At 59.1% G+C, this 46,684-nt stretch carries 52 protein-coding genes (1 of these 52 running past the window's edge); 33 read left to right on the top strand and 19 right to left on the bottom strand.

Translation table 11 applies throughout. The features are described from left to right. The 4 genes from Q7V03_RS17835 to Q7V03_RS17820 all read right to left on the bottom strand — a co-directional run. A partial coding sequence (locus tag Q7V03_RS17835; protein WP_304926938.1) for a transposase occupies positions 1-232 on the bottom strand: 232 nt, incomplete at its 3' end. Positions 233-859: 627 nt separating this feature from the next. Next, a complete protein-coding gene (locus Q7V03_RS17830; RefSeq protein WP_304926937.1) occupies positions 860-1,612 on the bottom strand; it encodes a ParA family protein in 753 nt (250 codons plus the stop codon). Further along, positions 1,609-3,051 carry a CHAD domain-containing protein gene (locus tag Q7V03_RS17825; RefSeq protein WP_304926936.1) on the bottom strand — a complete coding sequence of 481 codons (1,443 nt, stop codon included), beginning with the start codon at positions 3,049-3,051 and terminating at the stop codon, positions 1,609-1,611. Before Q7V03_RS17825 ends, Q7V03_RS17830 begins: the two co-directional genes overlap by 4 nt. Before the next feature lie 372 nt (positions 3,052-3,423). Further along, positions 3,424-3,762 (bottom strand): hypothetical protein, encoded by a 339-nt coding sequence (locus Q7V03_RS17820; protein WP_304926935.1) that lies wholly within the window; start codon positions 3,760-3,762, stop codon positions 3,424-3,426. A gap of 436 nt (positions 3,763-4,198) precedes the next feature. Between Q7V03_RS17820 and Q7V03_RS17815 the strand changes: the two genes are divergently transcribed. Continuing rightward, positions 4,199-4,468, top strand: a complete 270-nt coding sequence (locus Q7V03_RS17815; RefSeq protein ID WP_304926934.1) for a hypothetical protein — start codon at positions 4,199-4,201, stop codon at positions 4,466-4,468. Positions 4,469-4,625: 157 nt separating this feature from the next. Here Q7V03_RS17815 and Q7V03_RS17810 read toward each other — a convergent pair whose 3' ends face one another. From Q7V03_RS17810 to Q7V03_RS17785, 6 genes are all read right to left on the bottom strand, one after another. Next, the gene (locus Q7V03_RS17810; RefSeq protein ID WP_304926933.1) at positions 4,626-5,285 is read right to left on the bottom strand and encodes a ThuA domain-containing protein; all 660 of its coding nucleotides are present in this window, start codon (positions 5,283-5,285) and stop codon (positions 4,626-4,628) included. Between the two features lie 112 nt (positions 5,286-5,397). After that, a complete protein-coding gene (locus Q7V03_RS17805; protein ID WP_304926932.1) occupies positions 5,398-6,387 on the bottom strand; it encodes an aldo/keto reductase in 990 nt (329 codons plus the stop codon). A 77-nt stretch (positions 6,388-6,464) separates the two neighbouring features. Next, complete coding sequence (gene proS, locus Q7V03_RS17800; protein ID WP_304926931.1) at positions 6,465-7,802, bottom strand: proline--tRNA ligase; 1,338 nt, start codon at positions 7,800-7,802, stop codon at positions 6,465-6,467. 229 nt (positions 7,803-8,031) lie between these two features. Continuing rightward, on the bottom strand, positions 8,032-8,556 hold the full coding sequence (locus Q7V03_RS17795) for a LuxR C-terminal-related transcriptional regulator (protein ID WP_304926930.1): 525 nt from the start codon (positions 8,554-8,556) through the stop codon (positions 8,032-8,034). Positions 8,557-8,563: 7 nt separating this feature from the next. Further along, positions 8,564-9,220, bottom strand: a complete 657-nt coding sequence (locus Q7V03_RS17790) for a cytochrome b/b6 domain-containing protein (protein WP_304926929.1) — start codon at positions 9,218-9,220, stop codon at positions 8,564-8,566. Further along, positions 9,220-9,486: a PepSY domain-containing protein gene (locus Q7V03_RS17785; protein ID WP_304926928.1), complete on the bottom strand. Its 267-nt coding sequence runs from the start codon at positions 9,484-9,486 to the stop codon at positions 9,220-9,222. Before Q7V03_RS17785 ends, Q7V03_RS17790 begins: the two co-directional genes overlap by 1 nt. A 302-nt stretch (positions 9,487-9,788) precedes the next feature. Between Q7V03_RS17785 and Q7V03_RS17780 the strand changes: the two genes are divergently transcribed. The 12 genes from Q7V03_RS17780 (at position 9,789) to Q7V03_RS17725 (ending at position 21,149) form a co-directional block, all read left to right on the top strand. Beyond that, positions 9,789-10,886 (top strand): AI-2E family transporter, encoded by a 1,098-nt coding sequence (locus Q7V03_RS17780; RefSeq protein WP_304926927.1) that lies wholly within the window; start codon positions 9,789-9,791, stop codon positions 10,884-10,886. Next, on the top strand, positions 10,883-11,554 hold the full coding sequence (locus Q7V03_RS17775; RefSeq protein WP_304926926.1) for a chromosomal replication initiator DnaA: 672 nt from the start codon (positions 10,883-10,885) through the stop codon (positions 11,552-11,554). Before Q7V03_RS17780 ends, Q7V03_RS17775 begins: the two co-directional genes overlap by 4 nt. Before the next feature lie 44 nt (positions 11,555-11,598). After that, complete coding sequence (locus Q7V03_RS17770; protein ID WP_304926925.1) at positions 11,599-13,761, top strand: RNA degradosome polyphosphate kinase; 2,163 nt, start codon at positions 11,599-11,601, stop codon at positions 13,759-13,761. A gap of 51 nt (positions 13,762-13,812) precedes the next feature. Further along, positions 13,813-15,348: a Ppx/GppA family phosphatase gene (locus Q7V03_RS17765; RefSeq protein ID WP_304926924.1), complete on the top strand. Its 1,536-nt coding sequence runs from the start codon at positions 13,813-13,815 to the stop codon at positions 15,346-15,348. After that, entirely contained in the window at positions 15,345-15,962 is a 618-nt protein-coding gene (locus Q7V03_RS17760; RefSeq protein ID WP_370651161.1) for a VOC family protein, read from the top strand. Before Q7V03_RS17765 ends, Q7V03_RS17760 begins: the two co-directional genes overlap by 4 nt. Beyond that, entirely contained in the window at positions 15,959-16,432 is a 474-nt protein-coding gene (locus tag Q7V03_RS17755) for a GNAT family N-acetyltransferase (protein WP_304926923.1), read from the top strand. Before Q7V03_RS17760 ends, Q7V03_RS17755 begins: the two co-directional genes overlap by 4 nt. Positions 16,433-16,463: 31 nt before the next feature. Then, on the top strand, positions 16,464-17,177 hold the full coding sequence (locus Q7V03_RS17750) for a TerB family tellurite resistance protein (RefSeq protein ID WP_304926922.1): 714 nt from the start codon (positions 16,464-16,466) through the stop codon (positions 17,175-17,177). After that, positions 17,174-18,256, top strand: coding sequence for an endonuclease/exonuclease/phosphatase family protein (locus tag Q7V03_RS17745; RefSeq protein ID WP_304926921.1), 1,083 nt, complete (start codon positions 17,174-17,176; stop codon positions 18,254-18,256). The genes Q7V03_RS17750 and Q7V03_RS17745 overlap by 4 nt, the downstream gene beginning before the upstream one ends. Positions 18,257-18,291: 35 nt before the next feature. Then, entirely contained in the window at positions 18,292-18,627 is a 336-nt protein-coding gene (locus Q7V03_RS17740; protein ID WP_304926920.1) for an AAA+ family ATPase, read from the top strand. Positions 18,628-18,722: 95 nt separating this feature from the next. After that, entirely contained in the window at positions 18,723-20,009 is a 1,287-nt protein-coding gene (locus Q7V03_RS17735; protein WP_370651163.1) for a lipoprotein-releasing ABC transporter permease subunit, read from the top strand. Next, positions 20,002-20,685 (top strand): ABC transporter ATP-binding protein, encoded by a 684-nt coding sequence (locus Q7V03_RS17730; RefSeq protein ID WP_304926919.1) that lies wholly within the window; start codon positions 20,002-20,004, stop codon positions 20,683-20,685. Before Q7V03_RS17735 ends, Q7V03_RS17730 begins: the two co-directional genes overlap by 8 nt. A gap of 62 nt (positions 20,686-20,747) precedes the next feature. Beyond that, on the top strand, positions 20,748-21,149 hold the full coding sequence (locus Q7V03_RS17725; protein ID WP_304926918.1) for a c-type cytochrome: 402 nt from the start codon (positions 20,748-20,750) through the stop codon (positions 21,147-21,149). A gap of 120 nt (positions 21,150-21,269) precedes the next feature. On the opposite strand, the gene Q7V03_RS17720 is transcribed toward Q7V03_RS17725, so the two are convergent. Further along, complete coding sequence (locus Q7V03_RS17720) at positions 21,270-22,514, bottom strand: aminopeptidase (protein ID WP_370651160.1); 1,245 nt, start codon at positions 22,512-22,514, stop codon at positions 21,270-21,272. Between the two features lie 350 nt (positions 22,515-22,864). Between Q7V03_RS17720 and Q7V03_RS17715 the strand changes: the two genes are divergently transcribed. From Q7V03_RS17715 to Q7V03_RS17675, 9 genes are all read left to right on the top strand, one after another. Further along, on the top strand, positions 22,865-23,827 hold the full coding sequence (locus Q7V03_RS17715) for an ABC transporter substrate-binding protein (protein WP_304926916.1): 963 nt from the start codon (positions 22,865-22,867) through the stop codon (positions 23,825-23,827). Between the two features lie 24 nt (positions 23,828-23,851). Continuing rightward, positions 23,852-24,094 (top strand): hypothetical protein, encoded by a 243-nt coding sequence (locus Q7V03_RS17710; protein WP_304926915.1) that lies wholly within the window; start codon positions 23,852-23,854, stop codon positions 24,092-24,094. Positions 24,095-24,119: 25 nt separating this feature from the next. Continuing rightward, positions 24,120-24,245: a hypothetical protein gene (locus Q7V03_RS17705; protein ID WP_304926914.1), complete on the top strand. Its 126-nt coding sequence runs from the start codon at positions 24,120-24,122 to the stop codon at positions 24,243-24,245. 159 nt (positions 24,246-24,404) lie between these two features. Beyond that, positions 24,405-25,016 carry an ATP-binding cassette domain-containing protein gene (locus Q7V03_RS17700; protein ID WP_304926943.1) on the top strand — a complete coding sequence of 204 codons (612 nt, stop codon included), beginning with the start codon at positions 24,405-24,407 and terminating at the stop codon, positions 25,014-25,016. After that, positions 25,013-25,279, top strand: a complete 267-nt coding sequence (locus Q7V03_RS17695; protein WP_304926913.1) for a hypothetical protein — start codon at positions 25,013-25,015, stop codon at positions 25,277-25,279. Before Q7V03_RS17700 ends, Q7V03_RS17695 begins: the two co-directional genes overlap by 4 nt. Continuing rightward, positions 25,257-25,877, top strand: a complete 621-nt coding sequence (locus Q7V03_RS17690) for an ABC transporter permease (RefSeq protein ID WP_370651162.1) — start codon at positions 25,257-25,259, stop codon at positions 25,875-25,877. Before Q7V03_RS17695 ends, Q7V03_RS17690 begins: the two co-directional genes overlap by 23 nt. 1 nt (position 25,878) lies before the next feature. After that, positions 25,879-26,436 (top strand): aminotransferase class V-fold PLP-dependent enzyme, encoded by a 558-nt coding sequence (locus tag Q7V03_RS17685; RefSeq protein ID WP_304926912.1) that lies wholly within the window; start codon positions 25,879-25,881, stop codon positions 26,434-26,436. Beyond that, positions 26,433-27,068, top strand: coding sequence for an aminotransferase class V-fold PLP-dependent enzyme (locus Q7V03_RS17680; protein ID WP_304926911.1), 636 nt, complete (start codon positions 26,433-26,435; stop codon positions 27,066-27,068). The genes Q7V03_RS17685 and Q7V03_RS17680 overlap by 4 nt, the downstream gene beginning before the upstream one ends. A gap of 29 nt (positions 27,069-27,097) precedes the next feature. Further along, positions 27,098-27,823 carry a FadR/GntR family transcriptional regulator gene (locus tag Q7V03_RS17675; protein WP_304926910.1) on the top strand — a complete coding sequence of 242 codons (726 nt, stop codon included), beginning with the start codon at positions 27,098-27,100 and terminating at the stop codon, positions 27,821-27,823. A gap of 78 nt (positions 27,824-27,901) precedes the next feature. Here Q7V03_RS17675 and Q7V03_RS17670 read toward each other — a convergent pair whose 3' ends face one another. After that, a complete protein-coding gene (locus Q7V03_RS17670) occupies positions 27,902-29,197 on the bottom strand; it encodes a D-amino acid dehydrogenase (protein WP_304926941.1) in 1,296 nt (431 codons plus the stop codon). Positions 29,198-29,622: 425 nt separating this feature from the next. On the opposite strand from Q7V03_RS17670, the gene Q7V03_RS17665 reads away from it, so the two are divergent. From Q7V03_RS17665 to Q7V03_RS17650, 4 genes are all read left to right on the top strand, one after another. Next, positions 29,623-30,747, top strand: a complete 1,125-nt coding sequence (locus tag Q7V03_RS17665) for an extracellular solute-binding protein (RefSeq protein ID WP_304926909.1) — start codon at positions 29,623-29,625, stop codon at positions 30,745-30,747. Between the two features lie 114 nt (positions 30,748-30,861). After that, positions 30,862-31,944, top strand: a complete 1,083-nt coding sequence (locus Q7V03_RS17660) for an ABC transporter ATP-binding protein (RefSeq protein ID WP_304926908.1) — start codon at positions 30,862-30,864, stop codon at positions 31,942-31,944. Then, on the top strand, positions 31,945-32,868 hold the full coding sequence (locus Q7V03_RS17655; protein WP_304926907.1) for an ABC transporter permease: 924 nt from the start codon (positions 31,945-31,947) through the stop codon (positions 32,866-32,868). It begins immediately after the preceding gene. A gap of 13 nt (positions 32,869-32,881) precedes the next feature. Beyond that, positions 32,882-33,757: an ABC transporter permease gene (locus Q7V03_RS17650; protein ID WP_304926906.1), complete on the top strand. Its 876-nt coding sequence runs from the start codon at positions 32,882-32,884 to the stop codon at positions 33,755-33,757. Between the two features lie 78 nt (positions 33,758-33,835). Here Q7V03_RS17650 and Q7V03_RS17645 read toward each other — a convergent pair whose 3' ends face one another. Beyond that, positions 33,836-35,056, bottom strand: a complete 1,221-nt coding sequence (locus tag Q7V03_RS17645; RefSeq protein ID WP_304926905.1) for an acyl-CoA dehydrogenase — start codon at positions 35,054-35,056, stop codon at positions 33,836-33,838. Positions 35,057-35,147: 91 nt separating this feature from the next. On the opposite strand from Q7V03_RS17645, the gene Q7V03_RS17640 reads away from it, so the two are divergent. Further along, positions 35,148-36,032, top strand: coding sequence for a LysR substrate-binding domain-containing protein (locus Q7V03_RS17640; protein ID WP_304926904.1), 885 nt, complete (start codon positions 35,148-35,150; stop codon positions 36,030-36,032). A gap of 132 nt (positions 36,033-36,164) precedes the next feature. Next, on the top strand, positions 36,165-37,550 hold the full coding sequence (locus Q7V03_RS17635) for an FAD-binding oxidoreductase (RefSeq protein ID WP_304926903.1): 1,386 nt from the start codon (positions 36,165-36,167) through the stop codon (positions 37,548-37,550). Positions 37,551-37,570: 20 nt separating this feature from the next. On the opposite strand, the gene yghX is transcribed toward Q7V03_RS17635, so the two are convergent. Continuing rightward, the gene (yghX, locus tag Q7V03_RS17630) at positions 37,571-38,458 is read right to left on the bottom strand and encodes a YghX family hydrolase (protein ID WP_304926902.1); all 888 of its coding nucleotides are present in this window, start codon (positions 38,456-38,458) and stop codon (positions 37,571-37,573) included. Positions 38,459-38,752: 294 nt separating this feature from the next. Between yghX and Q7V03_RS17625 the strand changes: the two genes are divergently transcribed. The 3 genes from Q7V03_RS17625 to ribD all read left to right on the top strand — a co-directional run bounded on the left by Q7V03_RS17625 (position 38,753) and on the right by ribD (position 40,827). Next, entirely contained in the window at positions 38,753-39,130 is a 378-nt protein-coding gene (locus Q7V03_RS17625) for a thiol-disulfide oxidoreductase DCC family protein (RefSeq protein WP_304926901.1), read from the top strand. 147 nt (positions 39,131-39,277) lie between these two features. Continuing rightward, on the top strand, positions 39,278-39,745 hold the full coding sequence (nrdR, locus tag Q7V03_RS17620) for a transcriptional regulator NrdR (RefSeq protein ID WP_054008026.1): 468 nt from the start codon (positions 39,278-39,280) through the stop codon (positions 39,743-39,745). A gap of 14 nt (positions 39,746-39,759) precedes the next feature. Beyond that, positions 39,760-40,827 (top strand): bifunctional diaminohydroxyphosphoribosylaminopyrimidine deaminase/5-amino-6-(5-phosphoribosylamino)uracil reductase RibD, encoded by a 1,068-nt coding sequence (gene ribD, locus Q7V03_RS17615; protein WP_304926940.1) that lies wholly within the window; start codon positions 39,760-39,762, stop codon positions 40,825-40,827. 84 nt (positions 40,828-40,911) lie between these two features. On the opposite strand, the gene Q7V03_RS17610 is transcribed toward ribD, so the two are convergent. From Q7V03_RS17610 to Q7V03_RS17600, 3 genes are read right to left on the bottom strand one after another with little or no spacing between them, the layout of a single operon-like run. Continuing rightward, positions 40,912-41,340 carry a VOC family protein gene (locus tag Q7V03_RS17610; RefSeq protein WP_304926900.1) on the bottom strand — a complete coding sequence of 143 codons (429 nt, stop codon included), beginning with the start codon at positions 41,338-41,340 and terminating at the stop codon, positions 40,912-40,914. Between the two features lie 55 nt (positions 41,341-41,395). Next, on the bottom strand, positions 41,396-42,763 hold the full coding sequence (locus tag Q7V03_RS17605) for a hypothetical protein (RefSeq protein ID WP_304926899.1): 1,368 nt from the start codon (positions 42,761-42,763) through the stop codon (positions 41,396-41,398). Positions 42,764-42,768: 5 nt separating this feature from the next. Beyond that, positions 42,769-43,773 (bottom strand): hypothetical protein, encoded by a 1,005-nt coding sequence (locus Q7V03_RS17600; protein WP_304926898.1) that lies wholly within the window; start codon positions 43,771-43,773, stop codon positions 42,769-42,771. Between the two features lie 248 nt (positions 43,774-44,021). Here Q7V03_RS17600 and Q7V03_RS17595 point away from each other — a divergent pair, with 248 nt between their 5' ends. Continuing rightward, complete coding sequence (locus tag Q7V03_RS17595; RefSeq protein ID WP_304926897.1) at positions 44,022-44,855, top strand: thymidylate synthase; 834 nt, start codon at positions 44,022-44,024, stop codon at positions 44,853-44,855. Continuing rightward, positions 44,855-45,331, top strand: coding sequence for a dihydrofolate reductase (locus Q7V03_RS17590; RefSeq protein WP_304926896.1), 477 nt, complete (start codon positions 44,855-44,857; stop codon positions 45,329-45,331). The genes Q7V03_RS17595 and Q7V03_RS17590 overlap by 1 nt, the downstream gene beginning before the upstream one ends. Positions 45,332-45,468: 137 nt before the next feature. On the opposite strand, the gene Q7V03_RS17585 is transcribed toward Q7V03_RS17590, so the two are convergent. Further along, entirely contained in the window at positions 45,469-46,098 is a 630-nt protein-coding gene (locus Q7V03_RS17585) for an ATP-binding cassette domain-containing protein (protein ID WP_304926895.1), read from the bottom strand. Next, positions 46,095-46,684 carry the final stretch of an ABC transporter permease gene (locus Q7V03_RS17580; protein WP_304926894.1) on the bottom strand. The gene runs 1,072 nt beyond the window's last position, so only the last 590 of its 1,662 coding nucleotides appear in the window; its start codon lies off the right edge, out of view; the stop codon is at positions 46,095-46,097. Before Q7V03_RS17580 ends, Q7V03_RS17585 begins: the two co-directional genes overlap by 4 nt.

The following is a 46,684-nucleotide window of genomic DNA, read 5'->3' as shown; positions in this document are numbered from 1 at the left end:
CCCGCTCCTCCGTGACCCGCGCCAAATCGCGCTTGAGGCGGCGGATCTCGTCAGCCTGAGCATCGACCTCCTGGATCACCTTCGCAGGTCGCGAAAACTGCTTCTGCCACGTATAGATCGACTTGGTGCTGACCCCAAGCCTCTCGGCCACCTCGCGCACCGGATAGCCCCGATCCTCGACTTGGGCCACTGCATCGCGCTTGAACTCGTCTGTGAATTTGTTTGCGGACATCTCGTCCTCCTTGCTTCCAAAATTACCAAGCAAGGCGTCTACAAATCTAGGGGCTATTCAAGGCGCGGACGCAGCAGGTCGTCTTGTTGCTCGGGGGGTGGGCGGTGCTTCATGACCAGAACCGAAATTGCAGGGTTTCAACCGAAATCCTACTAAACCTTGCACCTCAACACGAGAAAAAACGCCACTTCCTATAGCAAAATCAATGCGATGAACATTAATCAGGGCGAGCTCAGTAAAGTCAATCGCAGCTTTGACGGCAGAGAATTCGACTTCCACCAGTATCAAAGGAGGCAACCTCCCCAAAAATATGTCTAATTCAAAGGCCCGCTCATGACCTAAACTGCCTTGGTAGCGGGTCTTTTCGAGGCGCCGACGCTGCGTTGCGGGCCACAAGCGCATTGAACTGCGACTGGTGTGATCGGAACCTCATATTCTGATCGCACCAACCCCGCGCCTGATTTCAGTGCTATGAAACAAGCTTCGCCCATTTGACGCAGACGGACTTCAACCGAGTCATCGGCTGATGTGAGAAAGCCTTGACGCACCTGAACCGGCGTCAGGTCCTGTAGGTTGGGTAGGGCTAGTACCAAAACTTGCGCTCGATCTCGACTGGGACATTCTCATTCATACACCTGCCACCCGCTTTATGACTTCTTGGTAAAGCGCCTGATACGCCTTGCTCGCCAAGCTGTTTGGCGCAGAGGCCATGACGGGAGCACGGTGCAGACCCATGCGTTCGATATCTGACGCAAACGGGATCTGCGCCGTCATAAACCATTTTTGATAGACATGGTTCATCGCGTCGATGGTCTCACTATGCAGGGACTTGACACCCTGCACCATGCAATAGAACCCGTGCAGCTTCTTTAGCGGAAGGTCGTTCTCCTTGAAAAAGTCCACAAGCTGCTCGAAGGTTCTATGGGAAAGCGTCGTTGGGATCACGGGAACAAGAATGGCATCTGCAGCGCGAAACACGTTTTCTGACAGGGCAGAGATATTGGGCGGACAATCCAGCAGGATAACATCATAATCGCCTTTGACGGCGGCCAGCGCCTTTTTCAGGCGCGAACGGCTGTCTCGCATGCGTGACAGGAATACGTCGAAATCCCGAAAACCCATATTCGCGGGCAGGACATCAAGATTGTCGTAGTCGCTGCCTCTGATCGCTTTAGTAAACTTTTCAACATCCTCGAAGAAGCTTGCCTCGGTCAGTTTTTTTGAGGGCTTCACGCGGAAGTAGAAACTTGAAGCGCCTTGGGGATCCAGGTCGCACAACAATATGCGTTTTCCCGCTGCGGCGAAGGCATAGGCTAAATTGACCGAGGTTGCGGTTTTGCCCACGCCGCCCTTGTTTGAATAACAGGCGATGATTTTCATGACTTGGGCCTTCCGTCGTGAAACAGCTCACGGAATGTCGATTGGGTTTGCAGGCTGTTGAACAGCGCGAAGCTGTCGACAATCTTCGCTCGTTCCTCGATCTGCCGAAGATGTAGCACGGCCGTCAGTGCGCCGACGCTTTGAGCGACATGCAGTTTGGTGTCATTGGCCCAGTCATTTGCTTGCCGAAGAAAGTCTTGCAGGCTAATCTGTTGAATCGAGTAGTCATTGAACAGCCCAAGATTGTCCTGCAAATGCTTTAGCGGTCTGAGCAGGTCTTTGAACTCTGGCTTCGCAAAAAGCGGGCTGAAAAATTCCATCAGGTAGCGCAGTTTCTTGCAATGAATACGCAGCGCGTGCACCTCGACATCGGGCATTTCAGGCGCGATAGCACCACCAATTTTGCAGATTTTTCGGTAGCGTTTCCAGATCAGGTTGCAGGCATAGCCATCCACCTTGAGCGCCGCTGTCGGTCCAGATCTCAGCTTTTTGCGTTTTGCAAACAGTTTCGCAAGACTTGATATCTCGTCCGCATATTTGATGCTGTGCAAGTGATCTGTCAGTTTGGTTTTCTCGCGGTTTCTCTCTTCGCTGAACATCCCGAACATCGTGTCCAGGCCGCTGTACAGGGTTTGCGGCAAAAGGTCATAAAACCGCTGCTTCTCCTGTAAATAGACATCCAGATCGCGAAGCCGCCCTGTCGGGGCCATCAGATCAACAAATCTAGCCTTAAGGTCAATGGTCTGATCTTGCTCATAAACCCCTTTAAAAAGGCTCAGAACCGAGCGGATTTTGCGCATCGCGATGCGATAGTCGTGCAGAAATTCGGAGTCGCAGTCTGCACGAATGCCGCCCTCGTTGGCGCGCGCTACTGACAGATAGGTTGAGATGATATCGCTGGCGGCTTGGTATGTGGTCGCATCAGACTCGATGATAACCTTTGGTTTTGCATTATATGCGACATGCTTGGGAAATAGGTTTGCATATAGTCCACCACTGCTCAATGCGGTGCCGTCGCAATCGCGGATCTGCGCGCGCAGCGCGGCAAGTGATTTGTCATAGCCACGTAGACCGTGTAAAGTAATTAGAATTACGCCCGCTCCGCCCGTGTCGGACAGCATGTACAGATTCGCGCGACAATGGGTCTTTTGGTCATCATCCAGCAGAGCAAGTGTTCCCTTGCGCAAGTTGCCAGACCCTATCGGCAACAAACTGCGCAGGGGTGATAAATCCGCGAGGGCGTGTTTGACCTGTCCCTCTTGCAGATCAGCAACGAACTGCCCGCTACGTTTGGCCGCTTGGGAAAGCACGTGACCATCGGCCATCAGCAGCTCAAGTATAGGGCCGGTCTCCAGAAGTAACCGGCCAGCGCGGCGCAAAGACTCGTCGAAGTAATCGAGCACGGTAAATTGGGTCGCACCTTCTGTCAAAGTCAGCATGGGGGTCAGCCTTCCGAAGGCTCCTCCGGCTAAGGTGTCAATTGCGCGTGCTGGCAAATAGTAACAATCGCTCTCGGATTGCATGATGCATGGGTCTTTCTGGTATGTTCAGACGGTCGACGCCACTTTCAAGACAGAATGGTTCGATCCAGTTTCAGCTGCCTTGAGACCTTCGTCCTGCGGCGCTGACGCAAATTGTTGCGGGCACCTGTTGCCGGAATCCGCTCTGCTGATGATCACAATTAGAAACCACAAGGCCGGTTACGCAGGATAGTAGTAACAGAATATCTTTATGTGCGGGCACGCAAAAACAGGTGGATCACCTGACTTCGGGCGGCTTAGCTGGCGGCGCGAAAGCGCCGAGCAAGCCTCTTATTGCTGCACGCGCTTCGGCTTCTTCTTGGGTCTATCTGTTTCGTCTACGGCAACTTCGACTGGCGATTCGGGTTCAGGCGCTGCCATTGCGTCAAGGACCGGCGCGTCGTCGGGCGCTTGCGGAACCACAGCGGTTTCCAATTCTACGCCAGCACCAAGTTCACTGACCGAGTTTGCGCTGACAAACTCGCGCATGAACCGACGTATTTCGCGGGCGGCACTGGTATGCATCCGCTCACAGAGCTTCACGAAGACATCCCGCTCGGTCTTGTCCAGCCGAATGACAAGTTGGCTGCTCTTCTTCTTGTCTTTGCCGTCTGCTTTTTGTTTGCTCATATTTTCGCTCCATTTGTATATACTTTGTATATGCGTTATGGGAAAATGCAATAGAAAATGCGTCTGGCAATTGATATCTGAACTTACTTAGCAAATCCTGCGCCTTGGACCTGTCGCGGTTTTGCTCTGGTTTTTTTGAGAGCAATATTTGCCAGCAAGGAGACCGAATGACAGTTGCCGTCCTACGAGCGTTGCAAAGCCGGTGGTAGCGGTCGCTTTAATGGGCCGCCCGCAAGCGGGCTGTCAGCCACGGGCTTCACCGCAAAAAATAGGCAAAAAGGCGCAAGGAGAGGTTTTTCTTTGCTTCGAGCGAGTAGCGGCCCGAACGACGGATGCTCCGGCGGAGCGGTCCATCATCGATCTGTCAGTCGATCCGATCATCAAATCCGATCGTAATAAAGAGTTAGCGGGGTGCGCCGAATGTCGTTGCAACAAAGTGCCGCTTGACCGTGTGCCTTCTCTGGCGAAGGCGCTGGAGGTTTATTCGGCTTACCTGATGCGCTCGCCCTCGATCAGGCTGTGGGTGCGGCGGGTAAAGCGCTTCAACGGTCAGTTCGAAGTGATGCTGCAAAGCCACCACATCCGTTCGGGCGAGGGACTGGAAGCCACGCTGCACCGCTATGTGTTGCACTACAACCAACTGCTGCCGCAGTCAGCCTTGGGCAGCAAGACGCCCTTGCAGGCGGTGAAGGCTGGTACAAGCTGAAGCCAGAGTGGTTTCAGAAACAGCCATATCACCTTCCGGTATGTGACAGGTAGTCTGTCTTGCCCTTCAACAACGCGAAAATCGACATGGCTTGGCCGTGGCCCATACCGTCAGCGGTTGCAAAGCCTTTCGCCCGCGCCAAGTCTTGCAACGCCCTTCACCCATTTAGTTTGGCAGCCCACATAAGACCGCGCCGCATGAGCACGCGCGCCGGGCCGTGGTTGATGACATCAGCCTGATGGCCCAAAGCGTTGTAATAGACCCGGCCTTGGCCCCAGAGTTTTGAGAACACCACTGGCATCGCCACGGGGCCGTTCGGCGCATGGGGCCCGTCGGCCACGGGGAAATCACAGACGGCATGGATGCGGACAGCGGGGTCGATGTGAAGGTAGTATTGCTCGGTCGCCACATCAAAGTCAGCGATCCCGGCCACCAGCGGATCGTCCGAGACCATCCGCACCCGGTAGTTCACCCCGTCATTTCCGGGATGCGCCACCCATTGCGCCCCGGTCATGAACTGCCACAGCACATCGTCACGAAAGGCGTCGCACATACCGCCATGACAGCCTGCCAGACCCACGCCCGCTGCGACGGCAGCGACGACGTTTTCGGATCGGTGTGGCTCGATACTGCTCATGGTCCAGACCGGGACGATCAAGCTGAGGTCGGCCAAACGGTCTGCGTCGTCAAAACAGCCAAGGCTATCCGTCACCTCTACCTGCATGCCCGCCGCGCGGAGTTCCTCGGCGAAGAAAGCCGCAACCTTATCCGGCTGATGGCCGTCCCAGCCGCCCCATGTGATCAGCGCTTTGGTCATGGTGATCCTCTGTGCTCAAGTATCGTCGGGGGCGATTTGCCTGCAAATCCGCGGGGGGCGCGCAGCCCCCCGGCTTCGTCGCAGAGTTCCCGCTGTTGGCAGGATCGTCAACCTAGAACCGTTGCGCTGCCGCTGGTTTATTGGCCATGATCGTCTCGATCTCGGCCATCACCTCGGGTGTTAGCTTGGCTTTATGCTGTAAAGCCGAGAGGTTATCGGTCAACTGACTGGCGCGCGAGGCACCAAGGATCACGGTTGAGACGCGCGGATTGGCCAAGCACCACAGCAGCGCCAGATGTGCGAGCGGCAGGCCCGCTTTATCGGCCAAATCCCCCAGCGCGCGGGTTTTTGCCAGTTTGGCCTGCCCCGCATCCGAGGCCAGCATATCGCGCAGCCATTCATAGCCGGGTAGGGTCATCCGGCTGTCGTTCGGGATCGCGGCGTTATATTTGCCGGTGAGGATGCCCGAGGCGAGCGGCGACCAGATCGTGGTGCCAAGGCCGTAGGTGTCGTAGATCGGCGCATAATCGGCCTCGACCTTCTGGCGTTCGAACAGGTTGTATTGCGGCTGCTCCATCGTAGGCGGCGTCAGACCTGCTGCGCGGGCCACCGCATGCGCTTCGGTGATCTGCTGGGCGGACCATTCCGAGGTGCCCCAGTACAACACCTTGCCTTGGGCAATCAGGTTGTGCATCGCCCGCACGGTTTCCTCTATGGGCGTGTCAATGTCGGGGCGGTGGCAGAAATACAGGTCAAGGTAATCGACTTGCAGGCGGCGCAGGGCGGCGTGGCAGGCTTCATTCACATGCTTGGCGGAAAGCCCGCGCTGGGTGGGTTTCTCGCCGCCCCAAAACACTTTCGACGAGACGATATAGCTGTCTCGGGTCCAGCCAAGGCTGTTCAGCGCCTGCCCCATCACCAACTCAGAGTTGCCAGCCTCATAGCCCTCTGCGTTGTCAAAAAAATTGATGCCTGCGTCATAGGCGATGGTCATCAGAGATTTGGCATCATTGCCATCGACCTGTTTGCCAAAAGTGACCCAAGAACCAAAAGAAAACTCGGAAACCTTCAGGCCGGATTTGCCCAAGCGACGATAGTCCATGCGGATGCTCCAAATAAAAAAAGCCCTGTGCAGGCGGTCTGCACAGGACATAAGATATTTTCGATGGATTGTTAGGCTTAGACGCCTGCGTAAATCTCAGCAATCCGCGTCACGGCGGCTTCTGGCGTCAGTTCCTCCGAAACTCCGGTGCGGCGCGAGGTCAACTCGACCACGCCATTCGCCAGACCGCGCGGGCCGACGGTGATGCGCCACGGCAAGCCGATCAGATCCATCGTGGCGAATTTTGCGCCGGCGCGTTCTTCGCGGTCATCATAAAGCGCTTCCAGACCCTTGGCGGCGAGGGCTTTGTAAAGGCCCTCACAAGCCGCATCGGCAGCGGCGTCGCCTTGCTTTAGGTTAACAATGCCAACCGGGAAGGGGGTCACGCCCTCGGGCCAGATGATGCCTTTGTCGTCATGGCTGGCCTCGATGATCGCGCCGAGCAGGCGGGACACGCCGATGCCGTGGCTGCCCATCTCGACCGGAACTTTCGATCCATCAGCGGTGACGACGGTGGCGCCCATCGCTTCGGAGTATTTGGTGCCGAAGTAAAAGATCTGGCCAACCTCGATGCCACGGGCAACCTTGCGGCGGTCTTCCGGGATGGCGTCGAACAGGGCTGGGTCGTGGGTCTCGTCGGTGCGGGCGTAAAGCGTGGTGAATTCTTTGCAGACCGCAGCGACTTCCTCGCGGTTGTCGTAATCGACCTCACGCGTGCCAAGCCGCAGCTCGGTGACGGCGCTATCAAAAAACACTTCGGACTCACCCGTCGCGGCCAGCACGAGGAATTCGTGGGTATCTTCGCCGCCGATCGGGCCGGAATCGGCGCGCATCGGAATGGCGGTCAGGCCCATGCGTTCATAGGTGCGCAGGTAGCTGACCATGTGGCGGTTGTAGGCGTGCAGGGCCGCAGGCTTATCGACGTCAAAGTTATAGCCGTCTTTCATCAGGAACTCGCGGCCGCGCATCACGCCGAAACGGGGGCGCATCTCGTCGCGGAATTTCCACTGGATGTGATACAGGGTCAGCGGCAGGTCTTTGTAGCTGTTGACATGGGCGCGGAAGATATCGGTGATCATCTCCTCATTCGTCGGACCATAGAGCATCTCGCGGTCCTGACGATCCTTGATGCGCAGCATTTCCTGGCCGTAATCGTCGTAGCGACCGGATTCGCGCCACAGGTCGGCGGGTTGCAAGGTGGGCATCAACAGCGGGATATGGCCCGCGCGTTCCTGTTCCTCGTTCACGATCTGCTGGATGCGGTTCAGCACCCGCAGGCCCAAGGGCAGCCATGAATAGATCCCGGCAGCTTGCTGTTTGATCATCCCCGCCCGCAGCATGTAGCGGTGCGAGACGATCTGCGCCTCGGCGGGGTTTTCCTTCAGGACGGGCATAAAGTAACGGGAAACGCGCATGCGCAGGCCTCATGAGATAGGGTTTGGGCTTTCCTAACGGGTTGAGGGGGGGCAGGCAAGCGGCGGGTTTGCTTGGGGATCGGCGGGAAAAATGGGTGGTCCCGAGTTGGGACCTTTTTGAATGTTCTTAATATCAATAGGTTGCGGCGAGAGTTTAAGGGTTTGGTAAGGATTGCGCGGGCCGCCAGCCTACGGCGTGAAAGCAGTGGCTGGTGCGCGTAAGGCCCAATCAGACGGGGGGAGGATCGCCGGGCAAACCTTCGGCGAGCAAATCCTCGACGAAATGCGCTGCGAATTGGGCGCGGCCACTGATGCCCGCTTTGCCGTAAATCGCGGACAGTTGCGCGCGCACGGTGCCGGGGGCGGCGCGGCGGGCAGCGGCGATCTCAGCCACATCAAGGCCTTTCAGTGCAAGGTAGGCCACGTCGCGCTCGGCGCGGCTGAGTTGCCATGTGTCGAACTGGCGCTGCACCACCTGATGCATTTCGCCACTGGCCTTGGCGATGGTGGCGTCTTGGTCCTGTTGATGGCTGAGGGTGCGGCGCAATTCAGAAGCGCCCAAGGCCACCCCCAAGATCAGCGCCAAAGTCACCAAAGCCTGCATCCAGAGTTGCGGGCCTAAGCCGTCTTCCCCCCATTCCGCCAAAGCATTGGCGACGAAAAACACCGCAGCCGAGGTTTGCAACAATACCACCAGCGCAAGCACGGCGGGGCGGCCGCCCTTGCTGTCTTTCAATCCGCTGAGAAAGGTCATCGCCAGCTTACTTCCCGGATTTATCCTTGCGGCGTCCCACCAGCATTGCTGGAACCAGATTATGTCGCACCATCACGCTTTCCACGATCACGCCGCCAATATGCAGCGCCACCAAGAGCAGGATCAGATTGGCTGTGATTTCGTGCACGTCTTTCACCCAAGCTGAGGCTTCTTCCGCGCCACCCTCGCCTGCATCGGCGGTTTTCACAAGCTGTGACCAATCCCCACTGTCGATAGTGGCTTGGCGTTCGGCCACCGCGAAGGGATCGGGGCCGGACATGGTCAGACCCGTCGCCACCATGACCGCGATGCAGGCCCACAAAGCATAGGCCATCATCGCCGCCGCAGGGTTGTGCGAGGCATAGCTGCGCGGTTTGCCCGCGAAAAGCTGTTTGATGTGGGCGAGGGCGGCTAAGGGATTGGGTGGAAACGCAGAAAACCGGGCTTCCGGGTTGCCGATCACGCCCCAAGCCATGCGCAGCACCAGCAAGGCCAAGCCGCCCCAGCCGAACCAGACATGCACGGGACTGCCGCCCTTGGTGAAGATCTCATTGGCCAGAATGACGATGACGATGCCCCAATGGCTGATGCGCACGATGCGATCCCATAAGATCGGTGGGCGTGGGGCCGGGGGGCGGATGCCCCCCAATGCTGCTTGTGCCATCAATCGTTGCTGTCTTTGATGGTCAAAATAGCGCCGTTGGCCGGGTCGATTGTGACATCCATTTTCTTCGCGGTGGTGGCATCGGTGCAGATGGCTTCGATCTTGCCATCTTCGGATTCAAAGGCGTTGACCGGGCAACCGGCTTTTTCCAGCGCGGCCTTGGCAGCCTCGGCATTGGTGCCGACAATATCGCCTACGGCGGGCATCGCAGAGGCTGCGAACGGGGTGGCAAGCAAAGCAAGGGTCAGAAGCAAAATGCGGGTCATCGGATCGTCCTTTGAGGGGCTCTGGTTTGAGCCTTTGTTGCCGGGGATCGGCTAACCCTGTGTCGCGGTGTTGCGGCTGGGGCATGAGCTTGAGATGTCAGGCAATGGCGCAGCATTCTATTGGCCAGAGGCTTAGTTTCTCGGTCATAAGCGCGTGCTTATGGGGAATTTTGCTGGGTTTTGTCGGGCAGGTGGGTTTTACTGTGGCAAAGTTCAGGTCTGCGCCCCACCGTTGCCCTGCCTCCCCTTGCAACGCGGGCCCCCAAAGGCGATATGTCTGGCGAGCAAAAAGGGGCGATGACATGGCACTTCCGGTGCGCGAGCAGGTGAAATACTGGTGCATCGCCTTGCTGGTGCTGTTTACGCTGCTGCTATTGCTGGGCTCGGTGATGCTGCCGTTTTTGGTGGGGGGCGCTATGGCCTATTTCCTTGATCCGGTGGCGGATCGATTGCAGCGCTTGGGGCTTTCCCGCGTGGCGGCGACCACGGTGATCACTTTGGTGGGCTTGCTGCTGATGGTGCTGCTGGTGTTGTCGGTGATCCCGACGCTGATCCAGCAAACCTCGGCTTTGATCAATGCGGCCCCGGAAATCGCCCGGCGTTTGCAAGGCTTTATGATCGAGAAATTCCCGGAATTGACCGATAGCACCTCGACCATCCGCACCACTTTGGCGGAAATCGGTGCGGCGATTCAGGCCGAAGGGGCGGCTTTGGCGCAGGGGGTTTTGACCTCGGCGCTGAGCCTGCTGTCGGCGGTGGTGTTCATTGTCGTGGTGCCGGTGGTGACGTTTTACATGCTGCTCGACTGGGATCACATGGTGGCGCGGATTGATGCGATGCTGCCGCGCGATCATGCCCCGGTGGTGCGGCGTCTGGGCGGAGAGATCAATGATGCACTGTCGGCGTTTGTGCGCGGGCAGTTGACGGTCTGTCTTGCATTGGGGACGTTTTACGCCACGTCTCTGATGCTGGTGGGCTTGCAGTTTGGCCTGGTGGTGGGGGCGATTGCCGGGGCGATCACGTTCATTCCCTATGTCGGGGCGCTGGTTGGCGGGGTTTTGGCGATTGGTCTGGCGCTGTTCCAATTCTGGGGCGATTGGGTCTCGATCGGGCTGGTGGCGGGGATTTTTGCCATCGGTCAGTTCCTTGAGGGCAATGTGCTGACGCCGAAACTGGTGGGCAAATCGGTGGGGCTGCATCCGGTCTGGCTGATGTTTGCGCTGTCAGTGTTCGGATCACTGTTCGGCTTTGTCGGCATGCTGGTGGCGGTGCCGGTGGCGGCGGCGATGGGTGTGCTGATCCGGTTTGCAATCTCGCAGTATCACGTGAGCCCTTTGTATCAAGGGGTCACCGGTCAAGATGCTATGGGTTTGCCGCTGGACGAGGACAACGACGCGTGACCTTGCAGCTGGCCTTTGATCTGCCCAGCGGTGAAGCGTTCAGGCGGGCGGATTTCTTTGTCTCGGATGCCAATGCGCAGGCTTTGGCGGCGGTAGAGGCGTGGCGCGGCTGGCCGGGCGGCAAGCTGGTGCTGGTGGGGCCGGAAGGCGCGGGCAAGACGCATCTTGCACACGTCTGGGCCGAGATGGCGGGGGCCGAGGTGATTTCGGCTGCCAAGCTGCCGGAGGTCGATCTGCATCATCTGGCGCAGCACCCGGTGGCGGTGGAGAATGCTGATCGCATCGCGGGCGACACGCAGGCCGAGGTGGCGCTGTTTCATCTGCACAATCTGCTGGCAGGGCGGGGTTTGTTGGTGACAGCGACCAGCCCGCCGCGGGATTGGGGCTTGGACCTGCCGGATCTGCTGAGCCGGATGCAGGCAGCGGGTGTGGCACAACTGGACCCGCCAGATGATATGCTGCTGTCGGCGGTGCTGATCAAACTGTTCGCGGATCGCCAGATTGTGGTTGCGCCGAACCTGATCTCGTATCTGGTGTCGCGGATGGACCGATCCTTCGCTGCCGCGCGCGAATGGGTGAAGTTTCTCGACGCCCGCGCGTTGGCGCATGGCCGCCCGGTGACGCGGGCTTTGGCCGCTGAGGTGCTGGACTTGACCGTTGTGGGGTGAGACTATGCCACCCTGCCGTTACCTTTGATCAGTATGAAGGCCCGATGACCCAATCCGATTTTCTGAAGCACGACTTCCCCGCCGCTGTTGAGGTGCCCGAGGCCGAAATCACCGGCCCGCGACGGTTTTTCAACCGAGAGCTCAGTTGGTTGGCGTTCAACTGGCGGGTGCTGGATGAGGCGTCAAACCCCGCTGTGCCGCTGTTGGAGCGGCTGCGGTTTTTGTCGATCTCGGCGACGAACCTAGATGAGTTTTACACCGTCCGGGTGGCGGGTCTGCGCGCCAAGGTGCGGGCGCGGAATCTCACGCCTTCCGAGGATGGCCGCTCGGCTGCCGAACAGCTGACGCTGATCCATGCCAACGCCCGGCGCTTGATGCACACCCAGCAGGCGGTGTTCAACAAGCTGAAAAAGCTGATGGATGTGCAGGGGATCACCCTGCTGACGCGCTCCAAGCTGACGGGGCGCGATCTGAAATTTCTGGAAGATCACTTTCTGAACAAGGTGTTCCCGGTTTTGTCGCCCCTCGCGATTGACCCGGCGCATCCCTTTCCATTCATTCCCAACACCGGATTTTCGCTGGCCTTGCAGCTGGAGCGCGAGACTGATCATCGCAGCCTGCAAGCGCTTTTGCCGATTCCGCAGCAGATTGCGCGGTTTGTGCGGTTGCCCGACAAAGACGGCGAATATCGGTTTTTGCCGCTGGAAGAACTGCTGCTGATCCATCTGGATATGTTGTTTCCGGGCTACAAAGATCGCGGGCATTGCCTGTTCCGGGTGCTGCGCGACAGTGATCTTGAGGTCGAGGATGAGGCCGAAGATCTGGTGCGCGAGTTTGAAACCGCACTTAAGCGGCGGCGGCGCGGCGAAGTCATTCGCCTAAAGCTGTCGTCGGGTGCGCCGCCCGAATTGCGCGCGCTGATCATGGAAGAACTGAGTGTGACGCCCGATGAAATGGTCGAGGTGCGCGGGCTTTTGGGCGTGGCTGATCTGAGGGAACTGGTGTTGTCGTCTCGGCCTGATCTGCTCTGGCCACGCTTCACCCCACGGGTGCCGGAACGGGTGCAGGACCATGGCGGCGATCTGTTTGCGGCGATCAAGCAGAAGGATATTCTGCTGCATCACCCCTATGAAACCTTTGATTTGGTGATCAATTATCTGGAACAGGCGGCCCGTGATCCGAATGTGCTGGCGATCAAACAGACGCTCTATCGCACCTCTTGGGACAGCCCGATCGTTGCCGCTTTGTGCGAAGCGGCGGAGGCGGGCAAGTCGGTGACGGCGCTGGTCGAGTTGAAAGCCCGGTTTGATGAGGCGGCCAACATCCGGCAATCGCGGCGGTTGGAGCGCGCCGGAGCGCATGTGGTTTATGGCTTTATGAACTACAAAACCCACGCCAAAATCAGTACGGTGGTGCGGCGTGAGGGTGAAAATCTGGTCACCTACACCCATTACGGCACTGGAAATTACCACCCGATCACCGCGAAGGTCTACACAGACCTTAGTTTCTTCACCTGTGATGCCGCTTTGGGGCGCGATGCGACGCGGGTGTTTAACTATCTGTCGGGCTACGTTGAGCCGCAAGGTCTTGAAAATCTTGCAATTTCTCCGTTCACCCTGAAATCGCGGCTGCTGGAGATGATTGCCACCGAGGCGGATCATGCTCGCGCCGGACGGCCTGCGGAAATTTGGGGCAAGGTCAATTCGCTGATCGACCCGGATGTGATCGACGCGTTCTATGCGGCCTCGAAAGCCGGGGTGAAGGTCAGCCTTGTGGTGCGCGGAATTTGCGGGGTTCGCCCCGGAATCAAGGGCTTGTCCGAGAATATTCGGGTGAAATCCATCGTCGGGCGCTTCCTAGAGCACAGCCGGATCATCTGTTTTGGCAATGGTCACGGGCTGCCGTCAAAGCAGGCGCGGGTGTTTATTTCCTCGGCGGATTGGATGGGGCGCAATCTGACGCGGCGGGTGGAGACTTTGGTGGAAATCCACAATCCAACCGTGCAGGCGCAGATTGTCGGGCAGATTATGGCCGCCAATCTTGCCGATGAGACACAATCCTGGGTGTTGCAACCCGGTGGTGCCTACAAGCGGGAGCAGGTGCCTGTGGACGGCAGCGCTTTCAACTGTCACCGCTTCTTTATGGAGAATCCCTCGCTGTCCGGTCGCGGTAAGGCGGGCGCGAAGGATGTGCGAAACCTTTCCTGAGGCCGATGTGACATCAAGTTTTACGGCTGAATGACCCGAACGGAAATACCTATGAGCGAAGACCATGACGACGACCACGGCCCATTCGGCCGCCCCTTGTTCGACGACGCTTCGGCGCGGGCGCTAAGCCGCGTGGGCGTGGTGGATGTTGGATCAAACTCGGTGCGGATGGTAGTGTTTGATGGCGCTGCGCGCTCACCGGCGTATTTCTACAACGAAAAACTGATGTGCGGTCTGGGTAAGGGGTTGGCCGAAACCGGCAAGCTGAACCCGGAAGGGCGGCGGCGGGCGCTGCTGGCTCTGAAAAGATTCTCGTTGCTGGCAAAGGGGATGGGGATTGAGACGCTGACGGTGGTGGCAACCGCTGCTGCGCGGGAAGCGTCCGATGGTCCAGAGTTTCAGGCCGAAGTGTTGGCGCAGACCGGGTTGAAAATTTGGGTGGTGGACGGCGACGAAGAAGCCCGGCTGTCGGCCCAAGGCGTGCTTTTGGGCTGGCCAGATGCGAAGGGCATTGTCTGCGATATTGGCGGCAACTCGATGGAACTGGCGAAAATCGGCGGTGGCACGGTGGGGCAACGGGTATCAACACCGTTGGGGCCTTTCCGATTGCAGCAGGTTGGCGACACGCCGAAAAAGCGTGCAGCCCACATCGACCGGATTTTGAAGGACTGTCAGGCGAAGTTGAATTCGGAAGGCGAGCGGATCTATCTGGTGGGCGGCTCTTGGCGGGTGATCGCGCGGTTGGATATGGAGCGGCGCGGCTATCCGCTGACGGTTTTGCATGAATATCGTATGCTGCCCAAGGACTTGCTGGAAACGATGGATTGGATTGCCGCCAGCGATCTAAGCCAGTTGCGCAGCAAAACTGGCACTGGGGTGGAGCGGATGGAGCTGGTGCCGCTGGCCTGCGAGGTGATGCGCGAGCTGATCAAGATGCTGAAACCTTCGGAGATTGACGTCTCGGCTTATGGCATCCGCGAGGGGCTGTTGTTTGAGCAGATGCCGGAAAAACTGCGCGCGCGCGACCCGCTGATTGAGGCGGCGCGGATGGCAGAAAAGCTCTCGTCGCGGATACCTGGGTTTGGTAAAAAGCTGTATGAATTTCTGCTGCCTTTGTTCCCCGAGGTGAGTGAGGAGCGGCTGCGGCTGATCAAGACCGCCTGTTTGCTGCATGACACGACATGGCGGGCGCACCCAGATTATCGCGCCGAGGCGTGTTTTGACAATGCCACACGGGCGAATTTGGGCGGTTTGGATCATCCGGGCCGGGTATTTTTGGGGCTGGCGCTGCTGCACCGCTATAAAAATAGCCGCAATGGCTCGCGGATGGAGCCTTTGTTCAAGCTGCTGCGCGAAGATGAGCTGCTGGACGCGGAAGTTCTGGGCAAGGCGATGCGGTTTGGTGCGATGTTTTCGGTCGGCGATCCGCGGCGGGCGGGACGCATGGTGTGGCAGCCCGCGACGCGGCTGCTGGAACTGCAACTGACCGAAGAAGGCCGCGGGCTGTTTGGCGAGGTCGCCGAGGCGCGGTTTAACTCGCTGGCGCAGGCATTGAAGGCGCAAACCAGCTTGGGGGTCCAGCCATGATGCTGCGGTTTGATCACCTTGCAGTATCGGCGCTGGATTTGGCTGAAGGGGTGGCTGCGGTCGAGGCGGCTTTGGGTGTGGCGCTGGCGCGGGGCGGTCAGCATCCGCATATGGCGACGCACAACCGGCTGTTGGGGCTTGGCGATCTGTACTTGGAGGTGATCGCAGCGGACCCGGCGCAGATAGCCCCGCTGTGGCCGCGATGGTTCGATTTAGACAATTTCGAAGGCAGCGCGAGGCTCACGAACTGGGTTGCATGTTGTGATAGTATAAGTGCCGCAGTGGCCGCCAGCCCGGAAGGGTTGGGGATTCCGTTGGCGTTGCAGCGCGGAGATTACCGCTGGCAGATGGTGGTGCCCAGCGATGGCAAGCTGCCGTTTGACGGTTGCTTCCCGGCTTTGATCGAATGGGCAGGGTCTTTGCACCCGGCGCAGTCTTTGCCAGAAAGTGGCGCGCGGTTGCAGCGATTGGAGATAGCGCATCCGCAGGCGCAGGCGCTGAATGCTGCACTTGCAAGCATTTTCACCGACCGCCGGGTGGTGATCGTGCCGGGGGTGGCGAAGGCGATGCGGGCGACGTTTACCACACCGCATGGGCTGCGTGTGTTGGAATGATCCGGGCGGCTGTGCCTGCGGATGCGTGCGCGCTGGCGGCTTTGTGGAACCCGTGGATCAGGGATACGGCGGTGACGTTTAACTCGGCTGAAAAGTCTGAGGCCGATCTGTTGGCGATGATTGCGGCGCGGGATTGCTTTCTGGTTCACGTCAACAACGGCGTGCAAGGCTTTGCGACTTATAGCCAATTTCGCAGCGGCCCCGGCTATGCCACTTGCATGGAACATTCGGTGATCCTGTTGCCCTCTGCGCGCGGGATGGGCGCGGGGCGGGCGTTGATGGTGGCGGTGGAGGATCATGCCCGTGCCGCTGGTGCGCATCAGATGATTGCGGGTGTGTCGGGCGAAAACCCAGAAGGCCAGCGGTTTCATGCGGCGCTTGGCTATCACGAGATCGCGATCATCCGCGATGCGGGCTTTAAGTTCGGCCGGTTTATCGATCTTGTGCTGATGCAGAAATTCCTGTCCTGACAGCCGTAAAAGAAACCGATAGACTGACCCCATGTCGATCTGGAACCGCATCATCGAAGCCATTGCCGCCCTTGCCTCGGGCGAGGGGTTGGCGGCTGTGTTCGACCGTCTGCGCGGCGGGGCGGCGCCGGAACGCTCGGTTGGCTTCACCATTGCGGTGATCGCTTTGGGCGCGAAGATGGCCAAGGCGGATGGCGAGGTCACCCGCGACGAAGTGGCGATGTTTCGGCGGATATTTTCGATCTCGAAAGCCGAAGAAGCCAATGCCGCACATGTGTACAACTTGGCGCGGCAGGATGTGGCAGGCTTTGATTCTTACGCCCGTAAGGTCGCGACTTTGTTCAATAAACCGGGATTACCTCTGTGCGCTGACGACCGCAATGTGTTGATCGACATTCTGGAAGGTCTGTTCCAGATCGCGATGTCGGATGGTGAATATCACCCGGCAGAGGATGCGTTTTTGCGCGAAGTGGCGCAGATTTTCGGGCTGGACGATCGCTGTTTCCGGGTGCTGCGCGGGCGATTTGTCGATGGTGCGCTGCGGGACCCTTACGATGTTTTGGGGATTCCGCATCAGGCGAGCCTGGACGATGCCCGCGCGGCATGGCGGGCGGCGGTGAAAGACAGCCATCCCGATGTGATGATCGCGCGCGGGGTTCCCGCCGAGGCGGTGCAACTGGCGACGCGGCGGTTGATCGCGATCAATGCGGCTTGGGACGAGATTCAGGCCAAGGTCGCCGCATGAGCGAAAAGCTTCGGCCCGATCAACTCAGGCCCGATCAACTCAGGCCCGATCATCTTCGTCTGGCCAGTTACAACGTCGAATGGTTCAACGCTTTGTTCGATGATCGCGGGCATCTGCTGGAGGATCGCGAGTATTCGGCGCGCTATAAGATCACTCGGGGCGAACAACTGGCGGCCTTGGGCGTGGTGTTCACCGCCTTGGATGCTGATGGCGTGATGATCATTGAAGCGCCGGATACCAACAGCCGCAGGTCGACCGTGACGGCATTGGAACGTTTTGCGGCGCATTTTGGCTTGCGGACGCGCAAGGCGATTATCGGATATGTCTCTGAAACTGAACAGGAAATTGCGTTTCTATATGATCCTGACAAGCTCTCTGTGCGGCATGATCCGAAGGGCGAGCCTGCCCCCAGCCGTGGTGCGCCCGGCGCTCCGCGGTTTGACAGCCAGTTACGGCTGGATATCAACGGCGATGGGCTGGAGGATCTGGTGCGGTTTTCCAAGCCACCGTTGGAACTGGCTATTACCACCACATCGGCGCGCGCATTGCGGCTGATCGGGGTTCATGCCAAATCGAAAGCGCCACATGAGGCGGGGGATGATGCCGCCTTCAAGCGGATTTCGATTGATAATCGCCGCAAGCAGTTGGCGGAATGTCTGTGGCTGCGCGCGCGGATTGATCGGCAGTTAGAGGCGGGCGAGGGCCTGATCGTGATGGGCGATTTCAACGATGGTCCGGGGTTGGATGAATATGAAAAGCTGTTTGGCCATTCCGGGATTGAGATTGTGCTGGGGCAGGGTGACCAGACCCGATTGCATGACCCTCATGCTGAAATGGCGCTGACCGAGACCAATGCGCTGGCCCCCAGTTCGGCGCGGTTCTGGCTGCAACCGCAGAAGCGTTATTTCGAGGCGTTGCTGGATTTCATCATGGTCTCGCCGGATTTGGCGGCGACAAAGCCGATCTGGCGGATTTGGCATCCGTTCAACGATCCCGGCGTGCTGGCGGTGCCGGAACTGGCGGATGCGCTGCTTTCCGCCTCTGACCACTTTCCGGTGACGCTGGATTTGGCATTGTGATTTGAATTGTGATCCAAGCCGGGCATAATCGGGAGATGAAACATCTTCTCCTTGCCGTGATGCTGTTGCCCGCGCCCGCCTATGCGCAGACCCCGCCGCCGTCTGATGCGGATAGGGGGTTAAGCCTGATGCAGCAGGGCGCAGAGCTGCTGTTCAACCACATGATGGGTCAGGTGGAGCCAAGCCTGCAAGAAATGGCGCAGGCGCTGAAAGAGGCGCAGCCGAAGCTGATGGAAATCCTGGGCATGATGGATGATCTGAAGAACTATCATGCACCGGAAAAGTTGCCGAATGGCGATATTATTCTGCGGCGGAAAACCCCGGCCGAGTTGAAGCTGGAGTCCCTGCCGGGGGCAGAAACAGATCTCTGACTCTTGCCTGTCATCGCTGCTGCCCGCCGTCACACAAGCGTTCCTTGACCCTGCCTTCGAGACGTTGCACTTTGACGCAAAAAAGAAAGAGCAGCATCTTGGCCTCGACCTCCCCGTTCTCGCGCTTTGAATTCATGATTGCCTGGCGCTATTTGCGCGCCAAACGCGCTGAGGGTGGCGTGTCAGTGATGACCTGGATCAGCCTGATCGGCATCACTTTGGCAGTGTTCGCGCTGATCGTGACGCTGGCGGTGCGCTCGGGCTTTCGCACCGAATTGGTATCGACCTTTTTGGGGTCGAACGCGCATGTGACGGTGTATTCGGCGGGGCATATGGATGCCGAGGGCCAGATAGTAAAGGGCTTTGCCGATTACGACGCGATTGCAGCAAAACTGGTGGCGGTGCCCGGTGTGACCGAGGCGGCTCCGCAGATAAAAGGTCAGGTGATGCTGACGGCTGGCGAGGGTTCTAGCGGCGCCGAGGTGTTCGGGCTGCGGCTGGCCGATCTGCGCCAGATTCCGCGTATTGGCGATGGCGCCGATGCTTACGGCAATCTGGACGATTACGACCAAGGCATCGCGATTGGCTCTGGTTTGGCGCGGACTTTGGGCGTGACGGTGGGCGACAAGCTGCGGGTGATCTCGCCTTCGGGGGTGAAATCGCCGTTCGGCTCCAGCCCACGGGTGAACGCTTATCCGGTGGTTTATATCTTCACCTCGGGCAATTATCTGATTGACCAAAGCCGGATGTATATGCCGTTCGCCGAGGCGCAGTCGTTTTTTAACCGTGACAATCTCGCCGATGAGTTTGAGGTGATGGTGCAAGACCCCGAAGCGATCGACAGCTACCGTGATGCGGTGATGGCGGCTGGGGGGCAGGATGCGATGCTATGGACCTGGATGGACAGCGCCGGAAGTTATCTCAACGCTTTGAAAATTGAAGACAATGTGATGTTCCTGATCATGTCGATCCTAGTGCTGATCTCGACGCTGAACATCATTTCCGGCCTGATCATGCTGGTGAAAAATAAGGGCCGCGACATTGGGATTCTGCGTACGATGGGGCTGACCGAGGGCTCGATCCTGCGGATATTCTTCATCTGCGGCGCGTTTACCGGGGTGGTCGGCACGCTGATGGGGGTGGTGATCGGCTGTCTGTTTGCAACCTATATTGATGATGTGGTGGCGCTGATCAATCTGGTGACGGGCGGCGATGTTTGGGATCCGTCGATCCGGGGGATCTATGCGCTGCCTGCTGAATTGAAACTGGGCGATGTCGCCTCGGCGATGGCTTTGTCGTTGGGGCTGTCGTTCATCGTCACGATCTTTCCGGCGCGCCGTGCCGCCCGGATGAACCCGGTGGAGGCGCTGCGCTATGAGTGAGTTTGCGCTGGAACTGGCGGGCATTGAGAAATGCTACAATCGCGGTTTGCCGTCGGAAGTCATGGTGCTGCATGGCGCGACTTTGGAAGTAAAACGTGGCGAGGTGGTGGCTTTGGTTGCCCCGTCGGGGGCGGGCAAATCGACGCTGCTGCATATCGCGGGGCTGCTGGATACGCCGGACGAAGGCTCGGTGGCTTTGGGTGGGCGCAATATGGTCGGGCTGGCGGATAAGGCCCGCACCGAGGCGCGGCGCAATGATGTCGGCTTCATCTACCAGTTTCACCATCTTTTGCCCGAGTTCACCGCGCTTGAAAACGTGGTGATCCCGCAGCTTGCCAATGGTGTTGCAATGGCCGAAGCCGAGGCCCGCGCGCGGGATCTGCTCGCCCATGTTGGCGTTCTGCCGCGCGCCAGCCATCGCCCCGCCGCTTTGTCGGGGGGCGAGCAACAGCGCGTCGCGTTCTGCCGCGCGCTTGCCAATAAGCCAAAACTGCTGCTGGCGGATGAGCCCACCGGCAACCTTGACCCCGGCACCTCGGATCAGGTGTTTGGCGCGCTGATGGCTTTGGTGCGCGAAACCGGGCTTGCTGCCCTGATCGCCACTCATAATTTGGAACTGGCCGCCCGGATGGACCGCGTGGTGCGGCTGGACAAAGGCCGCGTTGTCACCTCCTGATACAGATCAAGGTCTGGCGCTGCCTTTCGGTGCAGGATAGCGCCTGCGAACAGGAGAACATCATGCGAAACTTGCTGCTTGGCGCCGCTTTGGTGCTGTCTGCCTGTGTGGAAACCGGCACGCCGCCCGAGAAAACCACCGGAGCGCAGGATTACAACGATTATTGCGCCGCCTGTCATGGGCCTGCGGGTAAGGGCGATGGCGAGACGGTGGCGGGGCTCGGCAAAAAGCCCGCTGATCTCAGCACTTTGGCTGCCCGCAACAAGGGCGTGTTTCCGACAACCAAGGTGATGGCGCAGATCTGGGGCTATGCGGGCAAGAAGGGCCAAGGGGTGATGCCGGATTTTGCGCCTTTGCTGGAGGGCCACTCTGTGCCCTATGACGGCGGCGATGGCATTGCCACGCCCACCCCGATCCGGCTGGTGGAGCTGGCGGAATACCTTAAGACGCTTCAGGTGAAATAGTGGCGATTGCCTTTGCCTAAGTTCATAGAATTTGATTAAAATTTGCTTTCACGTTGGCATAAATACTCCACGGGGGGCTGGGGGTGTGAAACCCCCTGCCTTAGCCTCAGGCGGTAGCTTTCAGGCCCATTCCCCTTGCCGAAACACCGCCTCCACCGTGCCATCCGCGCCGATACCGTCGATATCCACCAGACCCGAGCCGATCATCCAATCGACATGGATCATGCTGGCATTGCCGCCTTGGGCAGCAATCTGCTCTGGCGACAGCGTTGCACCCTCCATGAAACACTTGGCATAGCACTGGCCCAAAGCGATGTGGCAGGCGGCGTTTTCATCAAAGAGCGTGTTGTAAAACAACAGCCCCGATTGCGAGATCGGCGAGCCATGCGGCACCAGTGCCACCTCGCCCAACCGCCGCGCGCCCTCGTCGGAATCAATCAGCTTTTGCAAAACCGCCTCGCCTTTGGTGGCTTTGGCTTCCACAATCCGCCCCGCGTCAAAGCGCACTTGGATATTCTCAATCAAGGTGCCCTGATGCGCCAAGGGCTTGGTTGCGCTGACGAATCCCTCAACCCGCAGGGCGTGCGGTGTGGTGAACACTTCCTCGGTCGGGATATTGGGGTTGCAGGTCACGCCGTTTTTCGCAGTGGATGCCCCGCCTTGCCATTCATGGCCTTCGGCCAGACCGACCGTCAGATCGGTGCCCGGCCCGGTAAAGCGCAGCGCCGCAAAGCGCTTGCCGTTCAGCCATTTGGTCCGCGTGCGTAGGGTGGCGTTATGGTTGCGCCATGCCGCCACCGGATCGAGCTGATCGACGCGCGAGGCTGCGAAAATCGCCTCTGCCAGCCGATGCACCGCAGCATCGGCGCTCAGCTCGGGGAAGATTTGCCGCGCCCAAGCTTCGCCGGGGTAAGAACAAATCGACCAGTTGATATCAAAGCCTGCGATCTTCGCCAAAGCCGGTTGATAGGCCAAAGAATTCGCCTTGCCCGCGCGGGCGACGCGGGCGGCGTCTTCATTGGCCAGTAGCATTGGATTGTCGCCAACAATCGCCATCCGGGCGGCACCGTTGGCAAAAGCCTCGGCCATGCCATTGTACAGCCAGTTCGGCGCTGCATCAAAACTGGCCTCAACGCCATGCTGGTAGCGTGCCAAAGCAATCGCCTCATCGGCAAAAAGCGGCGTCACCACACCCGCGCCCGCGCGGTAGGCCGCAGCCACGATCAGTCGGACAAGGGGCAGCGCGGTCATCGGGGCGGTCAGAATCAGATCCTGCCCCGGTTGCAGCGCCACGCCGACATGCACCGCCACCTCCGCCAGTTTCGCAAGTTTCACCGGATCAATCGCGGGGGTCATAGCAGCCATCCTTTACCTGTTTGCGACGGACCATAGCCGCAGGCAGGGCAGGGTCAACCGTTTGAGACGAATCTGTGGCCCGCGTTGACTGGCATCTTGCGCGGCGGTTCGGAATTTGTCAGACATTTTAAATTGACCCAGCGTCGCTCTGACGCCAGGAGTCAAAATGCACCGGGCAGACCCGGGCATTCTGCCAATGAAAAGCCCTAAACTGGGCGTCAACAAGGAGGAATAGATGCGACAGTTCCTGTAACTCGCTGGGGCGCTGGTGACAGCCACGCTGCTTGCGACGCCGCCGATCGCAGCGCAAACCACTATATAGTTCGGGGGATAGCAGCTCTGGCGCACATATGAATTAAATGAAGACCGTCTACGCTTGCGCGGGCAACCCTGAGATCATCCAACTACTGCTGACCAGTTTCGACAACGACTATGTGCTGAACCCGATGGCAGCCGAGTCGTGGACACAATCGAACGATGGCCTGACCTGGACCTTCAAGCTGCGTAGCGGTTTGGTGTGGGCAGATGGCGAGCCGTTGCGCGCCTTCGATTACATTTTCGCGCTGCAACGCGCCGCCACCACCGGCTATGATTTCGCTTGGTATTGGGGCTATGCGGGCGGCATTGGGAATTGGGATGCGGTGACCAAGGGCGAAAAAGATGTCTCTGCTTTGGGCATCAAAGCGGGGGATGATCTGACGATTGAAGTCAAAACTGCAGCGCCGAATCCCTATCTGCCCAGCGTGGTTTCGCTGTGGTACCCGGTGCCGAAACACGTCTGGGACAAGCTGGGCGACGATTGTGCCGTCAATGTCGAAACCCTCGTGTCCTCGGGCCCGTTCATTGTCGAATGGTGGGAGAAATCCAACAACAAGATGGTTCTGGTGAAGAACCCGACCTACACCGGGCCATGGCAGCCCCAGGTGGATCGGTTGGAGATTGACCCGTCCTTGGACGCGCCAGAGGTCGGTTTGCCCGCCTTCATGGCAGGCGAGGCGGATCTTTCCTACCTGAACGCGGGCCAAATTCCCTTTGTGGAGCAATGCTTTCCGAGCCAGGTCGCTAAGAATGCGGTGTTCGCTACCACCTATATCTCGTTCGGGCTTGATCTGCCGCCCTTCGACAATATCAACTTCCGCCGCGCGTTTCAGGCCGCGATCACCGCGCAAGCCGTCTTTGATCCTGAAAAAGCCAAGAAATGCATGGTAGACGCGGGTTATCCCAATGGCCAAGGCTTTCCAGAGGTTGAGATTTGGTATCGCGATCAGGGCGGCGATAATGGCGCGATCTCGGGGCCGATGCTGCAATATCTGCAAGCGTAGTCCAAAGATATTCTGGGAATTACCATGAATATCAAGGTTATGCCGACCAAACACTGGATGGCGGGCATGATGGAGAAGAAGAGCAACCTGTTCCTCGCGCCCTATGATACGACGATCTCGACCCGTCGAACTTCTTCGGCATCTTCTTCAATGGCGGCCGTCAAGACCACCATCTGCAAGCCTATGATGATCTGGTCGCCAAGGCTGACAGCGCCCCAAAATGGGAGGATGGCGAGACGCTCTATGAACAGGCTGAACAAGTGCTGATCGACAATGCCTCGTTCGTGCGCTGGTGCATCCGATCACCAACGCGGTGGTGTCGGCGGATATGAAAGGCGACGGCACCAAGCCGAACAAGCTGGGCTTTGCGCCTTTGCGGCAGTTGGGGCTGTATTTCTGCACGCATGTGTCGAAATAACTCCCCATGCCCCCCGGTTTACTCCGGGGGGCTTTCATCGGAGCGCGTATGGCCCTGCTGGATATCGAAAATCTGACCGTTAGCTTTCCGCAACACGATGGCGTCGTGCAAACGGTGCGTGGGGTATCCTTGCGGGTGGCAGCGAGGTAAGGACTTGGAATCGTATGCGAATCTGGCTCGGGCAAGTCTGTCACCTGCATGGCAGCTTTATGTTTGCTCCGTGAACCACCCTCGCGGATCGTTGCAGATCGGTTGGATCTCGGCGGCGTCGATATGCTGCGGGCAGGGCGCGCGCAACTGGCAGCAGTGCGAGGCCGGATTGCCGCGATGATGTTTCAAGACCCGATGACGGCGTTTGATCCGGTGTTCACCATTGGCTATCAGATCGTGGAAACCATACGCGCGCATCGGGATGTGTCGAAATTGGTGGCATCGGCGGAGGCCACCGCCCTTCTGGCGTGGGTGGAGATTAAGAACCCCGAAGCCATTCTGAACAGCTATCCGCACCAGCTATCGGGGGGCATGTTGCAGCGTGCGATGATTGCGATGGCGCTGTCCTGTCGCCCAAAAATCCTGTTCGCCGACGAGCCGACAACGGCGCTGGATGTGACCATTCAGGCGCAGATCTTGCACCTGATCAAGCAGTTGCAAGCCGAGTTGGGCATGGCGCTGATCATGGTGATCACCATGATGTTTTGCATCGCCTATCTGATTTTCGACATTATTTATGCGCTGCTCCATCCCCGCATCCGGTTCGGAGACGGCAAATGAGCGCGCCAAAACCCCGCAGCCCGCTCTATTTCGCATGGCGGCGTTTTGACGATAACAAAGCGGCACTGGTCGCTGGAGTGTTCCTGCTGCTGATCATCCTGATGGCGATTTTCGCGCCGCTGATCAGCAAAACTGGCTACGCCGATCAAAAAAAATCCTCACCCAAGCCTATGCCTTCCCGCAGGCCGAATTCTGGTTCGGCGTTGATGATCTGGGGCGCGATTTCTTCACCCGCATCGTCTGTGGCGCAAGGGTTTCGCTGACCATCGGCTTCACGGCAGCCGCGTTTTCGCTGATCATCGGCATCCCGTTGGGGCCATCGCGGGCTATTATGGTGGCCGCGCCGATTGGTGCGTCATGCGGTTGATCGAGGTGTTCTCGGTGGTGCCGCCCCTGTTGGCCGCGATGCTGCTGGGGGCATTAACCAACGGCGGTTTTGCCACCATCGTGTTGATCGCGGCGTTGTTTGGCTGGGTGCAGGTGTGTTTGCTGGTGCGCACGCAAGTCAAAGCTATCGCGCAGAAAGAGTTCGTGCGCTCCGCACACGCCTTATGTGCCACCCCCGGCTATATCATCGTCCGCTACCTGATCCGCAATGCGATCTCGCCGATCATCGTCGGTTTTGTGCTGGCGATTCTGCTGGCGATGATGCTGGAGGCTTCCTTGAGTTTCCTTGGCATCGGCGTGCCACCGCCGATCCCAAGCTGGGGCCAGATGATCAATGTGGGGATGAATCTCATATATTTTTACGGGCGCTTGGCGGTGTTTCCCACCGCAGCCCTTGCCATCACCGTACTTGCGACCACCCTCTTTGGTGATGGTTTGCGCGACGCACTTGATCCGACCATGAAAGGGCGCTGAATTGCAAAACCTTGATGTCTTCTTCCTGTTGCGCCCCGACGTGATCTTCCTGAACCACGGCTCTTTCGGGGCCTGCCCGCGCCCGGTGTTTGAAGCCTATCAGCGCTGGCAGTTGCAGTTGGAAATCCAGCCCGCCGCCTTTCTGGACCCGGCGCGTGGGCTTTCCGGCTGGATGCGCGATGCCCGTACGGCGATGGCCGCGATGTTGGGCACCTCCGCGGAAAACATCGTCGGATTGACCAACGCCACCTATGCGTTGAACATCGTGGCGCAATCGCTTGACCTGAAACCCGGTGATGAAATCCTGACCACAGATCACGAATATGCCGCGTTAGAAAAGACATGGTCCTACGTCTGCCGTAACACGGGCGCGGTGATCAAAGTGGTCGAAGTCGCACTGCCGCTCACAGATGAGCCGCAGTTCACTGCGGCCATCCTCGCAGGCTTTACCGATAAAACCCGCGTGCTGTTTCTGTCGCATATCACCTCGGCCACCGCCTTGGTGTTCCGATTGAACACGCGGTTGCCGAGGCCCGCAAGCGCGGCATCTATACCGTGATCGACGGCGCGCATACGCCGGGGCACATACCGCTGAACCTCGACGCGCTGGATGCCGATTTCTACGCGGGCAACTGCCACAAATGGATCATGGCCCCGAAGGGTTCGGCTTTTCTGTATGTGCGCCCCGAACGGCAAGCGATGCTAAACCCGTTGGTGATCAGCCACGGCTGGACGGAAGACGCCAAACTGCCCGGCACCAAGGGGGTGTTCGGCAATTCGCCGTTCATCGACGGGCTGGAAATGCAGGGCACCCGCGACCCTTCGGCTTGGCTGACCGTGCCCGCCGCCCTGCAATTTCGCAAAGATCACGATTGGGATAAGGTCGCCGAAAGCTGCCGCCAACTGGCGCAAGACACCGCTGCACGGGTGCGCCAGATCACGCATCTGCCTGCGCTGAGCCCCCCGGAATTCTGCGCCCGGCAAATGGTGTCAATGCCCGTTCCACGCTGCGATCCAAGCTTGCTGAAAACCCGGCTTTACGACGACTACCACATCGAAATCCCCTGCTTTGATTGGCAAGATCACACCATCGTGCGGGTTTCAGTGCAGGGCTATAACACTAAGTCGCAGATGGATGATCTGGTAACAGCCTTGACAGAATTGTTGCCACAGTTATCTGGCAATACTTAGGAATGCGCGCCCGGCGCACCGGAGAGATCATGTCGCGTGCCGCCATTCGCTACTTAGAGCCGATTGAGACCGCCGCGCGTGGGGTGGCGGTGTTGGACGCTTTGGCCGATATGATCGAACGGGCAGGCATGCAAGTCGGTGACCGTCTGCCGCCTGAGGTGTCGATTGCCGCCGCATTGGGGGTCGGGCGCTCGACCCTCCGCGAGGCTTTGAACCGCTGGGAAGGTTTGGGGATCATCCGCCGCCGCCGCGGTGACGGTACTTATCTCACCGCGAAAGTGCAAACCTCGCAGGGCCCACTGCCGACGATGATCCAGCTTGAGGACGAGGCGATCTTGCGGCTTTTGGACATGCGGCGGGTGATCGAGTCCGGCACGGTGCGGCGGGCGGCGCAAAATGCGACCCTTGTGCAACGCCAGCAGATCAGCCGCTTGTGCGATGTGTTGTCTCTGATTGTCGATACGGGCGAGTCCTACCGCGCTGCTGATATGGCGTTTCACAGCGCGATCTGTGACGCCACGGGCAATCCGATGTTCGGCCAAGTGCTGGCCCGGATGGATGACGCGCTGGAGCGTTCCGCCGAATCGCCATTTTCAGTACCGGGTTTTGGTCTGGCGAGCTTCCCGCCGCACCGCGATCTGGCCAATGCCATCGTCGCAGGCGATCCTGATGCGGCCGAAGTGGCGATCAACAGCATCCTCGATTCCGTCGAATCCGAGATCAGGCATATCATCGCGCCAACAGATAACGCCTAAAACTTATCTAAAATTGTCATCCACTGTGCTCAAATATCCTCTGGGTCCGGGGGGCGAGCCCCCGGCCATCAGCCGCCATTACGCCGCTTGATACCGCGCATACCCCAAATCCGCCGTCTCAATCTCCGCCGACTTGCCGGAGATCAGATCCGCCAACACCCGCCCCGAGCCTGCCGCCATGGTCCAACCCAATGTGCCATGCCCGGTGTTCAGGAACAGATTGCTGATCGGCGAGCGGCCCAGAATCGGCGTGCCATCTGGCGTCATTGGCCGCAGCCCGCACCAGAACGTCGCGCGCGATTGATCGCCCGCGCCGCCGAACAGGTCCTCGACCGAATGTACCAAAGTCTGGCGGCGTTTGGCGTGCAGGGTCATGTCGAAGCCCGCAATCTCGGCCATACCGCCGACCCTGATCCGATCTCCCAATCGGGTGATCGCGATCTTATAAGTTTCATCCATCACGGTTGATTCGGGCGCGCGGGCCGCATCGATGATTGGCACGGTGATCGAATAGCCCTTCACCGGATAGACTGGCAGCTTGATGCCCAAAGGCCGTGCCAAGATCGGCGAATACGACCCCAAAGCCAGCACAAAGCCATCCGCCATCAGCCGACCTTCAGAGGTATGCACCGCCGCAATGCGCCCGCCCGCAGCCTCCAGCCGATCAATCCGCACGCCGTAGCGGAAGCTCACGCCTGCCGCGATGGCCATATCTTGCAGGGCATTGGTAAACTTAAAGCAATCGCCAGTCTCATCGCCTGGCAGCAGCAAACCGCCTTTAATCGCGTCACGGCGCGCGGCCAGACCGGGCTCGGCCTTGATGCAGCCATCGGCATCCAACACCTCAAACGGCACGCCGTCAGCCTTTAACACCTTGATATCTTTATAGGCACCATCGACCTGCTTTTGGGTGCGGAACAGTTGCAACGTGCCTTGCATCCGCTGGTCATAAGAAATCCCGGTGTCACGGCGCAGATCCATCAGGCAATCTCGGCTGTATTCGGCCAGACGCACCATCCGGCTTTTGTTCACGCCATAGGCGGCGCTGGTGCAGTTCAGCAGCATCCGCATCACCCAAGTTACCTTCGCCAGATCGGGCATAGGCTGAATGATCAGCGGCGCATGGCGCATGAACAGCCATTTCATCGCTTTGACGGGAATACCGGGCGCAGCCCAAGGGCTGGCATAGCCGGGGCTGATCTCGCCTGCGTTGGCGAAAGAGGTCTCCAAAGCCGGGCCGGGCTGGCGGTCGATCACCGTCACCTCATGCCCGGCTTTCGCCAGATACCACGCCGAGGTGACGCCAATGACGCCCGCGCCAAGAATGATAATCTTCATCTGCAATCCTTGATTGTACCGACCCTGCTGATGCAGTTCAGCATAAAGCAAAGCTTTGAGAGGAGTTTGAAAAGTTGTCGAGGTTTTTTGGAAATATACGAAGATTATTCTAACTTTCAGCGATATGATAAAATAATAGGCGAAATATAAACCGGTATTCCGCACGACACACCGAAACCTGATAGCGTTTTCTCTGGTGCCAGTCGCTGCAGCACAGCGCGAAGTCGCCACCAGCCTGCCCGATTTGCAAGCATCTGCCCGGACAAAACCCAAATCGCGCGGTTTCTTGATCCGCCAATCAACAACTGTTGTTGACACAATCCCCCTGCTCCGGAGTAGGCTTTGCGCGTGGCTTTTACCGGTTGTTATGAAACTGTCTTGCGGTAAGAGTTTCTAAAACAAGATGCGAAAAGCATCTGCTGCCATCCGCTAAAAAGCGAATCAACACTAGGGAGACTTCTGTGAAAAAACAAATCGCACTGAACCGCCGCAGCTTTCTAAAGTCGTCGGCCGTTGGCGTGGGCGCGTTGGCGGCCCCCGCGATCATTTCCTCCAAGGCGCTGGCCTCGTCGGGCGAGTTGAACTTCACCGGGTGGGCTGGCTATGACAAACTGGCGGCCGAGGTGATCCCGGCGTTCACCGCTGCCACCGGCATCAAGGTGAATTTCAAAGAACTTCCCGACCAAGACACCATGTTTGGCGAAGCCAAGGTCGCGCTGGAAGCGGGCGGCATGGATATGACCGAACCGACCATCGAGCGTGTCGGCGCATGGAACTCCAACGGCCTTCTGGGCGCTTGGGATCCGGCGAAACTGGCGATGGACAATTATCTGCCCGGTCTGGCTGATGGCTCGGCGGGCGAGCGGTCTCGCATCGACGGCAATCTAATGTATGTGCCGTCGAACTGGGGCACTGAATCGCTGGTTTACAACAAAGAAACCGCGAAACTGGGCGAGCCGCCGACCTTGGGCGCTTTGTTCGATCCGGCCAACCAAGTTGTGCTGCGTCCGCATTCCTCGCTGGCGGCAATGGGCCGGTGGCTGGATGCACAAGGCAAACTGCCGTTCCCGTGGATTGAGGGCTATTCCGATATGGCCAAGATGACCCAGCTGTGGGACATCGCTTTGGCTGAAGCCATCAAGACCAAGGGCAACATCGTGCAGTGGTGGACGGGTGAAAATGAAGCCAACGCAGGCTTCACCGCCAATGGCGCAACCGTCGGTCTGTGCTGGGATTCGACTGGCTTCAACCTGCGCAATGATGGCTATGGTTATATGGCACCGGTTGAGGGCGCATTTGCGTGGCACCAAGGCTTCGTGCTGCTGAAAAACGCGGTGAACGTCGATCAGGCGCATGAATTTGCCAAATGGGTATCCACCGCTGAAGGTGCGTCGATGTGGGCAACGGCCTTCTCGTCGAACCCGGTTGGCAAGGGCGCATCCGATCTGATGGACCCCGATGTCGCGGCTTACTACAAAGGCACCTTCAACGACGAAGCGTTGGCGAAACTGTGGTGGTGGCCAAACCAGTCGGCAGAATTCCTGACCAAACGGGCGGAATATGCTGACAAGTTCAAGGCCGCGTAAGCCTTTTGCCTGACGAACACGCCGGGTCCGCAGGGGCCCGGCGTTGATATTTTCTACGCTGCCAATGGCCCTTGCGGCCTCATAACAAAAACATATCAGGGGGAAAGACGATCCATGAGTGCTGGGATTGATCTTCAAAATGTCAGCTGCGATTTCGGCAGCTTCCGCGCGGTTGATAACGCCAATGTCTCGATCAAACCGGGCGAGTTCTTTTCCTTTTTGGGGCCATCCGGCTGCGGCAAGACCACGATTTTGCGGATGATTTCCGGCTTTATCGAACCGACGCAGGGTACGATCTGCATCGGCGGTAAGGATATGAAGGGTCAACGCCCGAACCAGCGCCCGACCGCGCTGATCTTCCAGAACCTGGCACTGTTTCCGCTGATGCCGATTTGGGAGAATATCTCGTTCGGGCTTGAAGTGCGTGGCGTCGACAAAGCCACCCGCCGCGCCAAGGCGCAGGCCTTGCTGGAAATGGTCGATCTGCCGGGTGCTGCTGATAAAATGATCAGCCAGTTGTCCGGCGGCCAGAAACAGCGCGTCGCCATCGCCCGCGCCTTGGCGGTTGAGCCCGCCGTGATGCTGCTTGATGAACCGCTGTCGGCGCTCGACCTCAAACTCCGCCAACATATGCGCGCCGAACTGCGCGCCATCCAAAAGCGCACTGAAGTGACCTTCATCTATATCACTCACGACCAAGGCGAAGCGCTTGCGATGTCCGACAGGGTAGGGGTGATGAGCCAGGGCCGCATCCAACAAGTCGCCGACCCGCGTGAGATTTACAACAACCCGGTCAACGGCTTTGTTGCGTCTTTTGTCGGCGAAAACAATATCTTCGCGGGTTCTGTCAGCAACCCCTCGGGCGGCATGGCGGGCTTTGATACCGCCCTAGGCCCGTTCCGCGCACGTCTGGGTGAACTCGCCAAAGGCAACAGCATCAAACTCTACGTCCGCCCCGAACACACGATTTTGTCGGAAACAGCGGCTGCGGAAAACTCGATCCCCGTGACGGTGTCGGAAGTGTCGTTCGAGGGCGCCTTCATCGCCGTCCATGCCCAAACCACCACCGGCCAGATCATCGTCGCCGAAGTGCGCAACGACGGCTCGGCCACCGTGCCCGAGATCGGCGCCACCCGGTTTGCACATTTCAACGCCGCTCATGCCTCAATCCTGCCTGACTCGACTGTGGTGGCGTAAATGGGAGATATGATCCGCCGCTACGGACCCGGCCTGACCCTTCTTGTCTGCCTGCTCACCGCGTTCTGGCTGGTGATGCTGGTGATCGTGCCGAACATCACTTTGCTGGAAAGCTCGTTCCGTCCCTATCTGCCCGTCGTCGATATAGGCGGGCCGAAAGACCTCTACACCGCGGCCAACTACATGAAAGTGTTCAACGGCGCGATTGAGGTATCGCCGTTTGGCTTCAGCTTTCAAATTCCGGTGCATGTGCTGACGTTCTCACTCACCATCTTCTACTCCGTTGTGGTGACGCTGATATGCTTCGCTTTGGCCTATCCTTTGGCCTATTTCATGGCAAAAATCCTCTCGCCGCGTTCCCTGCCCACCATGTTCCTGCTGCTGTTCGTGCCCCTATGGGTGTCCGAGGTTCTGCGCGCCTTTGCATGGTGGATCATCCTAGCCCTGAAGGGCCCGCTGTCTTGGATATTGATCCAACTGCATCTGATCGACCACGAAGTGCGCTGGATCGTCGGCTATAACGGCGTGATGATCGGCCTTGTCTACACCTATGTGCTGTTCATGATCTTCCCGGTCTACAACGCGATTTCCTCGCTCGATTCCAACCAGATCGAAGCCGCTGAAGATCTTGGCGCACCGTGGTGGCGCATCCATTGGCGCATCGTTTTACCGCACGCAAAACCCGGCATCGCATCGGGCGCTGTGATGGTGTTCATGCTGTCTGCAGGCTCGCTGTTGGTGCCGTCGATCTTAGGCTCAACCACCTCGCAATGGTTCACCCAGACCGTGCAGCAATGGATGCTCGACGCACTCGACTGGAATACCGCCGCCGCCTACGCCTTCCTCTTGCTGGTGATGTGCACTTTGTTTGTCAGCTTGGTGATGAAGATCTTCCGCGTCAAACTTTCTGACATCGCGAATTGAGGGGGGTAAGACCATGTATAAAATCCGTCAAACTCTTGCCCGCGTTTATGCTGGCGCGTTCATCTTTTACATGTTGATCCCTTTGGTGATCATGGGGGCGGCCGCGTTCAACGACAATAAAACCCCGTCTATCGTGCCGTGGAAAGGCTTTACTTGGAAATGGTTTGAAGCCCTTTGGGCCGATGACCGGATGTGGCACGCTTTCCAGAACACCATTTTCGTCGCCATCGCGGTGGCGTTGATTTCGGTGATCGTCGGCACCGCAGCAGCAATCCTGATCAACTCGGTTTCGGGCAATCTGCGCGCGGTTTTGTATGGCACGATGATCTCAACCATCCTGATCCCCGGCGCTGTGATCGGGATTTCCACCATGATCATGTGGACCAAGATGGGGGGGCTGTTGTTTGGCGCTGACAAGCCGTTTCCGTTCATTCCGGGCCTGCATTTGTCGGTGCTGGGACAGGTCAGCTATATCGCGGCCATCGTGATGCTACTGGTGCTGGCCCGCCTGCAAAGTTTCGATCAAGGGCTAGAGGAGGCCGCGCTTGATCTGGGTGCCACCCACGGCCAGGTTATGCGCCGCATCCTGCTGCCGCATCTTTATCCCGCCATCGGGGCAGGGGCGGCGGTGGCATTCTTCCAGTCGATTGAAAACTTCAACGTCACGCAATTCACCCGCGGCGGGGCTGACACCCTGACGGTCTATGTGTTCTCCAAGGTGCGATCCGGCATCACGCCGACGATCAACGCATTGGCCTTGATGCTGATCCTTGTCACCCTGTCGATGGCGGTACTGTATGAGATAAAACGCCGCCGCAACGCGAACGTCGAGGCCGCGCGTGAGGCAGAAGCCCGCCGCGCCGCCGCCTTGGAAGAAGCTGTTATTTAACGACAAAGGCCCGGAGCGATCCGGGCCTTTGTCATTCTCGTAGGGTGGGGTTCCACCCCACCGCCACCACAAACCGCCTTAGAAAAACGCCTGCAGCCCGGTCACAGCCCGCCCCAAGATCAGCGCATGCACGTCATGCGTACCCTCATATGTGTTTACCGTCTCAAGGTTCACCATATGCCGCATGATCTGGTAATCTTCCTGAATGCCATTGCCGCCATGCATATCCCGCGCCCATCTTGCGGCGTCGAGGGCCTTGCCGCAGTTGTTGCGCTTGATGATCGAGATCATCTCAGGTGCCGCATTGGCCTCATCCAGCAGCCGCCCGACGCGCAAAGATGCCTGCATGCCAAGGCTGATTTCCGTCAACATATTCGCCAGCTTCAATTGATAAAGCTGGGTCTGCGCCAAAGGCTTGCCAAACTGCTTGCGGTCCAGCCCGTACTGCCGTGCCGCCCCCATGCAGAACTCCGCCGCGCCCAACACGCCCCAGGAAATCCCGTAGCGCGCCCGGTTCAGACAGCCAAACGGCCCCTTCAGCCCCTCGACATGCGGCAGCAGCGCATCTTCGCCGACTTCCACATCCTTCATAACAATCTCGCCGGTCACCGAAGCCCGGAGGGAGAGTTTGCCGCCGATCTTCGGCGCAGATAGCCCCTTCATGCCCTTTTCCAGCACAAAGCCCTTAATCTTGCCGCCATGCGCTTCGGATTTTGCCCAAACCACGAACACATCGGCAATCGGTGCGTTGGAAATCCACATCTTCGCGCCGTTCAAAACGTAGCCATTGGCGGTTTTCTTCGCCACGGTTTTCATGCCCGCAGGGTCAGATCCAGCGTCCGGTTCGGTCAGGCCAAAACAACCAATCCATTCCCCCGATGACAGCTTCGGTAGATATTTCATCCGCTGCGCCTCGGTGCCGTAGGCGTAGATCGGATACATCACCAAGCTGGATTGCACCGACATCATGCTGCGATAGCCCGAATCCACCCGCTCAACTTCCCGCGCGATCAGCCCGTAAGCCACATAAGACGCGCCCAGCCCGCCGTATTGCTCGGGAACAGTGACGCCCAAAAGCCCCATCTCACCCATTTCGCGGAAGATCGCCGGATCGGTGGATTCCTCGCGGTAGGCCGCAATCACCCGCGGTTGCAGCTTTTCCTGCGCATAGGCCCGCGCCCCATCGCGCAACATGCGTTCTTCCTCGGTCAACTGGTCTTCCATACGGAACGGGTCTTGCCAATCAAACCGCGCCAGATCGGGCGCGTCTTTGGCTTTCAGCTTGGGTCTGTCGGTCATGGCGCATCTCCTATGGTTTTGCCGATTATATTGCACAGCCCAGCCAAAACACCTAACAAGGTTCTCGCAACAAAACATGAGGAAACCTCATATGCTCTCGCGCCGCTATCTGCCCTCGATGCCGTCCTTGCTGGCCCTAGAGGCCGTCGAGCGTCTCGGCTCCGCCTCTGCCGCAGCCGAGGAATTGAACCTGACGCAAAGTGCGATTTCGCGGCAGTTGCAGGTGCTTGAGGGCCAGTTGGGCTTAGGCCTGATCATCCGCGACAAGCACCGCCTAAGGCTGACCCCTGCGGCGCAAGACTATTGCCGCGAGATCCGCCGCGCCCTGCAAGCGCTAAACCAAGCCAGCCTCACGCTGCGCGCCAATCCCAACGGCGGGACGCTCAATCTGGCGATTCTTCCTGCCTTTGGCATGCATTGGCTCGCCCCCCGCCTCGCCCGTTTCGCCGCGCAACATCCTGAAGTCACGGTGAATCTGTCGACCCGCCTGCAACCCTTCGACTTTGCCATCAGCCATTTCGACGCTGCCATCCATTACGGTCGACAAGATTGGTCGGGCGTCGATTACCTGCCCTTGATGGCGGAAGACTTGCTTGCCGTATCCTCCGCCGGCCTGCTGAAAACGCCGCTCGCCTCCGCTGATGACATTCTCTCATACCCCCTACTGCAACTCGAAAGCCGCACCGGCGATTGGGGCCGCTGGCTGGCACATCATGGCACCCCGAACCAGCGCCCGCCCGCCATGCTGTTCGACCAATTTGCCACCATGACCCAAGGAGCCATCCACGGCCTTGGCGTGGCTTTGCTGCCGCTGTTCCTGATCGAGCGCGAACTGACGGAGAACCGCCTGACGCCGGTTTTCGGCCCCGCCATCCCGTCGCTTGGCAGCTATTATCTGGTCTGGCCGAAAGACGCCGTCCCGCGCGCGCCGCTCGCTTCCTTCCGCAACTGGATTGCCGCCGAGCGCGACGCCTAAAATTAAACGCGAAGCATCATCCTCCGCGGTCAATTGTCCTCAGAGGGTGAGCGCGCAGGCCGAGGCGGGCGGAAGCCCCCCTTGCTTTTGATCAAACGCCCCGGCATCTTGCCGCAAACAAAGGGGCCCAGCATGCAACCTAACCACATCGGAGACGTGTCGTTCTGGTACGCCGACATCGGCCTGCCCAAAACCCGCCGCGCCAGCTTGACCGAAAATACCACAGCTGATGTGGCGATCATCGGCGCGGGCTTTACCGGCCTCTGGACCGCCTATTATCTGAAAAAGGCAAATCCAGCGCTGAATGTGCTGGTGATTGAGAAAGAATTCGCAGGTTTTGGTGCATCGGGGCGTAACGGTGGTTGGTGCATGGGCACCTTCGCGTGGAACCACGAGGCCTATGCCCGCGCCACCAGCCGTGAGGCGGTGCTTGAAATGGTTGAAGAACTCGAAACCACCGTGCCCGAGATCACCCGCGTCTGCGCCGAGGAAGGCATCGACGCTGATATTATCCCCTCGGAAGAATTGATGATCGCCACCAACCCCGCGCAATTGGCACGGATGCACGATTCCATCACACATCACAAACTCTGGGGCAATGCCCACCGCGTCCGTGAACTTTCCGCCGCTGAGGTCAAACAGCGGATCACCGTGCCCAATGTGCTGGGTGCGATGGTCGTCTCTGGCATGGCGCGGATACAGCCCGCCAAGCTGGTGCGCGGTTTGGCCGAGGCTTGCGAGCGGCTGGGCGTGCGCATCGCCGAGGCAACTGAGGTGCTTTCCTACGATCAAGGCGAAATCATCACGCCCAAAGCAGTGATCAAAGCGCCGATCATCCTGCGCTGCACCGAAGGCTTCACCGCCACTCTGGCCGGCCATAAACGCGAATGGCTGCCGCTGAACTCGGCGCAGATCGCCACCGTTCCCTTGCCCCCCGAGGTCTGGGAGAAGATCGGCTGGAACGGCCACGAGTTGATCGGCGACATGAACAACGCCTATTGCTACTGCCAGCGCACCCGCGAAGGGCGCATCACCGTCGGCGCGCGCGGCGTGCCTTATAAGTATGCGTCGCAAATGGATAATAACGGCGAACCGGACGCCGAGACCATCCGTAGGCTGACCGAAACCCTGCACACGCATTTCCCCGAAGCGGCCGCCTATCCCATCGACCACGCCTGGTGCGGCGTCATCGCTGTGCCGCGCGACTGGTGCGCGACGGTGGGGCTAGACCGCAAAACTGGCCTCGGCTGGGCTGGCGGCTATGTCGGCACGGGGGTTTCCACCGCCAATCTTGCAGGCCGCACTTTGGCCGATCTTGCGCTAGGTCGCGACACCAAAATCGCGAAATTCCCTTGGGTCAACCGCCGGGTGCGGCAATGGGAGCCTGAACCCTTCCGCTGGTTCGGCGTGCATCTGATGTACAAACTTTTGCGCATAGCCGATCAGCGCGAAGCCAAACTCGGCATCCCACCGTCAAAATTCGCAGCCTTTGGCAACTGGCTGACCGGGCGGCACTAGCCGCCCAGAGCCGACCAGATCTAAACCAAATTTGCGCGGAAAAACGCCAAGGTCCGATCCCAAGCCAATTCCGCTGCCGCCTTGTCATAGCGCGGCGTGGAATCGTTGTGGAAGCCATGGTTGACGCCCGGATAAATGAACGCCTCATACTTGGTCCCGGCCTGTTTCAGCGCAACCTCGTAGGCGGGCCAACCTTCATTCACCCGGGTGTCCAATTCGGCATAATGCAGCAATAACGGGCAGTTGATCTTTGCGACATCATCGGCCTTCGGCTGCATGCCGTAGAACGGCACAGCGCCGCCCAATTCAGGATAAGCCACCGCGGCCGCGTTAGACACCCCACCGCCATAGCAAAACCCGGTGATGCCGACGCGGCCCGTGGAGCCTTCATGCGCCATCATCCATTCAATCGCCGCGAAGAAATCATTCATCAGTTTGGTCGGATCGACCGATGATTGCAGCGCCTTGCCGTCCTCGTCATTGCCCGGATAGCCGCCGACGCTGCTTAGCCCATCCGGGGCCAAAGCCAAAAATCCAGCCTTGGCCAGCCGCCGCGCCACATCCTCGATATAGGGGTTCAGCCCGCGATTTTCATGCACCACCACCACGGCGGGCAGTTTTCCCACCGCAGCCGCAGGCTTGACCAGATAGCCCCGCACATCGCCATTGCCGTTCGGCGAAGGGTAGGTGACATAATCGCCCACAATATCGGGGTCATTAAAGCTGACCTGCTCGGCCAAAGCATAGTTCGGCGACATAAAGCCCAAAAGCGCCGCCGCCGTCAGGCCGCCCACGGTGAATTTGCCAGCTTTCTCCAGAAATTCGCGCTTCGAGATCCGGCCATGCGCGTAGAAATCATAAAGCTCCAGCAGCTTCGGGCTGAAATCCTTTGCGGTCATTCGGGTCATTGTACGCTCCATGGTTGTAAAGACAAAAGTCTAGGACACACCGCCCGTCCGCCCATTCACGCTTGCGTTATCCGCGCGGTTTTGGCGGGATCGCGCCAATTTTCCTAAGATTGTTATCCTCCACGCGCAAATATCCAGGGGTAAGCTCGCAGGGCTAGGGCTAGCCCCTCTGCGGCATCACACCCTCTCGCCCTGCCGCAAAACCTGCGCCACAGTTTTCATGTGCAAACCGCTGACCTTTTCCCAGCCCGCTCAATCACCGCTTGGCGGGCAAAAACCTGATCGTGTGCGACGGTGCATGCGTGTTCTGCTCGACCTTCTTCCGCTTCATGCTATGCACACGACTGTGCGCAGAAGTTCCACTATGCCACCGCGCAAAGTCCGCTCGGCCGAGCACTTTACACCATCCTGAACCTGCCGCTGACAGATTTTGAAACTAATCTCGTGATCATCAACGGCGAGATCCACCAGCGTCTCGATGCCTTCGCCGCCGCGATGGCGGAACTGCCAAGCCCTTGGCGCTGCGCCCGCATCACACGATACCTTCCGAAAGTGCTGAAAGACGCGGTCTACAAACCGATCGCGCGCAATCGCTACCGCATCCTTGGCCGCGACGACACTCGCCTGATCCCGGACGCGGCCCAGAAAACCCGGGTTTTAGACCTGACCTGAGTCCTGCCCGCCACACCTTGCACCTATATGCAGTATCCGCGATCAGCCCCCTAGGCGAAGGCTAGGCAATGGCGCTAGGGTCTGTGGATAACTCGGCAGGATAGCCGGGGCCGAGGCAGTCACAAATAACAAGCAAGGAGGGAGCCTATGCGCTGCCCATTCTGCGGAAACGTCGATACGCAAGTCAAGGATAGCCGCCCTGCGGAGGATCACGTCTCGATCCGCCGCCGTCGGTTTTGCCCGGCCTGCGGTGGGCGTTTTACCACCTACGAACGCGTGCAGTTGCGCGATCTGGTCGTCGTAAAAACCTCTGGCAAGCGCGAGGATTTCGACCGCACCAAGCTGGAACGCTCGATCCGCATCGCAATGCAGAAACGCCCGATTGATCCCGAACGGATTGATCAGATGATTTCCGGTATTGTGCGCCGTCTCGAATCCTTGGGCGATACCGACATTTCTTCGAAGGTGATCGGTGAGATCGTGATGGAATCTTTAGCGCGCATCGACACCGTCGCTTATGTCCGGTTTGCCAGTGTTTACAAGAACTTCCAGGCCGCCGATGATTTCGACCGCTTCGTGTCCGAGCTCCGCCCCGGCACCGCTGCGGACGAGTGAGCGACGCAGACCATATGGCCCATGCCCTGCGCATTGCTGCGCGGGGCTTGGGTCGCACTTGGCCCAATCCGGCGGTCGGCTGCGTGATCGACCGTAGTGGCATTATCGTCGGGCGCGGCTGGACACAGCCCGGAGGACGCCCGCATGCCGAGGTGATGGCGCTGCGCCAAGCCGGGCCCGCAGCGCGCGGCGCCACGGCTTACGTCACCCTGGAACCCTGCGCGCATCACGGTAAAACCCCGCCCTGTGCCGAAGCTTTGATCGCCGCAGGTGTGGCGCGCGTGGTCTCTGCCCTGCAAGACCCCGACCCGCGTGTATCGGGCAAAGGCCATGCCATGCTCCGCGCCGCTGGCATTGACGTAACGGAAAACATTCTGCAAGCCGAGGCCGCCCGCGCCAATGCAGGCTTTCTCAAGCGCGTCACCCAAGGCTTGCCCTTTGTCACCCTGAAACTCGCCACAACTCTGGATGGCCGTATCGCAACCGCCACGGGAGAATCCCGCTGGATCACCGGGCCCGCATCGCGCCGCGCGGTACACGCCATGCGCCTGAACCACGATGCCGTGCTGATCGGCTCTGGCACCGCCCGCGCCGATGATCCCGATCTGACGGTGCGCGAGCTTGGGGCCACGCATCAGCCGATCCGCATCGTGATGGACAGTCGCCTCAGCCACAGCCCTGAAAGCCGCTTGGGTCAAACCGCCAAAACCTCCCCGGTCTGGCTGCTGCATGGCCCCTATGCCCCGCAGGAAAACCGCGAGGCTTGGGCAGGGCAGGGCGCGATCCTGCTGGAAACCGCCTGCGAAAACGCAACCATAAACCCCCACGCCGCGCTGCAAACCCTTGCCAACCAAGGCCTGACCCGGATTTTCTGCGAAGGCGGCGGCACGCTCGCAGCCGCGCTGATCCGCGCCAATCTTGTGGATGATCTGGCGCTGTTCACCGCAGGCGCGCTAATCGGCTGTGACGGCAAAGCCAGCCTCGCCGCCCTCAACCTTACCGCCCTGAAAGACGCCCCGCGCCTGACCCTGCGCGAAACAAAAACCATAGGACCAGACGCCTACAGCCTCTGGTCCTTCTAATGGCCCAATTTCTTAACTATTCACATTGGCAAAAATACTTCCGCCGAAGGTGCATGTTTCAACACGCGCTTCCAGAGAAAATCCTCACCAACTGCCGGTATTGCCCATGCTAGCCCAAGGCTCCGCCGCAGCCAACGACTCCCCCTTCTGCAAAATCTCGATCGAGACGTTATCCGGGGATCTCACAAACGCCATATGCCCATCGCGCGGCGGACGGTTGATCAGCACACCATTGGCCGCCAAATGCGCGCAAGTGGCGTAGATATCGTCCACCTCATAGGCCAAATGCCCAAAATGCCGCGAATCCGACGGCAATCCCGCATCACCATCCCAATTATAGGTCAACTCCACCGGGCAATCCGGCTGCCCCGGAGGTGCCATGAACACCAGCGTAAACCGCCCCTTGTCATTGGTATAGCGCTTGGTCTCCTCCAACCCCAGCAGGCGATAGAACGCCATCGAAGCGTCAAGATCCAGCACCCGGACCATCGTGTGTAAATAGCGAATTGTCATGCGCAGCTCCTGTGTTGGCGTTCAACTTAGCAGGCAAACCGGGAAAGGCGAGGGGTTAGAAGGCTGATTGTATGCCCAGAGTGATGCCAAGGTTGCGCCGCTCATTTTGGGCGGTATTCGATTGCACCTGCGTCACCTGCATCGTCACAACGGGCGAAAACCCCATATACTCAATATTCTGGAAACCAACCTGCAACTGCGCGGTCAGCTTGTCATCCTCGCGCCCACCGATAACATACCGCGAGTCGGCAAACACCTGCTGTGTCAGATCCAACCCACCTGACAAGATCAGCCCCGCCACAGGCTTGGTTTTTTTCCACCCCAGCGACAGTGTCACCGCATCATTGCGCACCTCAGCCGAATCGGAAGTGGTCTGCGCCCCCTCGACCTCAACCGACAGACGATTTGCCCCCAAAGCAAAGGTGTAACCCACCGAGGCGGTAATCCGATCTGACGACTGGATAGGCCGATCCAGCCGTGCGGTATGATCGCCCGAAAGGCCAAAGCTGAGACTGGAGCCATGCGCCAATTTGTGGTCCAAGCCCAGCGAGAGGCGCAGATAATTCGACAGATCATCGCCGCCATACCAGTTATGTCCTGCCGTGCCCGTAACATGCAGCACATTCTGTGCTGCAGGGTCCAAGCCGCGATGATGCGCCATCCCGAACTCCAGCGCGGTATAGGTGTAGTCCTGCGCGTGTGCATCTGGTGCCTTATCCTTGGCATCGCCAGACAGCGCCACGCCCTGCGACATGAGCCCGATCCTCGCTTCGGTCTGACGATTCGGGGCGGTTGGTGAAAACCGATATTTGCCTGTCAGACCAAGGCCGAATTGAAATCCTGACAGCGCCTGTTGGTCAGGGGGGATATCAAACAGAATCGGCAGGCCGCCAATGCTCATGAAGCTGTTGCTGCTGCCATTATTCACATTTGACGACGGCGAAGCCGAGGCGTCGAGCTGGAAAACCCAAGGATTACGCGACTTCACATAGCCAAAATCACGCCGCGCGATCGCATAGGCGCGGGCGTTGGGCGCGACTTCTGCCGCACGCCGCAACCATAACTGCGCCGCCGTGCGCCTGCCCTCGGTCGACAACACCTGCGCCATCGCCATTGCGGCCCCATAGCGACCGTTATCGCTGTGCGCATACTTCCAAGCAAATCTCGCCGCCACTTGCGCCTCTTCGGTGCGGCCCAGGGCGCGCAAAGCTTGCGCGCGGATCGCCAGTGCCGTGCTGTCCTTTGTGTCGCGTTGCAGCAGTAGATCGGTGTAAACGAAGGCCTGCTCTGCAAAGCCCGCCGTCACCGCCTCGAACGCCAGTTGCCGCATGGCCTCGACGCCCAGAGTGACCGGCTTCGCCTGCGCAGCCATCGGGCTGATCAGACTGGCCGCGATCAGCAGGGCTCTGGCAAGGCGGTGCATTGGGCTTACCGATACAGGATAAATCCGCCGGTCTCACGCACGGTGACGCCCTCAAGCCGGGGATCTTCCGCTTCGACCACGATGATGCCAACCACTTCGCCCGCGTTCAGATTTTCACCATTTGTGATCAGCGCGTAGTATTTTCCGGACTCAAAAGTCTGCACACCACTGCCGTCGACATAATGACTGCTCAAATTGCCCGCGATTTCGCCTGCCGATTTGTCGCCGCCATTCAGCACGCCAGGCCCGACTGCGAAAACCAAGGTCGGCAATTCGGTCAGCGGAGTTGTCGGGTCAAGGTTGTCGTTCATCGCCGTGATCACGCTGCCGGTGATGTCATTGCCATTCGAGTCAAGGATCGCGCGGTTGAACACTTGGCCCTGCACCGCTGCCCCATCGTTGAAATCGTTGAAGTCGATCGCCACCTGCATGTCACCCGTGGCATATTCCAACCCGGCAGTGCCGTCGAAATCGCGCAACGCCGCATATTTTCCCTGATAGCCGGCCTGCCCTGAACTCGGCAACGTCACCCCACGATCGCGCTGATAGACAAACCCGCCAAAGCCGTAAGGGATATACGCCCCAGTGCGCACAACGGCAAAACTGGTGCGCCCGCTGGACGAAATGCCATAGATCGCGCGATGCGCAAACTGGTTGATCACGGTCCCGGTAGCAGGGTCGGTAAAGGTGTTATCGCCTTCGTAGACCTTGAAAGGCCCAAGTGAGGCCACAGCTGTGCCGCGCTGGTAAACGTTGCCGCCGTCAAAACCCAAGCCATCCACATCAAACGTATCGTCAGCAGCGTTGTACTTGAAGCCTTCCGCATAACCGTTACCGGTAGAGGTGTCTTTCACCTCGACGCGCCGGATCGCAGATTTGGCCGTGCCATCCGTCGTGCCACCGGTGCCGGTGGGAGGAACACCTGTGCTCGGATCATCCGGCAAGAATGGGTTGCCGTCACAAGCTGCCAAAGTCAGTGCCGCAGCAAACAGCAGATAAATCGGTTTCATCAACAGTCCCAACCTCACGAAAATCACATCAACTTTGCGTGCAAAACCCTTGAAAGTCAAAAAGGATTCGATTTTGACATCCAATCTTTCACCGCTGTGCCCGCCCGGCATCACCCCTTGCAAGTGCAAGCTTCGGCCTTGGCCTAGCGCATAGATCATGTCTATATATAGACAAACCACCGCCAAGCCTGACAACAGCTTGTCACGCGCCCGCAAACCAAAACCCTTAAACCAAACGGAACACAGACGTGCAAACCTATCTCGACGCATTGCGTACCGTGCTGGCCGAGGGCGAAACCTCGACCGACCGCACCGGCACCGGGACGATTTCGTATTTCGGGATGCAGAGCCGCTATGACCTGACCCAAGGCTTTCCGCTGGTCACCACCAAGAAATTGCACCTGAAATCCATCATCCACGAGCTGTTGTGGTTCCTGAACGGTGACACCAACATCGGCTATCTCAAGGCAAATGGCGTCGGCATCTGGGATGAATGGGCGGATGCGAACGGCGATCTGGGCCCGGTTTACGGCGCGCAATGGCGGCGCTTCCCCAAGCTGACCCCCGCAGGCGCAGACCCCGAAGGCCGCCCGGTGTTCTATGCCGACAGCGTCGATCAAATCGAGGGTTTGGTGACCGCGATTCGCAAAACCCCCGACAGCCGCCGCCTGATTGTCTCGGCTTGGAACCCTGCGCAGGTGCCGGATATGGCGCTGCCGCCCTGCCACACCCTGTGGCAAGTCCGCATCGCAGGCCGCAAGCTGCACCTGCAACTTTACCAACGTTCCGCCGATATGTTCCTCGGCGTGCCGTTCAACATCGCGTCTTATGCGCTGCTGCAATGCATGTTGGCGCATGTGACGGGCTACGAGCCGGGCGATTTCATTCACACCATGGGCGACGCGCACATCTATTCGAACCATCTGGATCAGGTGCAGACGCAACTGGCCCGCAGCCCAAAACCCCTGCCCACCCTGCGCATCAAGCGGCAGGTCACGTCGATTTTCGACTTCAAATACGAAGATTTTGATTTTCTGAACTACGATCCCGATCCGGCGATCAAAGCGCCGGTGGCGGTCTGATGCTTAGCCTCGTCGTCGCCCGCGCGCGCAATGGCGCTATTGGCAAAGACAACCTGATCCCGTGGCACGCGCCCGAGGATCTGGCGTTTTTCCAACGCGAAACCACCGGGGGGGGCATCATCATGGGCCGCAAGACATGGGAAAGCCTGCCATTTAAGCCATTGAAAAATCGTCTGAATTGCGTGGTCTCGTCTGACAAATCCCTGACAGAGCACGTCTTCCCCACCCCCGAAGCCGCCCTGGATTTCGCCCGCACCCAAGGCTATGCCCGCGCTTACGGCATCGGTGGCGAAGGTATCTACCGCGCGCTTTTGCCCCTCGCGGACCGCCTGCTGATCACCGAAGTCGGCCTCGACATCCCCGACGCCGACGCCTTCTTCCCGGATTTTGACGTAAAAGACTGGCAGCAACTCCGATCAATCCCACTGCGCGCCGAGGCTCCCGCCTGCATCGCCACAGAATACCTCCGCCGCTAACCCGCTAAAATTTATCTAAAATTTGTTTCACATTGGCTCAAATATCCTACGGGTGCGTCGAAGTTTGCTACGATGTAGCGAAGAAATGTCGTAGCGGGAGACGTGAAACCCCTAGCGGCCAGCCCCAAACCCAACCCTCACAAAACCACCACTGCCCCACCTGCCTCCGCTGCATCCTCGGGATCATGCGTCACCATCAGTGTCGCAATCCCGCGCGCGCGCAGATGGCCGAACAAAAACCGCCGCATCTCGCCGCGCAAAGCCGCATCCAGCTTGGAAAACGGCTCATCCAACAGCAACGCCAAAGGCTCGGCCAATAGCGCCCGCATCAACGCCGCCCGCGCCCGCTGGCCACCCGACAGCGTCGCCGGATCGCGGCCATACATGCCCTCAAGCCCCGCCTGTGCCAAAGCCGCCTCCACCGCCGCCTGCCGCACCGCCCGCCCGCGCACCGCAGCAGGCAGCCCAAAGGCGAGGTTATCCCCCACCGACAGATGCGGAAACAGCAGCGCATCCTGAAACATCACCCCGATCCGCCGCGCCTCGGCGGGCAGGGCGGTCACATCGCGGCCCTGCACAAGCACCCGACCGGTCAGCGAAAACCCATGCGCCAAATGGCCACCGATAGCATCGAGCAGGGTGGATTTTCCTACCCCCGATGGCCCCATCACCGCAGCCACCGCGCCGCCCGCGACCTGCAAGGACAGGGGCGGAAACAACGCCACCCCCCCTCGCCGCACCGAAAGCTCCAACAGTTCCAGACTCATACCCCACCTCTGCGCAGATCACGCCGGTTGCGATGCCACCACGCAGGCACCAGCGCCGCCAGCCCATAGGCCGCGAAGGGCAGGGCAGCTTGCAGACTGGCATACACACCGGTCACCCGGCGATCCGAGCCGGAAGACAACGTCACCGCCTCGGTTGTCAGTGTCGCAATCCGCCCCGCGCCCAAGAACAGCGTCGGCAGATATTGCGCCACCGACACCGCCACCCCAATCGCAGCCGCGGTCAGGATCGGCCCCAGCAGCATCGGCAAGCGCAGCGCGATCAACCGTCGCCAGCGCCCCGCGCCCAACGCCGCCGCCAGCCGCAGCAACCGCGCATCCAACGCCCGCCAAGGCTCTGACAAAGCGATCATCACATAGGGAAACACGAACAATGCCTGCGCCCAGACCACCGCGCCGTAACCGCCCGAAATGCCAGCCCGTAAAAACACCACGTTCAGCCCATAAAGAAAGCCAATCTGCGGTATCAGCAGTGGCAGATAAATCAACGCTTCGGCCCAAGCTGCACGCGTGAGGTTTTCTTCCGCCTCCAACCAGAACACCGCCAACAGCAGCGACAGCACCACCG

The sequence above is a fragment of the Cypionkella sp. genome (assembly GCF_030652235.1).
In the GTDB taxonomy this organism is placed as follows: domain Bacteria; phylum Pseudomonadota; class Alphaproteobacteria; order Rhodobacterales; family Rhodobacteraceae; genus Cypionkella.
Note: the sequence above shows the minus strand (reverse complement) of the source record. Positions and strands in the feature narration are given on the sequence as shown.

Bases quoted from the DNA above. Each gene is read 5' to 3' on its own strand.
- yghX (WP_304926902.1), bottom strand. From the start codon at position 38,458: ATGACCCGAATGACCGCAAAGGATTTCAGCCCGAAGCTGCTGGAGCTT.
- Q7V03_RS17765 (WP_304926924.1), top strand. From the start codon at position 13,813: ATGAGCGAAGACCATGACGACGACCACGGCCCATTCGGCCGCCCCTTG.
- Q7V03_RS17610 (WP_304926900.1), bottom strand. From the start codon at position 41,340: ATGACAATTCGCTATTTACACACGATGGTCCGGGTGCTGGATCTTGAC.
- Q7V03_RS17650 (WP_304926906.1), top strand. From the start codon at position 32,882: ATGTATAAAATCCGTCAAACTCTTGCCCGCGTTTATGCTGGCGCGTTC.
- Q7V03_RS17825 (WP_304926936.1), bottom strand. From the start codon at position 3,051: ATGCTGACTTTGACAGAAGGTGCGACCCAATTTACCGTGCTCGATTAC.
- Q7V03_RS17805 (WP_304926932.1), bottom strand. From the start codon at position 6,387: ATGGACTATCGTCGCTTGGGCAAATCCGGCCTGAAGGTTTCCGAGTTT.
- Q7V03_RS17830 (WP_304926937.1), bottom strand. From the start codon at position 1,612: ATGAAAATCATCGCCTGTTATTCAAACAAGGGCGGCGTGGGCAAAACC.
- Q7V03_RS17590 (WP_304926896.1), top strand. From the start codon at position 44,855: ATGCTTAGCCTCGTCGTCGCCCGCGCGCGCAATGGCGCTATTGGCAAA.
- Q7V03_RS17655 (WP_304926907.1), top strand. From the start codon at position 31,945: ATGGGAGATATGATCCGCCGCTACGGACCCGGCCTGACCCTTCTTGTC.
- Q7V03_RS17760 (WP_370651161.1), top strand. From the start codon at position 15,345: ATGATGCTGCGGTTTGATCACCTTGCAGTATCGGCGCTGGATTTGGCT.
- Q7V03_RS17635 (WP_304926903.1), top strand. From the start codon at position 36,165: ATGCAACCTAACCACATCGGAGACGTGTCGTTCTGGTACGCCGACATC.
- Q7V03_RS17785 (WP_304926928.1), bottom strand. From the start codon at position 9,486: ATGACCCGCATTTTGCTTCTGACCCTTGCTTTGCTTGCCACCCCGTTC.
- Q7V03_RS17820 (WP_304926935.1), bottom strand. From the start codon at position 3,762: ATGAGCAAACAAAAAGCAGACGGCAAAGACAAGAAGAAGAGCAGCCAA.
- Q7V03_RS17695 (WP_304926913.1), top strand. From the start codon at position 25,013: ATGAGCGCGCCAAAACCCCGCAGCCCGCTCTATTTCGCATGGCGGCGT.
- Q7V03_RS17755 (WP_304926923.1), top strand. From the start codon at position 15,959: ATGATCCGGGCGGCTGTGCCTGCGGATGCGTGCGCGCTGGCGGCTTTG.
- Q7V03_RS17660 (WP_304926908.1), top strand. From the start codon at position 30,862: ATGAGTGCTGGGATTGATCTTCAAAATGTCAGCTGCGATTTCGGCAGC.
- Q7V03_RS17715 (WP_304926916.1), top strand. From the start codon at position 22,865: ATGAAGACCGTCTACGCTTGCGCGGGCAACCCTGAGATCATCCAACTA.
- Q7V03_RS17745 (WP_304926921.1), top strand. From the start codon at position 17,174: ATGAGCGAAAAGCTTCGGCCCGATCAACTCAGGCCCGATCAACTCAGG.
- Q7V03_RS17640 (WP_304926904.1), top strand. From the start codon at position 35,148: ATGCTCTCGCGCCGCTATCTGCCCTCGATGCCGTCCTTGCTGGCCCTA.
- Q7V03_RS17720 (WP_370651160.1), bottom strand. From the start codon at position 22,514: ATGGCTGCTATGACCCCCGCGATTGATCCGGTGAAACTTGCGAAACTG.
- ribD (WP_304926940.1), top strand. From the start codon at position 39,760: ATGGCCCATGCCCTGCGCATTGCTGCGCGGGGCTTGGGTCGCACTTGG.
- proS (WP_304926931.1), bottom strand. From the start codon at position 7,802: ATGCGCGTTTCCCGTTACTTTATGCCCGTCCTGAAGGAAAACCCCGCC.
- Q7V03_RS17725 (WP_304926918.1), top strand. From the start codon at position 20,748: ATGCGAAACTTGCTGCTTGGCGCCGCTTTGGTGCTGTCTGCCTGTGTG.
- Q7V03_RS17585 (WP_304926895.1), bottom strand. From the start codon at position 46,098: ATGAGTCTGGAACTGTTGGAGCTTTCGGTGCGGCGAGGGGGGGTGGCG.
- Q7V03_RS17770 (WP_304926925.1), top strand. From the start codon at position 11,599: ATGACCCAATCCGATTTTCTGAAGCACGACTTCCCCGCCGCTGTTGAG.
- Q7V03_RS17780 (WP_304926927.1), top strand. From the start codon at position 9,789: ATGGCACTTCCGGTGCGCGAGCAGGTGAAATACTGGTGCATCGCCTTG.
- nrdR (WP_054008026.1), top strand. From the start codon at position 39,278: ATGCGCTGCCCATTCTGCGGAAACGTCGATACGCAAGTCAAGGATAGC.
- Q7V03_RS17790 (WP_304926929.1), bottom strand. From the start codon at position 9,220: ATGGCACAAGCAGCATTGGGGGGCATCCGCCCCCCGGCCCCACGCCCA.
- Q7V03_RS17675 (WP_304926910.1), top strand. From the start codon at position 27,098: ATGTCGCGTGCCGCCATTCGCTACTTAGAGCCGATTGAGACCGCCGCG.
- Q7V03_RS17605 (WP_304926899.1), bottom strand. From the start codon at position 42,763: ATGCACCGCCTTGCCAGAGCCCTGCTGATCGCGGCCAGTCTGATCAGC.
- Q7V03_RS17810 (WP_304926933.1), bottom strand. From the start codon at position 5,285: ATGACCAAAGCGCTGATCACATGGGGCGGCTGGGACGGCCATCAGCCG.
- Q7V03_RS17795 (WP_304926930.1), bottom strand. From the start codon at position 8,556: ATGACCTTTCTCAGCGGATTGAAAGACAGCAAGGGCGGCCGCCCCGCC.
- Q7V03_RS17710 (WP_304926915.1), top strand. From the start codon at position 23,852: ATGAATATCAAGGTTATGCCGACCAAACACTGGATGGCGGGCATGATG.
- Q7V03_RS17730 (WP_304926919.1), top strand. From the start codon at position 20,002: ATGAGTGAGTTTGCGCTGGAACTGGCGGGCATTGAGAAATGCTACAAT.
- Q7V03_RS17740 (WP_304926920.1), top strand. From the start codon at position 18,292: ATGAAACATCTTCTCCTTGCCGTGATGCTGTTGCCCGCGCCCGCCTAT.
- Q7V03_RS17600 (WP_304926898.1), bottom strand. From the start codon at position 43,773: ATGAAACCGATTTATCTGCTGTTTGCTGCGGCACTGACTTTGGCAGCT.
- Q7V03_RS17645 (WP_304926905.1), bottom strand. From the start codon at position 35,056: ATGACCGACAGACCCAAGCTGAAAGCCAAAGACGCGCCCGATCTGGCG.
- Q7V03_RS17750 (WP_304926922.1), top strand. From the start codon at position 16,464: ATGTCGATCTGGAACCGCATCATCGAAGCCATTGCCGCCCTTGCCTCG.